The sequence below is a fragment of the Paenibacillus sp. CAU 1782 genome (assembly GCF_054551715.1).
Window position 1 is genome coordinate 57672 of sequence record NZ_JBTOLL010000002.1, and the last position, 57671, is coordinate 115342.

At 51.8% G+C, this 57671-nt stretch carries 52 protein-coding genes and 1 riboswitch (2 of these 53 cut by a window edge); of the genes, 19 read left to right on the top strand and 33 right to left on the bottom strand.

The features are described from left to right. On the top strand, nt 1–102 hold the final stretch of the coding sequence (locus ACX93W_RS09285; RefSeq protein ID WP_459392085.1) for a hypothetical protein. It extends 228 nt beyond the left edge of the window; the window shows 102 of its 330 coding nt (coding positions 229–330); its start codon lies beyond the left edge, outside the window; its stop codon occupies nt 100–102. 108 nt (nt 103–210) lie between these two features. On the opposite strand, the gene ACX93W_RS09290 is transcribed toward ACX93W_RS09285, so the two are convergent. Further along, the gene (locus tag ACX93W_RS09290) at nt 211–3777 is read right to left on the bottom strand and encodes a DNA polymerase III subunit alpha (RefSeq protein WP_459392086.1); all 3567 of its coding nucleotides are present in this window, start codon (nt 3775–3777) and stop codon (nt 211–213) included. Between the two features lie 103 nt (nt 3778–3880). Between ACX93W_RS09290 and ACX93W_RS09295 the strand changes: the two genes are divergently transcribed. From ACX93W_RS09295 to ACX93W_RS09305, 3 genes are all read left to right on the top strand, one after another. Continuing rightward, nucleotides 3881–4207: a YtrH family sporulation protein gene (locus ACX93W_RS09295; RefSeq protein ID WP_459392087.1), complete on the top strand. Its 327-nt coding sequence runs from the start codon at nt 3881–3883 to the stop codon at nt 4205–4207. A 45-nt stretch (nt 4208–4252) separates the two neighbouring features. After that, complete coding sequence (locus tag ACX93W_RS09300) at nt 4253–4726, top strand: hypothetical protein (RefSeq protein WP_459392088.1); 474 nt, start codon at nt 4253–4255, stop codon at nt 4724–4726. A 75-nt stretch (nt 4727–4801) separates the two neighbouring features. Continuing rightward, nucleotides 4802–5110 (top strand): YtpI family protein, encoded by a 309-nt coding sequence (locus ACX93W_RS09305; protein ID WP_459392089.1) that lies wholly within the window; start codon nt 4802–4804, stop codon nt 5108–5110. A 33-nt stretch (nt 5111–5143) separates the two neighbouring features. Here the strand turns inward: ACX93W_RS09305 and ACX93W_RS09310 are convergent, their stop codons facing one another. Both ACX93W_RS09310 and ACX93W_RS09315 read right to left on the bottom strand, forming a co-directional pair. After that, nucleotides 5144–6499, bottom strand: a complete 1356-nt coding sequence (locus tag ACX93W_RS09310) for a DRTGG domain-containing protein (RefSeq protein ID WP_459392090.1) — start codon at nt 6497–6499, stop codon at nt 5144–5146. 311 nt (nt 6500–6810) lie between these two features. Beyond that, nucleotides 6811–7293: a hypothetical protein gene (locus tag ACX93W_RS09315; RefSeq protein WP_459392091.1), complete on the bottom strand. Its 483-nt coding sequence runs from the start codon at nt 7291–7293 to the stop codon at nt 6811–6813. A 179-nt stretch (nt 7294–7472) separates the two neighbouring features. Between ACX93W_RS09315 and ACX93W_RS09320 the strand changes: the two genes are divergently transcribed. After that, nucleotides 7473–7820 (top strand): helix-turn-helix domain-containing protein, encoded by a 348-nt coding sequence (locus tag ACX93W_RS09320; RefSeq protein WP_459392092.1) that lies wholly within the window; start codon nt 7473–7475, stop codon nt 7818–7820. A 120-nt stretch (nt 7821–7940) separates the two neighbouring features. Here ACX93W_RS09320 and ACX93W_RS09325 read toward each other — a convergent pair whose 3' ends face one another. Then, the gene (locus tag ACX93W_RS09325; RefSeq protein WP_459392093.1) at nt 7941–8324 is read right to left on the bottom strand and encodes a hypothetical protein; all 384 of its coding nucleotides are present in this window, start codon (nt 8322–8324) and stop codon (nt 7941–7943) included. A 260-nt stretch (nt 8325–8584) separates the two neighbouring features. On the opposite strand from ACX93W_RS09325, the gene ACX93W_RS09330 reads away from it, so the two are divergent. The 6 genes from ACX93W_RS09330 to ACX93W_RS09355 are packed head-to-tail and all read left to right on the top strand — an operon-like array spanning nt 8585 to nt 15305. Then, nucleotides 8585–9970: a YheC/YheD family endospore coat-associated protein gene (locus ACX93W_RS09330; protein ID WP_459392094.1), complete on the top strand. Its 1386-nt coding sequence runs from the start codon at nt 8585–8587 to the stop codon at nt 9968–9970. Nucleotides 9971–9983: 13 nt separating this feature from the next. Then, the gene (locus ACX93W_RS09335; protein ID WP_459392095.1) at nt 9984–11231 is read left to right on the top strand and encodes a YheC/YheD family endospore coat-associated protein; all 1248 of its coding nucleotides are present in this window, start codon (nt 9984–9986) and stop codon (nt 11229–11231) included. Beyond that, nucleotides 11228–12601, top strand: coding sequence for a YheC/YheD family endospore coat-associated protein (locus ACX93W_RS09340; protein WP_459392096.1), 1374 nt, complete (start codon nt 11228–11230; stop codon nt 12599–12601). The genes ACX93W_RS09335 and ACX93W_RS09340 overlap by 4 nt, the downstream gene beginning before the upstream one ends. Then, nucleotides 12601–13734: a YheC/YheD family endospore coat-associated protein gene (locus ACX93W_RS09345; RefSeq protein ID WP_459392097.1), complete on the top strand. Its 1134-nt coding sequence runs from the start codon at nt 12601–12603 to the stop codon at nt 13732–13734. The genes ACX93W_RS09340 and ACX93W_RS09345 overlap by 1 nt, the downstream gene beginning before the upstream one ends. Before the next feature lie 22 nt (nt 13735–13756). Then, the gene (locus ACX93W_RS09350) at nt 13757–14254 is read left to right on the top strand and encodes an N-acetyltransferase (RefSeq protein WP_459392098.1); all 498 of its coding nucleotides are present in this window, start codon (nt 13757–13759) and stop codon (nt 14252–14254) included. Continuing rightward, a complete protein-coding gene (locus tag ACX93W_RS09355) occupies nt 14211–15305 on the top strand; it encodes a YheC/YheD family endospore coat-associated protein (protein WP_459392099.1) in 1095 nt (364 codons plus the stop codon). The genes ACX93W_RS09350 and ACX93W_RS09355 overlap by 44 nt, the downstream gene beginning before the upstream one ends. A gap of 89 nt (nt 15306–15394) precedes the next feature. Here ACX93W_RS09355 and ACX93W_RS09360 read toward each other — a convergent pair whose 3' ends face one another. After that, nucleotides 15395–16078 (bottom strand): HAD family hydrolase, encoded by a 684-nt coding sequence (locus ACX93W_RS09360; protein WP_459392100.1) that lies wholly within the window; start codon nt 16076–16078, stop codon nt 15395–15397. 126 nt (nt 16079–16204) lie between these two features. On the opposite strand from ACX93W_RS09360, the gene asd reads away from it, so the two are divergent. Continuing rightward, on the top strand, nt 16205–16987 hold the full coding sequence (gene asd, locus ACX93W_RS09365) for an archaetidylserine decarboxylase (protein WP_459392101.1): 783 nt from the start codon (nt 16205–16207) through the stop codon (nt 16985–16987). Nucleotides 16988–17061: 74 nt separating this feature from the next. Here asd and ACX93W_RS09370 read toward each other — a convergent pair whose 3' ends face one another. After that, nucleotides 17062–17847, bottom strand: coding sequence for a helix-turn-helix domain-containing protein (locus ACX93W_RS09370; RefSeq protein WP_459392102.1), 786 nt, complete (start codon nt 17845–17847; stop codon nt 17062–17064). Nucleotides 17848–18117: 270 nt separating this feature from the next. On the opposite strand from ACX93W_RS09370, the gene ACX93W_RS09375 reads away from it, so the two are divergent. After that, nucleotides 18118–19422 carry an aminotransferase class I/II-fold pyridoxal phosphate-dependent enzyme gene (locus tag ACX93W_RS09375; RefSeq protein ID WP_459392365.1) on the top strand — a complete coding sequence of 435 codons (1305 nt, stop codon included), beginning with the start codon at nt 18118–18120 and terminating at the stop codon, nt 19420–19422. A gap of 75 nt (nt 19423–19497) precedes the next feature. On the opposite strand, the gene ACX93W_RS09380 is transcribed toward ACX93W_RS09375, so the two are convergent. From ACX93W_RS09380 to ACX93W_RS09410, 7 genes are all read right to left on the bottom strand, one after another. Further along, nucleotides 19498–20763, bottom strand: coding sequence for an ABC transporter permease (locus ACX93W_RS09380; RefSeq protein WP_459392103.1), 1266 nt, complete (start codon nt 20761–20763; stop codon nt 19498–19500). Next, on the bottom strand, nt 20763–21515 hold the full coding sequence (locus ACX93W_RS09385; RefSeq protein WP_459392104.1) for an ABC transporter ATP-binding protein: 753 nt from the start codon (nt 21513–21515) through the stop codon (nt 20763–20765). The genes ACX93W_RS09380 and ACX93W_RS09385 overlap by 1 nt, the downstream gene beginning before the upstream one ends. Nucleotides 21516–21687: 172 nt before the next feature. Continuing rightward, nucleotides 21688–22959: an S-layer homology domain-containing protein gene (locus tag ACX93W_RS09390; protein WP_459392105.1), complete on the bottom strand. Its 1272-nt coding sequence runs from the start codon at nt 22957–22959 to the stop codon at nt 21688–21690. 220 nt (nt 22960–23179) lie between these two features. Continuing rightward, on the bottom strand, nt 23180–24772 hold the full coding sequence (locus ACX93W_RS09395; RefSeq protein WP_459392106.1) for a DEAD/DEAH box helicase: 1593 nt from the start codon (nt 24770–24772) through the stop codon (nt 23180–23182). 24 nt (nt 24773–24796) lie between these two features. Further along, entirely contained in the window at nt 24797–25570 is a 774-nt protein-coding gene (locus tag ACX93W_RS09400) for an SDR family NAD(P)-dependent oxidoreductase (RefSeq protein WP_459392107.1), read from the bottom strand. A gap of 219 nt (nt 25571–25789) precedes the next feature. Next, complete coding sequence (locus ACX93W_RS09405) at nt 25790–26251, bottom strand: chemotaxis protein CheX (protein ID WP_459392108.1); 462 nt, start codon at nt 26249–26251, stop codon at nt 25790–25792. A gap of 140 nt (nt 26252–26391) precedes the next feature. Next, the gene (locus ACX93W_RS09410) at nt 26392–27390 is read right to left on the bottom strand and encodes an HRDC domain-containing protein (RefSeq protein ID WP_459392109.1); all 999 of its coding nucleotides are present in this window, start codon (nt 27388–27390) and stop codon (nt 26392–26394) included. 302 nt (nt 27391–27692) lie between these two features. On the opposite strand from ACX93W_RS09410, the gene ACX93W_RS09415 reads away from it, so the two are divergent. Together ACX93W_RS09415 and ACX93W_RS09420 are read left to right on the top strand one after the other, a co-directional pair. Further along, nucleotides 27693–27983 carry an ArsR/SmtB family transcription factor gene (locus ACX93W_RS09415; protein WP_459392110.1) on the top strand — a complete coding sequence of 97 codons (291 nt, stop codon included), beginning with the start codon at nt 27693–27695 and terminating at the stop codon, nt 27981–27983. Continuing rightward, nucleotides 27983–30607, top strand: coding sequence for an FAD-dependent oxidoreductase (locus tag ACX93W_RS09420; RefSeq protein WP_459392111.1), 2625 nt, complete (start codon nt 27983–27985; stop codon nt 30605–30607). The genes ACX93W_RS09415 and ACX93W_RS09420 overlap by 1 nt, the downstream gene beginning before the upstream one ends. Here ACX93W_RS09420 and ACX93W_RS09425 read toward each other — a convergent pair. Genes ACX93W_RS09425 through ACX93W_RS09435 form a run of 3 tightly spaced genes read right to left on the bottom strand, consistent with a single transcriptional unit; the run spans nt 30592 to nt 32257 of the window. Next, on the bottom strand, nt 30592–31257 hold the full coding sequence (locus ACX93W_RS09425; RefSeq protein WP_459392112.1) for a hypothetical protein: 666 nt from the start codon (nt 31255–31257) through the stop codon (nt 30592–30594). The genes ACX93W_RS09420 and ACX93W_RS09425 overlap by 16 nt on opposite strands. A 35-nt stretch (nt 31258–31292) precedes the next feature. Continuing rightward, the gene (locus ACX93W_RS09430) at nt 31293–31763 is read right to left on the bottom strand and encodes a hypothetical protein (RefSeq protein WP_459392113.1); all 471 of its coding nucleotides are present in this window, start codon (nt 31761–31763) and stop codon (nt 31293–31295) included. Then, a complete protein-coding gene (locus tag ACX93W_RS09435; protein WP_459392114.1) occupies nt 31760–32257 on the bottom strand; it encodes a DMP19 family protein in 498 nt (165 codons plus the stop codon). The genes ACX93W_RS09430 and ACX93W_RS09435 overlap by 4 nt, the downstream gene beginning before the upstream one ends. 303 nt (nt 32258–32560) lie before the next feature. Between ACX93W_RS09435 and ACX93W_RS09440 the strand changes: the two genes are divergently transcribed. Beyond that, a complete protein-coding gene (locus ACX93W_RS09440) occupies nt 32561–34315 on the top strand; it encodes a methyl-accepting chemotaxis protein (protein ID WP_459392115.1) in 1755 nt (584 codons plus the stop codon). A 104-nt stretch (nt 34316–34419) separates the two neighbouring features. On the opposite strand, the gene ACX93W_RS09445 is transcribed toward ACX93W_RS09440, so the two are convergent. Beyond that, on the bottom strand, nt 34420–34887 hold the full coding sequence (locus tag ACX93W_RS09445; protein ID WP_459392116.1) for a hypothetical protein: 468 nt from the start codon (nt 34885–34887) through the stop codon (nt 34420–34422). Between the two features lie 212 nt (nt 34888–35099). On the opposite strand from ACX93W_RS09445, the gene chrA reads away from it, so the two are divergent. Beyond that, complete coding sequence (gene chrA / locus ACX93W_RS09450; RefSeq protein ID WP_459392366.1) at nt 35100–36305, top strand: chromate efflux transporter; 1206 nt, start codon at nt 35100–35102, stop codon at nt 36303–36305. 18 nt (nt 36306–36323) lie between these two features. On the opposite strand, the gene ACX93W_RS09455 is transcribed toward chrA, so the two are convergent. The 8 genes from ACX93W_RS09455 to ACX93W_RS09490 all read right to left on the bottom strand — a co-directional run bounded on the left by ACX93W_RS09455 (nt 36324) and on the right by ACX93W_RS09490 (nt 45291). Beyond that, a complete protein-coding gene (locus ACX93W_RS09455) occupies nt 36324–37952 on the bottom strand; it encodes a YcdB/YcdC domain-containing protein (protein ID WP_459392117.1) in 1629 nt (542 codons plus the stop codon). A 79-nt stretch (nt 37953–38031) separates the two neighbouring features. After that, nucleotides 38032–38811 carry a metallophosphoesterase gene (locus ACX93W_RS09460; RefSeq protein WP_459392118.1) on the bottom strand — a complete coding sequence of 260 codons (780 nt, stop codon included), beginning with the start codon at nt 38809–38811 and terminating at the stop codon, nt 38032–38034. 245 nt (nt 38812–39056) lie between these two features. Beyond that, a complete protein-coding gene (locus tag ACX93W_RS09465; protein WP_459392119.1) occupies nt 39057–40856 on the bottom strand; it encodes an ABC transporter ATP-binding protein in 1800 nt (599 codons plus the stop codon). A 4-nt stretch (nt 40857–40860) separates the two neighbouring features. Continuing rightward, on the bottom strand, nt 40861–41349 hold the full coding sequence (locus tag ACX93W_RS09470) for a lasso peptide biosynthesis B2 protein (RefSeq protein ID WP_459392367.1): 489 nt from the start codon (nt 41347–41349) through the stop codon (nt 40861–40863). Nucleotides 41350–41359: 10 nt separating this feature from the next. Next, entirely contained in the window at nt 41360–41686 is a 327-nt protein-coding gene (locus ACX93W_RS09475; protein ID WP_459392120.1) for a lasso peptide biosynthesis PqqD family chaperone, read from the bottom strand. A gap of 3 nt (nt 41687–41689) precedes the next feature. Beyond that, nucleotides 41690–42619: an HPr kinase/phosphorylase gene (locus ACX93W_RS09480; RefSeq protein ID WP_459392121.1), complete on the bottom strand. Its 930-nt coding sequence runs from the start codon at nt 42617–42619 to the stop codon at nt 41690–41692. Nucleotides 42620–42752: 133 nt separating this feature from the next. After that, nucleotides 42753–42896 carry a paeninodin family lasso peptide gene (locus ACX93W_RS09485; RefSeq protein WP_459392122.1) on the bottom strand — a complete coding sequence of 48 codons (144 nt, stop codon included), beginning with the start codon at nt 42894–42896 and terminating at the stop codon, nt 42753–42755. Nucleotides 42897–43356: 460 nt separating this feature from the next. Beyond that, a complete protein-coding gene (locus ACX93W_RS09490) occupies nt 43357–45291 on the bottom strand; it encodes an asparagine synthase-related protein (RefSeq protein ID WP_459392123.1) in 1935 nt (644 codons plus the stop codon). Nucleotides 45292–45561: 270 nt separating this feature from the next. Here ACX93W_RS09490 and ACX93W_RS09495 point away from each other — a divergent pair, with 270 nt between their 5' ends. Further along, entirely contained in the window at nt 45562–45891 is a 330-nt protein-coding gene (locus tag ACX93W_RS09495; RefSeq protein WP_459392124.1) for a helix-turn-helix domain-containing protein, read from the top strand. A 12-nt stretch (nt 45892–45903) separates the two neighbouring features. Here ACX93W_RS09495 and ACX93W_RS09500 read toward each other — a convergent pair whose 3' ends face one another. The 5 genes from ACX93W_RS09500 to ACX93W_RS09520 form a co-directional block, all read right to left on the bottom strand. Continuing rightward, nucleotides 45904–46071 carry an anti-repressor SinI family protein gene (locus ACX93W_RS09500; RefSeq protein WP_459392125.1) on the bottom strand — a complete coding sequence of 56 codons (168 nt, stop codon included), beginning with the start codon at nt 46069–46071 and terminating at the stop codon, nt 45904–45906. Nucleotides 46072–46082: 11 nt separating this feature from the next. Further along, a riboswitch (cyclic di-GMP riboswitch) is annotated at nt 46083–46166 on the bottom strand. A gap of 131 nt (nt 46167–46297) precedes the next feature. After that, nucleotides 46298–47386 (bottom strand): glycosyltransferase family 2 protein, encoded by a 1089-nt coding sequence (locus ACX93W_RS09505; protein ID WP_459392126.1) that lies wholly within the window; start codon nt 47384–47386, stop codon nt 46298–46300. 23 nt (nt 47387–47409) lie between these two features. Next, entirely contained in the window at nt 47410–48453 is a 1044-nt protein-coding gene (gene galE, locus ACX93W_RS09510; RefSeq protein ID WP_459392127.1) for a UDP-glucose 4-epimerase GalE, read from the bottom strand. 227 nt (nt 48454–48680) lie between these two features. After that, nucleotides 48681–50501, bottom strand: coding sequence for an ABC transporter ATP-binding protein (locus ACX93W_RS09515; RefSeq protein WP_459392128.1), 1821 nt, complete (start codon nt 50499–50501; stop codon nt 48681–48683). Continuing rightward, nucleotides 50498–51577: a phosphotransferase gene (locus tag ACX93W_RS09520; RefSeq protein WP_459392129.1), complete on the bottom strand. Its 1080-nt coding sequence runs from the start codon at nt 51575–51577 to the stop codon at nt 50498–50500. Before ACX93W_RS09520 ends, ACX93W_RS09515 begins: the two co-directional genes overlap by 4 nt. Nucleotides 51578–51765: 188 nt before the next feature. Here ACX93W_RS09520 and ACX93W_RS09525 point away from each other — a divergent pair, with 188 nt between their 5' ends. Continuing rightward, entirely contained in the window at nt 51766–54759 is a 2994-nt protein-coding gene (locus ACX93W_RS09525; RefSeq protein WP_459392130.1) for a right-handed parallel beta-helix repeat-containing protein, read from the top strand. A 39-nt stretch (nt 54760–54798) separates the two neighbouring features. Here the strand turns inward: ACX93W_RS09525 and ACX93W_RS09530 are convergent, their stop codons facing one another. The 3 genes from ACX93W_RS09530 to ACX93W_RS09540 all read right to left on the bottom strand — a co-directional run. Beyond that, a complete protein-coding gene (locus ACX93W_RS09530) occupies nt 54799–55365 on the bottom strand; it encodes an acyltransferase (protein ID WP_459392131.1) in 567 nt (188 codons plus the stop codon). Continuing rightward, nucleotides 55340–56563: a glycoside hydrolase family 88 protein gene (locus ACX93W_RS09535; RefSeq protein ID WP_459392132.1), complete on the bottom strand. Its 1224-nt coding sequence runs from the start codon at nt 56561–56563 to the stop codon at nt 55340–55342. The genes ACX93W_RS09530 and ACX93W_RS09535 overlap by 26 nt, the downstream gene beginning before the upstream one ends. 102 nt (nt 56564–56665) lie before the next feature. After that, on the bottom strand, nt 56666–57671 hold the 3' portion of the coding sequence (locus tag ACX93W_RS09540) for a glycosyltransferase (RefSeq protein WP_459392133.1). The gene runs 185 nt beyond the window's last position; 1006 of the gene's 1191 nt are visible here — the last part of the coding sequence; its start codon lies beyond the right edge, outside the window; it ends in the stop codon at nt 56666–56668.

Sequence of the window (57671 nt, forward strand, 5' to 3'; positions counted from 1 at the left end):
CTGTTTCACATTTGGGGCGAAGAGGGCCGTATCTGGAGGGAACAGATGGAGGAAGAAACGAGAAAGAATGATGGTCTATTTACATGGTTTGAACTTGATTGAAATAAAAGGTATAGAATGACTCTGGACAGTCAAAAGCTCTTCTTGAGATCCTCCCGTAAAATGAGGGGATATCGAACCTTTCACTGTCCAGTTGTTTTATAAACCTATCTATTTAATGATTGCATTTCCCGAACCAAGCAAAGATTCCACCGCTCCCATTAATTCTGGAGAAGGAGTAATAGCATAATCAGAGCTTAGCGCTATCGTTTTGCTCCGGCTTTCATAGAATAGGGCCGTCTCCATAGGTCCCTTATGGGACAGCAATAGCTTTTTCAGCTCTGTCAGCACATCCGGCCTCTCCAATTCGGCAATAACTTTGATGTACATGCGTTGTGGTTTCCCCTTGATTTGAGTTGGTTGCCTGTTCTGCAGCTTTTCCTTGCCAGGCGAATCCTCTTTGGTGCCCGAAGAAGCGAAACTGCGGTTTTTGGCAGATTGCTTTAAACGTCTGGTCTGAGCAGCAAGCTGCTCATTCGATGCATGGTCGACAGCAACAACCTCCTGCACAAGGAGTTTGTAATCTTCATCCTGCTGTTGAACCGTCGCTTGCACGATAACGATGGCTTCTTTGTCAAGCAAGCTGCCATAACGTTTCCACACGTTTGGAAAAACAACGGCTTCAACACGCATGACCCTGTCCTCCAGCTCGAGAAAAGCCATGTCGTTGCCTTTTTTGCTCGTAAACGGCTTCCGTCCCGCAACCATAACGCCTAATACGGCGACCGTGCCGTCCGGCGCGTCGAATAAATCCACAAGCCGATCAAGCTGAAGCGGCTCAAACCTTTCGGCTGCTTCATCCAGCGGATGGCCCGACAGGTAGATGCCTAGCAGCTCGCGCTCCAGATTCAGCAGCTCCGAGGTTTGCAGAGGCGGTATGGGAGGAAGCTCAACGTCCCAATTTTGCACCTCTTCAAAACCAAACAAATCGATTTGCAGCTCTTCCCGGTCCTTGCGCCACTTCTGGGCGGCCTCCAACGTTTCGCCAAGCGCCCCAAGCAATTGGGCTCGATGGCCCGGAAGGCTGTCGCAAGCCCCCGCCTGGATCAGACTTTCCAGCACCCTTTTATTTACAACCCGCAGATCGACTCGTTTGCAGAGATCCAGCAGACTTTCAAAACCCTTCTCCTGACGTTCTCGCAAAATCGAATCGATAGCCTGCGTGCCGACGTTTTTGATCGAGGCCAGCCCAAAGCGGATAGCGCCTTGCACCGGCGTGAAGGATACGCCGCTTTCATTGACGTCGGGCGGCAGCACCGGAATGCCCATCCTCCGGCATTCTTCGGCGTACTCTGCCGTCTTCCGCATATGCCCCGTCACCGATGCCAGCATGGACGCCATAAACGGCACGGGATAATGGGCCTTCAGCCAAGCCGTTTGAAACGCCAGAACGCCATAAGCGGCGGCATGTGCGCGTGGGAATCCATAATCGGCAAACCTGACGATCATATCGTAAACCGCGTTTGCATCCTCGGCGGAGAACCCTTGCTCCAGACTGCCCCGGACAAAATGCTCTCTCTCCTCGTCCAGCACCTCGCGTTTTTTCTTGGATACCGCTCGACGCAGCAGATCGGCTTCTCCCAGCGAAAACCCCGCCATTTGGGAAGCAATCTGCATAATTTGCTCCTGATATACAATGATGCCGTACGTATCGGACAAAATAGGCTCCAGCGAAGGATGAGGGTACTCCACTGCAACATGGCCGTGCTTGCCGGCGATAAACTTTGGTATAAATTCCATTGGACCGGGCCGATACAGCGCCAGAACGGATATGATATCCTCAAAGCCGGAAGGCTTTAATTCGCGCAGCACGCGGCGAACGCCGGAGGACTCCAGTTGAAAAATCCCCGTTGTGTCGCCTCTGCTGAGCATTTCATAGGTTTTGCGGTCGGAATCCGAAACATCCCGGAAATCCACCCCGTTCCCCGACAACTCCTGAATCCAAACCAGGCATCGTTCCATAATAGACAAGGTACGCAAACCCAGAAAGTCCATCTTGAGCAAACCTACGGCCTCCAGATGCTCCATGGAATATTGCGTGAGAGGTATGCCTTCCCCGCCTTGCTGAAGCGGTACATAATGGGTCAAAGGCTCTTGAGAAATGACAACGCCGGCAGCATGCGTGGAAGCGTGACGCGGCATCCCCTCTACCTTGATCGCCATGTCCAGCAGCGCCTTTGTTCTTGGCTGGCGCTCATATGCCTCATTAAGCTCCGAGCTGCTGCGCAGAGCGGCCTCCAGCGTGATGCCAAGCTGCTGCGGAATCAGCTTGGCTGCCCGGTCCGTTTCATGGAACGGCACGTTTAGCGCGCGTCCCACATCGCGCACAGCGGCTTTGGCGGCCATTGTTCCAAACGTAATAATTTGGGCTACATGGCCTTCGCCGTATTTTTGCGAAACATACGAGATAACCTCATCCCGCCGTTCATCGTTAAAGTCGATGTCGATATCCGGCATTGTGATACGCTCAGGATTCAGGAAACGTTCGAACAACAGCTTATATTTGATAGGGTCCACATCGGTAATCCATAGAACGTACGCAACAAGGCTGCCCGCAGAGGAACCCCGTCCAGGCCCCGTTCGTATGCCTTGTTCATGCGCATAACGGATAAAATCCCAAACGATCAGAAAATAATCGCTATAGCCCATTTTTTCGATGACGCCAAGCTCATAGGCAAGACGTTCCCGGACGCCAGCCCGAAAGGCATCGTCCTTCCAGTCCGGAATTTCTCCATAACGGCGCTCCAGGCCTTCTCTGCACAGCTGCGCCAAATAACCGGTTGAATCCAAGCCGTCCGGCAGCGGCCGGTATTGCGGCAGCGCCGCACGCCCCAATGTCAGCTCCAGATTGCATTTTTCCGCAATCTCCACAGTGGAGCGCAGCGCTTCCGGCACATGACGGAACAACGCCGCCATTTCCTCCGGGCTTTTCAAATAAAGCTGATTCGTCCCGATCTTGAGCCTGCCTTCGTCCTCAACCGTTTTGCCCGTACCGATACAAATCAGCACATCCTGCATTTCGGCGTCCTCGGCTTGCAGATAGTGCACGTCATTGGTTGCGGCCAACGGTATGCCCGTCTCCCGGGAAAGCTGGATCATCGCCGCCGCTACCTTCTTCTGGTCCAGCATGCCGTGGTCCTGAAGCTCCAGATAATAATCCTCGCCAAAAATATCGCGATACCGAAGCGCAGCCGCCTTGGCTTCATCCGGTCTGTCATAGAGCAAATGCTGGGACACCTCGCCCTTCAGACAGGAGCTGAGACAAATAAGACCTTCGCCATGCTGCGCCAGACTTTCCATATCAATACGCGGTTTATAATGAAAGCCCTCCAAATGGGCGATGCTGCTCAGCCTCATTAAATTGCGGTATCCCGTTTCATTTTTCGCAAGCAGAATCAGGTGATAGGCCGGATTCTCCTTGCGCGAGCCTTTCTCAAAACGCGAACCCGCCGTCATATAAAATTCGCAGCCGATGATCGGCTTGATGCCATGCGCCTTGCAGGCGCGGTAAAACGGCACCGCTCCGTACATCACCCCGTGGTCGGTAAGAGCCAGCGCTTTCATGCCAAGCGCGGCTGCGCGCGCCGTTAAATCCGCGATACGGCCGGCTCCATCCAGCAGGCTGTATTCGCTGTGTACATGCAAATGGACAAATGAAACCTCCGTTTCGCCGGCCATACGTCCCCTCCCTTTCCGCTCCTGCAATTCAATCTTTAGTTTATTCATTTTATCATATTGAGGACGGGCACGCCCATACAATGGTGAGGAGGAGGGTTGTCTCATGTCGTATTTTTTATCCAAAGCGGGTCTGGATTTTTTTATTGCGTTTGGCGTTGTGATGGGCGGGGCTATGCTTGCGGGGGTTGGTTCCGTCTTTATGCTGCTTCCGCCGGCAACCGTCATGCTGGATACGGCGCTGCGGCTTAAAATATGGGCGATTGTTGCCGCAATCGGCGGCTCTATCGATCCTGTTCGGGTAATCGAAAGCAATATTTCCGCAGGGCATTTGTCGCCGGCCGCCCAGCAAATCGCTTTTATCGTCTTTGCTTTTTTGGGAGCGCATGTCGCAACGGAGCTGGTCAAACTGATGTGCAAGGGAGCAGTGTGAGATATGAGGCTGCCCCTCTTTGAGAAATATTGGAGGATGATGGGGATGGTCGGGGTGTTTTTGACGGGCATGCTGGTCGGCGCCGCCATTCTGAACTCCCTGTCCGTGGCGAAATTCGAAGCTATCTATAATGCCAACAGCAGCTTGCGCGAAAAGATAGAACAATACGAAAAGGATCTTCATTCTCTTAATCAGTACAAATCTCAGCATACTGTCATCAAAAGCATCCAGATCAGACTGGAGGAAGGGACAACTTCCCAGGACCGCACTTCGCTGGACAAGTCATCGGAAACCGTTTTGCTAAGACAACTGAAGGAGGATCTGTCCATTTTTCTGGGCAGAAGCATTTATGACATCGACTCCGACGCCAAGCTTGCGCGGTTATTGCTCCAGCGCAAAGCCTATATGGATATTAACGGAAAAGACTACTCCGCGGAACTAAAAACCGTGCTGCTTGCTGACAACGTGATGCAAATTTGGGTTCAAGCCAAGCTTTTGGCCAAAGCGCCTTCATCCTGACGTTTGCCAACGCATTTTTGTGACAAACATGATACAATAATGTCACAAAATTAAATAGGAGGTCGCTTGACGCCAATGGACCAAATGATTTCGTGGGTGCTTTCGCCCCTCATTTTGATTTCCCTGGGGTTTTCCGCTTTTTACAGCATTAAGACGCGCCGGTCTCAGGAACCCGGCAATCGCGGTCTTTATCAAGCCCGGACCAATATCGCGATGGGAGCCATGCTGATTTTTATCGCGGCCGTCCAGCTATTCCTGTCCGGCGAATCCACGCTGAGGATCGTAATCGGGGCGTTGTTTGGCGTCATCGGATTGTTTAATGTATTTGCGGGTTTGCGCAACCACGGCATCTATCTGGCAAAAACGCAAAGCAAGGACAACTGATCCCCGGAGCCGCAGTGTCGCTTTTTGCACCCCCTAATAAGGGTCGATCATTTGGGCCGTCAGCATCGCTTTGGCGGCCAATCCCCGATGATCCAGAAGCTCGATTTCAAGCTTGGAAAACTTCCGGCTCAGCTCCATCGCCTTTGGCTTGATCGTAATTTCGGCATCGATGCCAACCGGCCTGACAAAAAAGCTGGTCATACTCTCCAGCAAAAAATCCCTTTTTCCGATTTCCCGAATCATTCTCCGCGCCCCTTGGGCCATCAGTGTTGACAGCAGCCCTTCCGAAGCCATGCCAAGCGCGCCTGTCATCTGCGGGGTTATGCTTCCCTTGTAGCTGATTGCAACTTCGTCCGCTCCCCGCTCCTCATGCTGCATAAAACCCGACCACATCAGGTCTTCAAAGGTTTCTCCCGACTCCGGCTGCTTGACGGCAAAACGCATGGCATCCCAAATTTCCCGCCTCGTCACAACGCCAAGAAGCTTTCTGTGGCGATCAACGATCGGCAACAGGTCGATCCCTTCCGCCGCCATTGTATACGCCGCAGACGCCACTGTAATATTGGGCGCCGCCGTAATCGGCTTGCGCGTCATCACCTTGTCGATTGGCGTATCGGCTTCGCTTCCCGCAGCATCCTTGCCCGTCATCATACCTACGACCCGGCCTCTTTCGTCCACAACCGGAAACCGGGAATAACCCGTTGATTGACATAAATGATGATACTGTCTTAAGTTGCCGCCAGCGCGAAGCACATCCGCCGGACGGCCAAACGTCACGATATCCTCAAGCAGCATGATTTTGCGTTTGATCAGCCGGTCAAACATCGCCCGGTTAATCATGGAGGCGACTGTAAAGGTGTCATGACGCGAGGAAAGCACCGGCAGTCCCAGCTTGTCCGCCAGCTCGATCACTTCACTGCTGGGTTCAAAGCCGCCGGTAATAAGCACGCCCGCTCCTTGCTCCAGAGCGCAGCGATGCGCGCCGGCGCGATTGCCAACGATCAACAGGCTGCCCTGGTCGATATAACGCAACATATCATCCAGCTCCATTGCGCCAATCACAAATTTATGCAGTGTCTTCTCCGCCCCGTCTACGCCGCCAAACAATCTGCCCTCAGCGATTTGAGCTACCTCTCCAAAGGTAAGCTGATCCAGCGAGTCGCGTTTTTTCCGTCCGATCCGCACAGTGCCGATCCGTTCCTTGGTGCTGACCAGGCCGGTAACTTCCGCTTCCTTAAACGCTTTGTATACCGTTCCTTCGCTCACCCCAAGCTCTTTGGCAACCGCCCGAACCGAAATCTGGGTTCCGATCTTCAGACTCTGGATATGCTGCAAGATCAGCTCATGCTTTGTGTTCCCGCCTCCGATGTTTCCATGAGCATCATTCAAATGACTTTCCTCCCTGCCGCATTATTCCACTCATTATAACGGATTGGCGCTCAAAAGAGTATGTTTGGGCAAGATCGGCCGAAGAATCTGCTTATGACAAAAAACGGACAATATTTTTGTAGGAAAGCGTTGATGCGAGGCAGACATTAGAAGCAATCCAGACACCTTTATCTGCTGGCAGCGTCGAAGAAAGCACATATTTGCAAGGAAGCCGCATTTGAGATTTGCGAGATTGGCGGAAGAAGAACGCTCAAGGTAAATGACCGGTTCGTTACAAAAAGGACCGCGCCGCGAGACACGGGCAAGCAGCATCAGCTGACGCCTTTCCAATCCACCGTTAGTTTTGTGATTTTGAAATGGGCGTCAACCTCGCGGTCTTTGTCATCTTTTATTTTCCACTTTTTAAACAACGCGCCTATCGTGTGGAGATTAATGGCGGATGCGGCGCCCTCTTCAATAAAGGCCTGCCAATCGTAATCAATCGGAACTTTATAACGAAGCTTGTGGATGGGGTAATCATGATATTCGATGCGCTGAGGGGGTATTGCCTCATAGATGGTCGAAAACAGGAATGCTCCGCTTTCACTGAAGGGCCTTTCAATCACGTCCGTCATAAGCTGCATGGTGTATTCCACAGTTTGGGTATGGTAATTGACTGAACAGCCGAATGATCCGCGGGCCATGGCCGTTTTGTTGAGCCGATGCGCAAAGCGATAGGTAAACAGCAATTCAAAATAAATATTGCAATAATAAGTCCGAACCTTGCGATAAAAATCAAACTCCTCAATCATCATGCCTGTGCCACCTTGCCCCATTTTGTTTATTCCACCATTCTAACACAAATGTAATTTTTATGTTAATTATATTAAATAATCCACATAGCAGTCAATGACTATAAACATGTTTTTAGATACATACTATATAACGTTGTTGCTGTCAGGGCAAAGCTCTATCGTTAGGCTGAGGTGACATAATGAGCGACATCGGTGTAAAGATTGGGGACAATATTCGCGCACTGCGCAAATCAAGCGGGCTTAGCCAAGAGCAGCTTGCACTTCGTGCCGATATTAACGCCTCTTATATGGGGCAGGTCGAACGAGGCGAAAAAAATCCAACAATCGACGTATTGAGCAAAATCGCCTCCGCGCTTGGGACGCCACTGGAAAAACTCGTACAAATCGATGAGCATACAGAGCAGTCCGAAGCCTCTAATCGCGTCTCTGAAAAAATCGCTCACCAGCTTAACGGCATGAGCGTTAAAGAGCAGGAAGCGGTTTACAGATTCGTCAAACAGCTTGTCCAGTTCAAAGAGCTGGACTGATTTGACGGAAACGCTGTTCACATGACATGTCAAAAAGGCGCTTCCGGCTCACTGATCCAGTGACTCCGGTAGCGCCTTTCCCTCGTATAAAGGTCCAATCTGCCCTTATGCAAGGTTTCCCTATGCCTTGTCTCTTCGCATCAAAAGCTTCTCCAATACACGTTCTCTCTGCCGGGCTCTATAGGCCTTTAATTGCGCCAATCGGCGTCTTTTTTCGTTGCTCATCAAGATCGCATTGGCGTTGCCGGCGATGATGAGAGCCGCAAAAGCAAGCCAGACCAGCCAAAACAGCGATTGCCCGCGCTGCCCGGCGCCTCCGGGCTCCATCGCGCCCATGCCGTACAGCAGCATGCCAGTTGCCACAATTAAGTAAAAAACGGACTTGCCCCGACCCGTTTTTTGAGCTTTGCTGCCAGTCACGTCTTTCTCCCCCGCCGCGCTTCTTTCCCGTTCTCTTCCCAACGCTCCGCTGCGATGCCTTTTTCCCGATTCCCGTTCCGCCATTGCTTCATCTCCTTCCGCAGTCCGGACCCATTATCAACGGATTTACCGACTGGTTTCTAAAGCGATCCATTTCATGTGCCCAAAATCGTCACCTGTTGCCGGCCTTGTCCATGCTCCCTGCCATTGTATGCATGGAATTACACAGCTATGACTCGGAATCACAAACCTTCCGGCGCCCTCATATGATGGACTATTCGTGCAAACACCTATAGATCCCCGGCACAATTTGGATTTTTTCCAGGTCCGGAAGGAGATTTCAAATGCTTAAAACAAAGGTAGCCATTGGGGTCGCCGGCTCCGGCGTGCTGCCGGACGACACCATCATGCTGGGAGACAGCTTTGTCCGGCATTGGAAAATCCCCAAAGGCCAGCATATCCAGCTGAAATTCGGAGGTTTCCGCCAGCATGTCAAGGTAATTCCATCACCGCGCCTGGAAGGAATGCGCATGAGCAGCACACTTGCAGGCCGTATGGCTTTGCCTCTCGCATCCTCCCAATCCCGCATTTCATTGCGCATGCATTACCGGGCCGCCACAAGCACGCTAAGCCTTGGCCCCCTGATTGGCGTATTAATCAGCAGAGATGAACCCGGCTCTCCCGATAGGCCTTTTGGCTCCATCACGCTTTTTTGCCGCGAGCTTGTAGAGGCATGCAAAGCTCAGGGAGCTTGCGTCTATTTCTTCACGCCCGGAGGCATTGGACGCAGCGGAGACAATGTGCAGGGCTGGCACTTTGCAGGCAATTGGAAGCAGGCCGACATGCCGGTTCCCGACATTGTCAACAACCGCCTTACCTCTCGCAAGCTGGAGAACAGTCCGGCCGTTCAGCATTTTTTTGAAGATGCACGCAAACACCATGCCACTGTTGTATTCAATGAAAAGTTTCTGGATAAAACCGAAGTGTTCGACGCGCTTAAAGGAGACAAAAGCCTTGCCCGCTATTTGCCGGAATCGCATCTGCTGAACAACTATGCCGTCTTCAAAGGCATGTGCAGCAAGTATACCCACGTCTTTCTCAAACCCGTCCGAGGCAGCCTCGGCAAAGGCATTATCCGGATCTCCCATCTGGAGGGCGAGAGCTACCAGGCGCTCCACGCTACTCCGTCCGGCTCGCGCAAGCAGGTGTACCCGACCTTATCCAAGCTGTACGGAGCCATTTCGCTCAAAATGAAAACGGTCCGCTACCAGATTCAGCAAGGTCTGCAATTAATCGAAGCGGCCAAACGCCCCGTCGATTTCAGGGCGCTGGCGCAAAAAAACGGAACCGGCAAATGGATGATCACCTCCATTGTTGCGCGGACTGCGGGCAATCAGCATTTTGTCTCCAATCTGGCAAGAGGCGGAACGCTTAGCACCGTCAGCGCGGCTATCGTCAAAAGCAACGTGACCAGCGGCATAGGCGGCCAAGGCGCCGCACAGCGATTGCGCCAGGCGGCGCTGGCAATCGCCCAAGGCATCGAAGCGCAAATTCCCGCGCATTTCGGCGAGCTCGGCATTGACCTTGCGCTGGACACCAGTGGCCGGGTCTGGCTTCTGGAAGTTAACTCCAAGCCGTCCAAAAATGACAATACGCCTTTGACGGAAGGAAAAATCAGGCCTTCCGTCCGCATGATGATTCAATACGCCCGGTTTCTGTCGGGCTTCTGAGGAGGTGGGCGGCATGCAACATAACGGACCGGTTGTTGGCATCCTGTATTCTCCCAGGCTGCGGCCTGCAGCCAGACAAGATGAACAGAAACGGGACTGCTGCGGCTCGGACATGGCCGAACCACTGCTGTGCAGCGAAATAGCCGCTGCGGCTGAGCAGCTCGGAATGGCGGCATTCGCCTTCTCGGCACATGACTTTGACGGGGCATCCGGCAAGCTTTTTGGCCTGTGTCTGAAGGGAGATCGCTTTATCCGCCGGTCCGTTCCGCTGCCCGATTTTCTGTTGGACCGCCGTTTTCCGGCCACTTCGGCGGAGAAGCGAAGCAGCGCAGCAATGCTTGAGCAGCTTCGCCTTCACAAGAGATGGGAATGGCTGAACGGAAGCTTGCCGTCCAAGCTGGAGGTGCTTCAAAGGCTGAAGGAGCAGCCAAAGCTTGCTCCGCTCCTGCCTCCCGCCATGGTCTACCGTTCCGCCGCACCGCTGCCCGCCCTGCTCAAGCGTTATCCGCAAGGCCTTGTGCTTAAGCCCGCAGCCGGCATGCAAGGCAGAGGCATTATTGCCTTAAAACCGCTCCTCTTGCGCAAGGGATATGCCATAACAGGAAAAAACCGCAGCAATCGCGATGTTCGCGGGCTGTTTCCAGACGAGGAGGGTTTAACCGCCTGGCTGGAGCGCTGGACTAAAGGAACAACCTATCTTCTTCAGCCTTACCTGCCGCTCAGAGACGCCGACAATCGGCCATTTGATATACGCGTCCTGCTTCAAAAGAACGAAAAAGGCGCATGGAGCTTCACCGGAGCAGCCGCACGAATCGGAGCAGCCGGCCGATTGACCTCCAACCTGCATGGAGGAGGCGAAGCGGAGCCTGCTTTATCCAAACTAGGCGGGCATTTTGGGGTGAAGAAATCCCGCGAGCTGCTGGACCTCATCATGGAAGCCAGCAGCCGCGCTGCCCGCAGCATCGAAGAAGCCTTTGGCCGGTTCTGCGAGCTTGCCTTTGATTTCGGTGTAGAGCCAACCGGGAAAGTCTGGCTGCTGGAGGCCAACTCCAAACCCGGAAGGCAGTCGTTCCGTCACATCGGAGATGCTGAAGCGCAGGCTTTGTCCGCCCTCCGACCCTTGTTGTATGCCCGCTATCTGGCGGGTCGTTCCATGCCGGTCTTACCAGCCAGCCAGTCCGCAACCGGCCGTGCCAACCACCGAGACATTCCCATTCGGAAAGGGGCTGCGGCCTTAAACGTTCAGGAGGTTCATCGATGAGTTTGACAACTTGCAACGTGCATTTTTCCCAACAATCCGATAAAGTCGTCTATTTGTCCAGACCGCTCATCCAGCAGCTCCGTCTTGCCGGCAAAGGCTCCATCCAGCTCAAGCTGGGCAACGAGGTTTTGACCGCAACGATCAAGCCGCTTAAGCGTTCCGGCAATCACCTCTATTTGTCGGCTGGCGTGCGCCAGTCGATCAAGGTTCCGAAATCCGGCAATATCTATCTTCTCAGCAACGACCTGGGCGAGATCAAGCTGGGGCCGCTGGTCGGCATTCTGACAGACAGCATCCATGCGGGCGAAAGCTATCCCTTCGGCACCCGTTCCGGGTTTATCAAGCAAGTGATTCGCACCGGCGACCGCAAAGCCTATATGTTCGGTTTTACGCCGAGCGACATCAACTGGCAGCAGGAGACGGTCAACGGCTATTTTCTTAATGCCCAAGGAAGCTGGTACCGCAAAGTAGTGCCTCTGCCCGATGTCGTCTACAACCGGCTTCCCAACCGCAAAGCGGAAACATCATCCTATATAAGCGCCGTCAGGGAACGGTTTGTGAAACGGCAAATTCCGCTGTTCAACTGGAGCTTCCTGAATAAAGCGGATGTTTACCGCTTGCTCGACAACGATCCCGAAGCGCTGCTTCACCTGCCGGAATCCGTATCCAATCCCACCCCCGCCAAAATAAAGGAAATGCTGGATAAATACCAGTTTCTCTATTTCAAGCCCGGAGGCGGAAGTCTCGGCATCGGCATCTACCGGCTGACGCATCATCCCCGCAGGGGCTACTTTGCCCGTTACCGCAGGGGCAGCGAAAATGTACTGGTTCGCTATAGCAGCTTCCAAAGCCTGATGCGCATGCTTCAGGCGAGGTTAGGAAGCCGGATAAGCCAATATGTGGCCCAACAGGGAATTCGGCTGGTGGAAATCGACAGTTGTCCGCTGGACTTTCGTTTTCACATGCACAAAAACGGAAGCAACCAATGGGTTCCGGCAGGCATCGGCGCCAAAAAGGCCGGCCGCGGCAGCGTGACGACCCATATTAAAAGCGGCGGCTCGCTCATGACGCCGGAGCATGCGCTCAGCCGTACCTTCGGCGATGGCGCAGGGGCTATTCTGCAGAAGGCCAAAGCCGTAGCCGTCAAGCTGTCGGAGGCAATCGAGCGCAACTACCCGCATCGTCTCGGCGAGCTGGGACTGGACATCGGCATCGACAAGACGGGCAATGTATGGATGTTCGAAGCCAATGCCAAGCCGGGCCGCTCCATCTTCAAACATCCGGCGCTTCGCTCCGAAGGCAGGGCTTCCGTCTCCTATATTCTGGAGCATTGTCTATATCTGAGCCGCTTCCAAGGGGGGAAAGGCTGATGAACACCGTTCAGGAGGAAATGGCAACCACTAAGGAGTCGCCGGGCCGCGCTCCTGTGCTGGCCATATTGACCGTATCCGATGGAAACGGCGGATTCCGGGGCAACCGAAGCAATTTTGCCGATCTGATCACGACGGGGCAGAACATGGGGTTTCTCGTCTATGTTTTGCCCGTCCAACAATTAAGCCTGGGCCGCAAGCGATTGTCCGGCTTTGTCTACGGCAAGGAGCACGGCGGCTGGCAAAAAGCTTCGCTGCCCTTTCCCGACATTATCTACAATCGGATTCCGCAGCGCGAGGATGAAATGACGCCGGCCGTTCGGGGCAAAATCAACGCTTGCCGCAAACATGCCCGAGTGGCCATTTTCAACCCTTCTTTCTTCAATAAATGGGATCTCTTTGGATGGCTGCGCCGTTCCAAAACGACAAGACCTTATATTCCAAGCACCCGCCGGCTCATGAGCGTCAGCGGTCTGGATAAAATGATGCGGCGGCATGTCTATCTCTATCTAAAGCCGGAGAGCGGCAAAGCGGGAAAAGGCATCATGACCGTCAGAGTGCATGGTGAAAAGGCGCTGCCGTACCGGCTGAAAATCCAGGAGGAAAAACGAAGCTCCACCTACAACTGCGCGTCCATTCAGAAGCTGTGGGCCCGCATTCAGAAGCAAAGCGGGGGCGATGCCTACATCGCCCAGCAAGGCATCCAGCTGGCCTCCTTCAACGACAGGCGGTTCGACCTGCGGGCGCTGGTTCAGAAAAACCGGCGCGGCATATGGGAAGTGACGGGAATGGGCGCCCGCATTGCCGGAGCTTCCAGCATTACGACCCATGTTCCGCGCGGCGGGCGGATCGATGATCCGGAAAAGCTGTTGACCTACTCATTCAATGCCGAACGCGCTCATATGCTGTTGCAAAAGGCTAAAACGACGTCACTCCTGATCGCCAGGCAAATCGAACGCGCATCCGGCCAGCGGCTGGGCGAAATGTCCATGGATTTGGGCATCGACAGCAATGGAAACCTTTGGTTTTTCGAAGCCAATTCCAAGCCGATGAAATTCGACGAACCGCATATCCGGCAGAAGTCGTTGGAGCGGATTTTTCAATACAGCGCTTTTCTGGTCCGAAAAAAATGAGAATCGGCGGGAGGTTCACAGCATGGAACTGCTCTATCTCACACCTCATAGCTGGGCCAGGGAACGAAGAAAGCTGTTCCGCTTTGTGCTCAGATTTGGAGAAAAACGGATAACGCTGGCCGCGCTTCGCGCGATGCGGGGACTGGACTCCTCTTGGCTCGACATCGGCGATAACGGTTATGCGCGCGCGGCGGTAGTGGTTATCAAAAGCAAAGGCGTTTTGTCCGGTATCGGATTCGCGGCGGACGGCGGTGACGGCGGCTGCCTGCTCGTGATGCATCCCGACGCGCGCAGGCATGGCGGCGGCACCACGATTATGAAGGCGCTAATAGCGAGGCTTGGATTTCTCGCTTGCCATGTCGCCTCCGACAACATTCCCAGCATGGCCCTTTGCTTTGGTCTCGGCATGAAAGCCGTATCCATTCACAGAGGGCCAACCGGCAAATCGACGCTCCGTTTTGAAAGGGGAATTCGGCATGAGTCAGCCTGTTCTGGGCATTCTGACGCTTTACCTCAATGATGCCGGGGCGCTGGAGGAACGGGATATTTATCAGAAGATGACCGTAGAGGGACGGAAGCTTGGCCTGCAGGTGTTCGTGTTTACTCCTCAGGACGTGAATGAGGGCAAAGGCCGCGTCCACGGCTTGTTCTATAATCCCGCAACCGGCTTGTGGTCACGCAAATGGACGCCGCTTCCCCCTCTCATTTTTGACCGGAGCAGAATCCAGACCTCGCACCGCTACGAGCAGCTGCTGAAATTCAGGGCCCGCCATAAGGAAGGCGGATTTCTGAACCGTCCGCTTCGCAATAAATGGGCGATTCACGCCATGCTCGCCAAAGACGCGCGCTTCAGCTCCTATCTGCCCAAAACCGTTTTATACGGAAGCGTTCGCGATGTGAAGGATATGCTGAAAAGCTGCTCGATCGTCTATATAAAACCCGTTAACGGAACGGGTGGACGAGGCATTCTCCGAATTCAGAGAAGCCGGGAAGGACGACTGCTTCTACAAGGCAGAACGCCGACGAGAGAAATGATTACGCCCAGAAGAGTGCTGCCGGAACGGTTGAACCGCTTTCTTGCGGCATGGCTCCAGCCGAATACCAAATACATTGTCCAGCAAGGCATACAGCTTAAGCTAAGCAGCGGGCGGGTCCATGATTACCGGCTTCTGGTGCAAAAGGACGGCGGCGGCGAATGGAAGGTGACGGGCTGCGCGGGACGTATTGGCGCTCCTGGCAGCATTACGGCCAATCTGCATGGCGGCGGGCGCGCTGTCAGAATGGATGTTTTGCTGAAAGACTGGATCCAGGACGAAAGCCGGATCAGCGCCATCAAGCAGGAAGTGGAACGGTTCGGTCTTGGCATCGCGCAATACCTGGAGCTTTGCTATGGCGCTTTATGCGAGCTGGCCATCGACATCGCCATCGAACGAAATGGCCGCATCTGGATGATTGAGGTCAATCCCAAGCCCGCGCGAGAGGTGTTCAGCCGCGCCGGTGAAACCGAGGTTTACCGAAATGCGATCATCCGACCTTTGGAATACGCACTGTGGAAATATAAGCAAAAATAAGAAATACAAAAAAAGCGCTTGGGGAAGCGGGATTGCATGATTGCAACCACTGCCCCTAGCGCTTGTTTACGAAATGCATACTTTACGTTTTATGCCGTCAATTTCAATAATTCTTTAAAATCCGCGATAAAAATATCCGCGTCCTTCAATTCAGAATCTTTGCCGTATGAGGCATATGCGCAAGCAACCGCCGTCAGGCCATTGGTCTTGCCCGCCTCCACATCGGAGGAACGGTCGCCGACCATCCAAATTTCCGGCGAAGCTTGAAGATTATGATCGTTCAGCAGCCTTGCCACCAGATCGACCTTGCTGGACGTGCCAAATTCTCCTGCGCTGTAGACGCCGTCAAACAACGAAGCAATTCCTTTATGCTCCGCCACGCCCTTGACATAATGCTCCAGGCCGTTGCTGGCCACAAATAGGTTGAAGCCACGGTCTTTAAGCACTTCAAGCGTCTCTTTAACGCCGGGATACAGCTCCCCTCGGCCTGCAGCCAGCTCCTCCAGCTCGTATTGCAGGAGCAGCACATCCGCCCGTTCCCTCGCTTCACGGCTGCAATCCGGCATCAGCTTGCGCCATAAATCATCCAGCAGCATGCCGAGGCAAGAAAGCAAAGCATCCAGCGGCGGGATTTCCCCCTTGTACAGCCCTTCCTCGCGCAGCGTGGCGAACACCCGCTCATGCACAACCTCAAGCAGCGTATCGGTCTTAAACAACGTTCCGTCCATGTCAAAAATAAGCGCCAGCGGGCGGCCCTTTCCTATCCCATTCATCGGGTTGACACTCCTTCCATCTTCCCTATCCTTTTTCTATTGATAAAATGATGCTCTTGTGCCACACTGATACATACACATATCCAGTTACAGTTTAGCCAATGAAAGGATGTGAAGGCAACAGCTATGAACAAACCGCTGTTACGCGCCCTCACCGAGCTCAGCTCGCGCAAATGGATTTCCAGGCTGACGGGCGGATTTGCCCAGTCTTCGCTCAGTCGCCACATGATCCCCCGCTTTGCCAAAATATATGGCATTCCCGTGGAAGAAGCGGAAAAGGAGCTTGCGCAATACCGGACGCTTAATGAATTTTTTACGCGCAGATTAAAACCCGGCAAACGCATCATCCACTCCGGCACCCGTTCCGTCGTCAGCCCGGTCGATGCGCTGATAACAGGCGCAGGCGACATACAAGCCGGCACCATCCTTAATGTTAAAGGCCAGGACTACTCCATTGACGAGCTTCTGGGAGGTTCGCCCCGCGCCGCCCATTACCGGAACGGCTACTATATGGTTTTATATCTGAGTCCCAGAGATTATCATCGCATCCATACTCCCATATCCGGGAATGTGGTAGAGCGGGTGCATTTGCCGGGCAAGGTATATCCTGTCAACGATTTCGGGCTGCGTCATATGCCGCGCGTGCTTAGCCGCAACGAACGGCTGATCACCTATATCCGCCATCAAGGCGGGGAAGCAGCCGTTGTGAAGGTAGGCGCGATGAACGTCAGCAGCATTCAGTATGTTCAGCCAACGTCCGATACGCTGGTGAAAGGCGATGAGCTGGCCTATTTTCAATTTGGATCGACGGTTGTCCTTCTGCTGGAGGACGGAACCTTCCTGCCAGGGGAAGGACTCCGCACAGGGGCACGGGTAAAAATGGGAGATCCCTTGGGCGATCTGATCTAGACGCCAAGGACGCTGAACAATCGGCTATGGAAGACGCGCTTGCGGAGAAATCCCAAGGCGTCTTTTTTTGCGGCTTACCTGATCTCGGACGGACTTCGCCCGGTATATTGCTTGAACTGGCGGCTAAAGAAGAAAATATCCCGGTAGCCCAGCGCATCCGCCACCTCTGTGACATTCATTCCGGCATGCATGAGCAGATGCTGCGCTCTTTCAATACGGGTCCGAATCATATAATTTTGTACGGAAAGGCCAATCAGTTCCTTGAATTTCATGGAAAAATAGCGCGGCGATAGTTGGGCGCGCGTCGCCAAATCCTCAACCCGGTGCGCAACCCCTGGATTTTGCCGAATATAGTTGGCGATTTCGTGGATAGCCTCCGTCAGCTGATTGCTTCCTTTTTTCTCCACCGGCGTCTGCTTGTCCGAACGAAGCAATTGAATCATCAGCGATTTCAGCACAAGCTGGGCTTCCTGCTCCGCCGCATAGGTTTTGACCAGAAAAAGCCGAACGTAGCGGGACAGCATATATTCGAAATCAACCGTATCCTCCAGCCTGCGGTAGCGCTCGGGCACATCCGTTACTTTATCCCCGACCGCAAAATGAATATAGGTCAACACAAACGGGCGTTGGGGATTATGGGTGGCACTTGTATAATCGCCCGGTCGAAAGAGGAAGCAGCTGCCCTTGCCGGCTTCGTAATGAGTGCCGTTGACCTCGACCTCTCCCTCTCCGCTCCACACATAAAAAAGATCAAAATTGGCCATCGGTTTTTCCCGTCTGGCCCACCTCCAGCTTGGCTCACATACGATTTTGGCGAACGATGGCAGCAAGCCAAGCGATTCAGGCGATACGTGGAGCATGCGTCAACCTCCCTACAGAAAACCTTTTATTCTATTATAATAAAAGACCATCATCAATCAAGCTTTACCCTTTATTAAGCTTACATGATGAGTCAGAGTTTAAAATAAAAAATGACTATTTTGTGAAGCTTGCAAAACCTCTGAATTTTGGTAAATTGAGAATGGCTTGCAAGCGGCAAAAGTGGTATAATATCACGAAACTCACTGTAGTGCAGTGCTTGTTTAAAGAACCGCTATCAGCACTTAATTCGGAAGGATGGAATGAAGTCCATGAACCCATTGGCTCAGCAGTTAAATGAGACGTTGCAGAAGGAAAACCCGCATGTCTACGACATGTTGTCTCGCTTAGGCAAAGACATTTATTTCCCGAAGGAAGGCATCCTCAGCCAGTCAGCCGAGGCAAAAAGCAAGGCTAACAAATTTAACGCCACAATCGGCATTGCGACTGAGGGCGGCCAGCCTATGCATCTCAAGCTCATTCAAGATACGCTCAGCGCCTACAATCCGAAGGATATATATGAATATGCGCCCCCGGCGGGCAAGCCGGAGCTGCGCAGCGCATGGCGCGCCAAGATGGTCAAGGACAACCCCGGCCTGGAAGGCAAAAGCTATGGCAATCCCATCGTAACCAACGCATTGACCCACGGTCTCAGCATCGTGGCGGATCTGTTCGCAGATGCAGGCGATGCAGTTGTGATTCCCGATAAAAACTGGGAAAACTACGAGCTTACTTTTGGCGTGCGCCGCGGCGCCGTTATCGTGGAATACCCGCTATATAATGAAGAAACCACCTTTAACAGCCAGGCATTCCGCGAAGCTTTGCTTGCTCAGAAGGACAAAGGAAAAGCGATCGTTGTCCTTAACTTCCCGAACAACCCTACGGGCTATACCCCGGGACTTAGCGAAGGCGAAGAAATCGTGTCTGCCATCAAGGATGCCGCGGAAGCGGGAATCAACGTTGTGGTTGTGACGGATGACGCTTACTTCGGTCTGTTTTTCGAAGACTCGCTTCAGGAATCGCTTTTCTCCCGTCTTGCGAATCTTCATCCCCGCGTGCTGGCGATCAAGGTAGACGGCGCAACCAAAGAAGAATATGTCTGGGGCTTCCGCGTAGGCTTTATTACGTATGCGTCCGACTCGCAAGCTGCTCTTGCCGCCCTGGAGCAAAAAACAATGGGCATTATTCGCGCAACGATTTCCAGCGGCCCTCATCCTTCCCAAACCTTTGTGCTTCATGCCCTTCAGTCGGAGCAGTTCGAAGAACAAAAGGCGGAAAAATTCGCGATTATGAAAAAACGCGCCAATGTGGTCAAGGAACTGCTGGACAGCGGCAAATACGGCAATAACCTGCCTTATTATCCATTCAACTCCGGCTATTTCATGTGTCTCAAGCTGGAGGGCGTAACGGCGGAAGCCGTACGTCAGCATTTGCTCAATCAATACGGCATCGGCACGATTGCGCTGGGCGAAAGCGATCTCCGCATTGCGTTTTCCTGTATCGAGGAAAATCATCTGGAAGAACTGTTCGATACGGTAAACAAAGCGGTTATTGAAGTTAAGCAGGCTCAAGCTTAACCATTATATTGCACACATTGTTATGCGAAAAGGCGCTGCGACTCCTTGGCTGGAGTACTGCAGCGCCTTTTTTTATTAATCCTCTTCTTCCTCAGAAAGCAGCTTTTTCCGAAGCGATTTTGGACGTCTCCAGCAGAATAGCAGCAGCAAAACCGCCGCTGCAACGGGAGGAACAAAAATGCCTTGAAACAAAAGCGGCAGTGCAGCCGAAAGCCAAAGCAGAACAAGACCTGCCGCCAGCGCTGCGGCATCCACCTTCAGATATTGCCCGATACGACCGTTTTCGGGCAATGGATAAATGCTTTTCCAAACCGTATATTTGTTGATGTTTCGAAGCGCGCCGAGCTGTACGCTATATACAAATCCAAAAACAAGCATCGAAAAAACAGCGCTCCAGCCGGACAATGAAGCATAATCCCCCGCCCAATACGTGACAAGACAGCCTAGACCCGCAATACGCAGCAAAATGCCGCCTATTTCCGTACGCAGGAGCGAAGCGGCATACATATAGACGTAGGTGTTTCGTTGTCCGTATGATATTCGGCGCAGCAGCCAGGTCAGATAAGGTCTGCGGGCAATAGAATTATCCAATACCGGAACATCAATAAACAGGCTAAAAAACGCATAAAATCGCTTTCGCGTCGCCCGTTCTTCCGCAATCAGCCTCTCCCAGGGAAAAAAGCTTTTTGACGCATTGCGGTACAAAACACCCATTAGCAGCACACATAGCAACGTAAAAATAGCGGCTTGCCAAAGCGGGGCAATCAACCAACTCCCGATAACAAGCGCAGTCAGCAGCCAGCGCAATATCCGGTAAAACAGCCGATAGCCGCTCCAGGCCGTTCGTCTCTCCTGCCAGGCTCCCCAATAGTTAGCCCCTCGGAGCACAAGACAAACAAATGCCAAAAGCCAAACCCCGGCTCCGCCGGTGTCCGAATATTCCAGGCTTGCCGAATACAACGGGGCAAACAGAAAAAAAACAAATGCCGCCGCAATTCCGCTCCATTTGATGGAATGCTTAAACGAAAGAGACAGGAAACTCCCCATTTTATGCTCGCTCGGCATCAGGTAGACGACATCCGCAGGATGCAGCCATGTGCGCAGCGGACTGCGGCTTAGAAACGGCGTCAACACCAACACTCCGATTTCCGCTATTGGAAAATTAGCGGGCACTTCAATAACAAGCTTGGCATAGCTAATAATTGCCGTTATGATGATCAGCGACATAAAAGCAGGAAACCCGCTTTGCCCCATATAGCGTATATAAGGCATAATTTCGCGGCGAAAACGCTGCTTCCGCTCCCTCCACAGCTTGTCCAGCTCGGACCGGTTCTCCGCCATCACTTCCCGCCTCCGCTGACCAGCCGGTAAAACGCTTCTTCCAGACCGCTGTCCTGATCTCTCATGCCGGCAGCCGCCGTAATATCGCCCAGTTCTCCTTGAGCCGCGATCGCGCCGCCATGCATGACGATAAACCGATCGCAATAAGCCTCAACGGTTGATAAAATATGCGAGCTCATCAAAATCGCCGCCCCGCTTTTTTTCACTTCTACAAGCCGTTCCAGCAGCGAACGAATGCCCAGCGGATCTAGGCCAAGGAATGGTTCGTCGATTATGTATAGCGGCGGCGAAGCCAGAAGCGCGCTCATAATCATCACTTTTTGCTTCATTCCCTTGGACAGATGGGACGCAAATGCTTTCCGTTTGGGAAGCATCTGGAATTCCTTCAGCAGCTCCTCTACCCGCGTTTCGTATTGCTCGTCAGATACGCCATAAGCCATGCCGCTAAGCCGCAAATGCTCCTCTACCGTCAGTTCGTCGAACAAAGCGGGCGATTCCGGCACATAAGCAAAAGCTTCACGGTATGCCTCCGGCGATTTCCCTAGCGTCACGCCCGCCACTTTAACTTCTCCGCTATGGGGCGTCATCAGCCCCAATATATGTTTGATGGTGGTGCTTTTGCCCGCGCCGTTTAATCCAATTAACCCGATCATTTCACCTGCCCGGATTTCAAAATCCACCTCATGCAGCACAGGCCGTTTGGGACTGTAGCCGCCAGTCAGTTTTGTTACCTGCAATATCGTCGTCGTCACTACGTTCACCTTCATTTCCGCTATATGAAAACTCTCTGTCTATCAGCATACCGAAAATGAACGCCGATTTCAAAAAAAGCGGCGATCGCTGCATGAAACTCAACGCTCAAAGAAAAAACCTTGGCTAACGGTCTCTATAGAGACCGTTAGCCAAGGCCGGACGTTCAATTAATTACTTTATTTCGATGGATTTGACAGTACCCGCTTCGCCCTTAATTTCTACGACCTGGCCGGTTTTCAGCTTGGACGCATCGCCAATTACGGTGACGTTAGGGTCAACATTGTAAATCAACACTTTTGTTTCGCCATTTTCTACGCGTGTCAGCGAAATCGTAGACAGCTTAGCTTGAGCATTAAAGTTCAGCGTATTGACTTGGCCCAGCTCTACAAATGCCGTGCTGACCGGAGCTTTCGCCGTTACTTCAATGAAAACAACCTTTTGCTGGTACGTCCGCAGGAACAAGCTGTCGCCCGCTTGCAGCGCGCTGACCGGAGCTTTTTTGTCATCGCGGAAAATAAATACAGTTGGGTCAATCGCCAGCGTCAGCTCGGTATTATCCGGTTTAACGAGCGTTAATGCGCCGTTTGCCGGAGCAGCCTTCAGCTTGCCGGTAATTGCTTGCGCATCATGATCCGGCATTTCATTGTCGGTGCGATCAAGCAGCGCCGCAAGCTCAGCGCGAGTTACAGGCTGATTAGGGCGGAACGTTTTGTTGCCATGTTTATCGGAATAACCGGTAATGATACCTTTTTCAAGAGCCAGCGCTACATAACCAACTGCGCCTGCCGGGATTTCCTTGGCATCCTTGAAATCAAGCTTAGTGTTGTTCAGCTTTTTGGCTTCGTCCTCCAGCTTAAGCGCCTTAATCAGCAGGATGGTCGACCATAGACGGGTTGCATTTTGATCCGGCTTGATTTCCGTTTCCGTTTCAATAAAGAGATCGTTTTCCAAGCCAACCGCTACATAGCCAACCGCCCATGGATATTTTTTGTACAGCTTGTCGGCATCCTTGAAATGAAGCTCGGTTTTCATCTCTTCAGCGGACTCTGCTTGATCGCGCAAGCCCATCAATCGGACAGCTGCCGTCAATGTTTCGATACGTGTAATGTTTTGTTTAGGCTTAAATGTACCGTCTTCATAACCGGTGAAAACGCCTTTGGCCGCCAGACGCATAATGTACTCCAGCGCCCATTCCAAATCCTGCTCGTCCTTAAAGTTCCAACGGATATTACGCTCGTCGTCCTTGTCTTTATCCTTGTCTTTATCTTTGCCTTTATTGCCTTTGCCGTTATTGCCGTTTTCGTACCAGCCCTTGCTTTTGCTATTGTCGTTGCTGTTATGATTACCCTTGGCGTCCGCAAAAGCGGATGTTGCGCCGCTTGCCAGCAGAAGCAGGGCGGTAGCGGATATTGCTGTTTTTTTCCATAGTTTATTGTTAGTCATAAAAAGCCACTCTCCTCTTTTTCATTTGGCGATGATGTCGCCGTTGTTGCCTTCGCCCATAATGTTCGGGGGTCAAAGACAATTAAGAGGGGGTGGCTTCAAAAGATAGTCATATTGAACCAGATAAGTTGAACAAAAATTCCAGCCAGGTTGGCCGCCATGTGAAGGGTTCTTCCAATCGCTGCTTTTTGTTCAACTTATATAAATTAGGTAGTTGGGCTTAGTTATCGGATTGGCCTGTTTGGCGTTTCTCTTTCAGCCATTTTGGCGCGCCTTTGTTTTTGCCTTCGCTTTTTTTAGCGCGTTTGGCTTTACCGCCAGCAGGTAACGCGCCGCCGTTTGCATTTCCAAGGCGCGCTCCTTTGGCTTCGCCGCCGGAAGCGCCGCTGCGAGCCTTACCGCTCGCACCGTCAGTTTTACGAGCGACTTCGCTGGAGGAAACATTGGCTTTTGCATCAGCACCCCTCCGGACTGCCGAAGTTTTATCGGAACGTCCTTGAGGCGATGAGGCATTGGCAACGGCTGAACGGTCACTTTTGCTGTAACCCGCAGTTTTTGATGCTCCGTCGGATTTGTCCCCCCGATCAAGCTTGGCTTTTCCGTTTGCGCCAGTTCCGCTTCCGTTTACATGACCGCCCTTTAAGCCCCGGTGTGGACTGGTTGCGGCAGCCAACTCCTCCATCGACAGAAACTTGCCGCGAAACATTGCTCTCTCTTGCAGGTCAATGCCAAGCTGTTTGCGAAATTTCTCCATAATAAACAGCTCATGCGGAGTAACGATCGTAATAACGGTTCCTGTGCGCCCCATACGTCCCGTTCTTCCAGCGCGATGGACATAATGGTCGGCGTCGATTGCAGGGTCCAGTTGAAGCACAAGCGGCAGTCCTTCAATATCCAGTCCACGCGCTGCAACATCGGTAGCAAGAAGCAGTTGACAGCTCCCGTCGCGGAAACGCGACAATGTTGCCGCCCTTCTTAATTTGTCGGAATCGCCATACAGGGTCTCCACTGCAAAACCTTCATACTTCAGCTTAGATTCCCAGTTGGCTATTTCATCCGTATCATTCAGGAACAACAGGGCGGAAGCCGGATTCAGGAGCCGTACAAGCCTTCTGGCCGTATCGGTTTTATCCCGCTTGTCGCTCAAGATATAATAATTGGACACCGTTTCCGCAACCCGCTGCTGCGGCTTTAATTGAACACGTACCGGCTCCTTCATCCAGCGGCCTTCATAACGGGACATGATTTCAGGATAAGTTGCCGAAAAGAAAGCGGTTTGCCGCCCTGGATTCATTGAAAAAAGAACCGATTCCAAATCCTTCGTCGAGCCCAGCTGGAAGGTTTGATCCGCTTCATCGATTACAAGAAAACGAACCTCTGTCAGCTTTAGCTTACGCAGCTTGACGAGTTCATGGATGCGTCCAGGCGTTCCAATGACCAGATGCGGGCGAAGCTTCAGCTTCTCCACCTGACGTTTCATAGCCGCTCCGCCGATCAGCTGCTGAACACGAATGCCCAGAGGTTCACCGTATTGCTCCGCAACGCGCACGATTTGCATCGCCAACTCCTGCGTCGGTGATATAACAACCCCTTGAATAGCTCCCGATTCCACATTTATCCCCTGCAAGATCGGCAGCAAAAACGCCAGTGTTTTTCCGCTGCCCGTTTGCGAACGCGCGGTGACATCATTCCCAGCCAAAAGCGCCGGTATCGCCTCTGCCTGAACATCCGTTGGCGTTACAATACCCCGCTCGTTCAAAGCTTGGGACAATGATTCATTAATTCCTAATTCCGTCCATGTTTTGTCTCTCATTCTGTTAACTCCTCTATGTACCTGCTATTTTTGATTCATCCATTTTCCGAACAGCTTGTCCGCAGTTCGGGGAAATAATTGATATAATTTGATCGCAACGCCAGCCTTGCGCGGCAAATCCAGCTCGGCCTTGCCCGTTTCCATCACGCGAAGGATGCCTTTGACCACATAGTCCGGCTTCATCATCAGCCAGCCGACATTTTTGACATAACTCCCCGATGGATCGGCAATGCTGAAAAATTCAGTGTCGATGGGACCGGGATTAATCGCCGATACTTTAATCCCTTGCTGCGCCATCTCCATTCGGAGCGCGTTAGTAAAACCAAGCACGGCATGTTTGGTCGCCGTATAGCTAACCGATTTGGCAGATCCGATTTTTCCCGCCATGGAAGCGATATTGACGATATGTCCGGACCCCCTTTTTAGCATATGGGGAAGCACCTCTTTAGTACAGCGTACAATGCCCATATAGTTGGTGTCCATCATCGCTTGAAAATCTTCCACCGGCATTTCCTCAAAACGCCGAAACTCGCCGTAACCTGCATTGTTAAGCAAGATATCGATGGCGCCATGCGCTTTCAACACCTGCTCCACTACGTAACGGACTTCATCCTGATCAGCAACATCCATTTTATAATAGAGACAATCAGGAGATATGTCTCCCGCATGTTTTTTGAGCTTATCCAAATTTCGTCCGGTCAATACGGGTATGGCGCCATGCTTCGCCAGCTCGGAGGCCGTTAATGCGCCAATCCCGCTGGAAGCTCCCGTGATCAGCACGACTTTACCTTTTATCATTCAAAACACCGCCTTCGGCTTCCTCATTCTCTCTTGCTCAAGTGTATCGCATCAGGTCTCCCGAAGCAAAACAGTTTTAGTGCTTTCCCGCCGGATGAACGCAAGAAATCCAACCTCAATAACAAAAGCCTCCATCCACGCCTGACAGGCGGTCCGGAGGCTTCTGATTCTGATGTGTAGGCATGCCTTCAATGTCGTTTCAATGAATGCATTCCCGTATTAGGATGCAACCAATACCTGAATATCCAACTCGCCAATTCCGTCCATAATTAGAGGAATCGTCAACGCCTGAGTAGGCTGGAATCCAGCGGACTGAGCGGACTGAATAACCTTCGGCGGCGTAATATCCACCCGAACGCCTTGATTGTATAACATTGTGCTTGCGTTTCCGCTAATCATGTTGCCAAGCTCGGAAATCGCGCTACGACCGATCTCGTCAATTTCAGAAATGACAAATCCGCCCATCATCGCCGACACCATCTTGAGTGCGACTTGTTCGCTCAAGCCAAATACAATGTCGCCGTTCATCTGCCCGTTAAGGCCAATCTGAATCCAGATATAGTTCTCAACGAATTTGATGTCCTTCAGGCCCAATTGTCCTGTTTCAGGCCGGATTTGCACAACCTGTTCAATTACGAGCTTTGCGGATTCAAGAAACGGGTTGATATATTCTGCCTTCATAAAGGGTAGCGCTCCTTCGTTCGACAAAATTCGCTATTTGTCTAAGTTGTTAATAGTATACTTTATATTATAGGACAAGTATACTATTATTCGCACATATGAAACTTTAGGCCTATGTAATTTTGTCGCAAAAACTTCCATTAGACCGCTTTTTTCCCTTGTTTCCGGCGAAAATGAATTCGGATTAGACGAAGCTTTTCATACAGTAGTTCATCGGTTCTTCCTCCTTTAGACCCATCTCCCTCTCCGTATACATGCTCCAACACGGGTTTTAAATAACGATCTCCCTTTTCGGTCATCGCCGTTATAATGGAAAGCATCTCCGCTTCCGGCATATCTCGCAATTCTTCTTCAACCAGCGGTTCCAGCTCATAACCCTCTTGCTCCAATTGCTCCATTCTCAGCAGCAATTCACGCCGCGGCAGCTTAAGCTCCTCCTCCAGTCTGCTTAACAGGCCGCCTTGCTGCACAATGCTAAGCATCCGCTTTTTCTCTTCCTGGCGTTCCATTGCATTGCGATATTTGTTTTCCTGCTGCTTGAGCTGCCAGTTTCGGAACAGCTCTCCATCCAGCTTCTGCGTTACCCAATCTAATGGAAAAGCCGTTTCTCGCTGGTATTGCTTAGTTATCTCCAATATATCTCCGCCATAGGATTCATTCCGGGCCTTTCCCCAACCCGGAATTTGACGGAGCTCATCCTCTGTATGAGGAAGATAAGCGCTAATCATCCACAGCAATACATTGGTCGCAATCAAATAAGGCGATTTTCTGTCAGCAGCAGCCTTCTTGCGACGCCATTCACGCAACGTTTGGAACACGGCTTCATTGCCATGATGCTCGCCATAACACTGCAGCATGGAACGATAGCTGCCTGCCGAATGGCGGTCGCCATCGAGCATCGATTCAATGACGGGCACATACCCTGCGCCCATCTTTAACGCAACCCCATGCCGGAACGCAGTCAACAGTTCCTCCCATGATAAGCTTTCGTACCAGATCTCCGGTTCTGCTGCTTCATCTTCATTCATATCCTGCCAATTGACATGCCAAACTCCTTGTTCCTCTGCTATTGTAAGTCGCGCGCAAAAACGTTGTTCATCCTCTACTTTCTCGAACGTGTTCATAAATACCAGTTGCATAACGATACACCCTTTCCATGGATCAAATTTAGCGACCGATAAACGAACCAGCCGGATTTGGGGTACAAAAAAAAGCACCTCCTTCGCAAATTTGCGAAGGAGGTGCTTCCTCCCGTTCGTTCATGTATCACATTAAGGTCATGCTACCATAATGCGGAACTTATGGCAAGCTGATTCTTCTGAATATGGAGCAAAAAAATGTGTCGAGCGGCTTCAATATAAACATTCTAGGAAGAATCGGTTGCGCTTTAAATCCTTATATCGTAATATATGAATATAACGATTCATAAAGGAGCTAAACCATGGACAACAATTACCGAGCCTTTGATGCAAAGGCGGAAGTACTGAAAGCTATTGCCCATCCTGTGCGGCTTTGTATTCTAAACGGCCTGCTTCAAAAGGGAAACTGCAATGTTTCTTTTATGCAGGATTGCCTGGGGCTGCCTCAATCAACAGTGTCCCAGCATTTGCAGAAGCTGCGGACGGCCGGCATTGTAGAAGCGGAGCGCAACGGACTGGAAGTGAATTATTCCATTAAAGATGAAGGAATCAAGCAGTTCATTGAACTGTTCCTGAAGGAGGAACAAAACTGATGGCAGCAAAAAAAGTTTTAATTGTCGGAGGAGTAGCTGGCGGCGCTTCGGCGGCAGCCAGACTAAGACGTCTGGATGAGCATGCAAGCATTGTTATGTTTGAACGGGGAGAGCATATTTCCTTTGCCAACTGCGGCCTCCCCTATTTTATCGGAAACAGTATCAAAGAACGCTCACGCCTTCTGGTGCAGACGCCGGAAGGCATGAAGGAACGGTTCAATATCGACGTCAGGACGCGCAGCGAGGTGGTATCCATCAACCATGAACTGCGGCTCGTTCAAGTCCTCAGCGCGGAAAAAGGACTGTATGAGGAAAGCTATGACGCGCTTATTCTGTCGCCGGGAGCCAAACCGGTTGTTCCCGATTTGCCCGGCATTTCGGGACGCCATATTTATACGCTTCGCAACATCCCGGATATGGACAGCATCAAAAACAAGGTTGACCAAGAAGGCACTCGTTCTGCGATTGTAATCGGAGGAGGCTTTATTGGTGTGGAGATGGCAGAGAACCTGCGAGAGGCCGGGCTGGATGTGACGTTGATCGAAGCAGGGCCTCAAGTGTTGGCACCATTGGATCCCGAATTGGCTGGCATTCTTGCCAGCGAACTGTCAGAGCAAGGCATCGGATTGCTTTTTAATGAAAAGGTGAAAGGCTTTGAGGAAAAGGGTGATGGCGTCGGCATCCATCTGGAAAGCGGAGGTACTGTTGCCGCAGACATGGTTCTGCTTGCGATTGGAGTAGCGCCGGATACGTCCTTTCTAAAGAATAGCGGCTTGGAACTTGGCCCGCGCGGCCATATTGTTGTCAACGACAAGCTGGAAACGAATCTTTCAGGCATCTATGCAGTCGGCGATGCTGTGGAAGTTATTGATTACGTCAACGGCGGCAAAGCCGCAATTCCGCTTGCAGGCCCAGCCAACAAGCAAGGCCGGATCGTTGCCGATAACGTTAGCGGATTGGATACCCGCTACAAGGGCACCCAAGGAACCTCCATTATTAAAGTATTTGGTTTAACCGGGGCAGCTACTGGAAACAACGAAAAAACATTGAAGCGCCTTGGCTTGCCTTATCATGCCATTCATATTCATCCCAATTCCCATGCCGGCTACTATCCCGGAGCTTCGACTCTGTCATTGAAACTGTTGTTTGATCCAAAAGGCGTTGTATTGGGCGCTCAGGCCGTTGGCAGGGATGGCGTAGACAAAAGGATCGACGATATTGCCACCCTTATACGGTACCGGGGTAATGTAATGGAACTAAGCGAACTGGAACTGGCTTATGCCCCTCCTTACTCATCTGCAAAAGATCCCGTCAACATGGCCGGCTACGTTGCCGAAAATGTTGTCAACGGACTAGTCGAGGTATATAGTACTGCCGATTTGGAGGGCCGTGACGAAAAAAATACGGTGTTGCTGGATGTCCGGTCGCAAATGGAGCACGAGGCAGGTCATATCCCAGGTTCCATTCACATCCCCGTCGACGAGTTGCGGAATCGTTTGGAGGATGTGGATGCCAGCAAGGAGATATGGGTGTACTGCCAGGTCGGGCTGCGCGGGTATACCGCTTCGCGTATTTTGAAGCAACGGGGGTTCCGCGTAAAAAATTTGAGCGGAGGCTACAAAACCTACCGACTGTCATATCCGCTTCCCTATCCGCGAGAGCCTCGCAGCTCCGCTGGGACAATGTTTACCTCCGGGTTCGGCACAACTGCCAGCTCCAAACCGCAATCGACAATTTTGCATTTGATGCCAAAACAATCCGAATCCATGAAAGCAGCGGGGTCAAATGCCGCCAACTCATATAGCGAAGCCTCTGCTGCTCTGGAGCAAGCAGCCGGTCATTCGCAAAGGGAGACCAGCGCGCTTGAGGCGGACGCCGTACTGGATGCATGCGGCCTTTGTTGTCCCGGACCTCTTTTGCAGGTCAAAAACCGCATGGAGCAGCTTGACTCAGGCCAAGTGTTACAAGTCCTCGCCAGCGATCCCGGGTTTTATGAAGACATCCGCGCCTGGGCAAAAATGACCGGAAACCGGCTGGTTCAGCTCCACAAAGAGGCAAATGGCACAATTAGTGCTTGGCTTCAGAAGGAAGACTCTCCGCCTCATTTAGCGGGAGCTGCCCAAAACAGCCCTGTTAACCATTCTGCTGCAAGGTCAAACAGCAGCACAATTGTTGTATTCAGCGGCGACCTGGACAAAGCTATCGCTTCATTTATTATCGCCAATGGCGCAGCCGCAAGCGGCAAAAAGGTGACGCTTTTCTTCACCTTTTGGGGGCTTTCCGTCATTCGCAAAAACAACAAGTCTGCAACCGGGAAAAGCTTCATAGGCAAATGGTTTGACTTCATGCTGCCCCGAGGAAGCCGAAGGCTCAAAATGTCCCGCATGAATATGGCGGGGGCAGGACCGGCGATGATTCGTTCGCTAATGAAAAGCAACAACGCCGCTTCCCTTGAAGAGTTGATTCAATCTGCCATTGCACAGGGCGTAGAAATCGTCGCCTGCCAAATGTCTATGGATTTGATGGGATTAAAGCGGGAAGAGCTGATGGATGAGGCGGTTATTGGCGGAGTCGGCTATTATCTGGGCCAAGCCGAAGGCGGAGGCCATCATCTCTTTGTCTGATTGTTGCGGGAGGCGGCATAGTTCAGGATGGCGGCAGCCGCCCGTTCCCTGCGCTCGGCATCGCCGTGCTGCATGGCCTGCCTAAGAATATCCAGCGCCATCCCGATGCTTGAATACTCCACATCAGTTCCCGCTCCGGTATCCGTAAGAGCCGGCGAAAACCAGAATTCCAGTTGCGCATGGGTCACATCCTCGCCATAACGCGCAATTGGAATCCCTTGGTCCAGAAGCAGCTTCAGGACATCCGGCACTTCCGAAAAAGGAATGCTTTTCAACCAGGTAACGCCGCGGCGGTGACAGCTGCCATCGTCCGACTGATCTCCCTGCTGAACATAGTAATAGTCGCCAAGATCCCCCCAATACACCTCTTCCCCATTCCTGACAAGGATATAATCTCCGTCCTCCATATCCTGAACGAACTGCCTGATCCCATCCAGCTGCATTTCTCTTTGTCGCAGTTCTGTTCCAGGCTGTCTGCCATCAGCCCCCTCGCCGACTGCGGTTTCCTCCAAAAGGCGTTTCAGCTCTTTTCCGTTCAGGCCTTCCAAATCGCCAACGCCGGGGCAAAAGAGGCAAACAAAGCAGTCCCGGACAAAATCTTTCATTCGGTTGTTCCCATTAATATCAGGCGTCAAAACAAACAGCTTCATTACATATTGCCCCTTTCCTTCATCACCGTAACCGGTCAGACCGAGCGGATATAAGACAACGCCGCGGAAGCAGCCTGCTCAACCTCGCTGTCGCCATGTTTGATGTAGCGGCTCAAAATCAATTCATATTTGCCTTTAAAAGTGAGGCCCAGCGTCTCAATCGCCTCGGCCAGCAGTTCGGGTTCCACCTCATCCAGACGATCTGCCAGCAAATCAAGGGGACCTTGTCCATATTGACCTAAAAGCTGCAGCATATCCTCCTTGGCTTCTTTTTCATGCGGCATAAATAAATGCTGCTCCAGCATAGCAAAAATTTCATCGGCATACTCCAGCTTATATCCATAATAAGGGTCCAGATATTGATCCAGACAAAATAGCAGGCTCCTGATCCCCCCGGCGGTTCCATTTATCAGAACATGACGGATGGCCTCCGGGCCGCTTTTAACAATTTCCCGTTGAGTGTCCGAATACGTAATCATGCTCACTTGTTCCTGCTCCTCATTCATACAGCCTCGCCTCTCATCAGGTTGTTTCGGTTGCATTGCACATGACGGTACAGAAAATCGCCGAACAAATCGCGACCCTGATAGAGGTACAGTCGTTCTGCCGTCTCTACAATGTCGCACAAGTCATGTTCGTGAAGCGATGCTGCTTCCGTAACGCCATTGGGCTGCAACCGGGCTTTGATTTTGATAGCGGACAACGCTTCGTAATCTTCCAGAGCTCCAATCCGCCGCAAGCAATCTATCGTTTCATCCAGATATCGACCGGTGCCATTTTCCAAAAAGCCCGTGATGCCGTTTACCGACAGTTCCGTATCCAATTCAATTAATAGGATGATATCCTGCAGCACCTCTGGAAGCTCGCGAAAATGTCCCATAGCTTCCTGGCCCCGCGCTTCATATAAATTGCGGCACACTTCATTAACAATATCTTCTGCAGTGCCGTGCCGCGCTGTCTGAAGCGTAACCAGGCATTCTGCCAAACCCGTATGCGACATTTTATTCCCTCCAGTATCATCAGCAAATCCTGTCGCGCCTGACAGGACTGCGGTTTAAGCTATCATCATATTAGCATATCAAATCAATAGGAACCATGGAGCCTGAGCAACCCCGTCCAAAGAGTGATTTTTGTCGTTGACATTTCAATTCCGAAGCGATAGCCACTTTGCAGGATTATCTTGCATTCCACCCTTATTTCATTTACTATTTTGATGATTACATAGTACAAAACACCTGAAAGTAAAGATACAATCACTAAAAAAGGCCTAATTGCATACGAGTGACGAGGGGAAGAGATTTGAATGATCGGTTACTTCAGAAAACGTTTGGTAGTGCGCATTGTCGCAATGGTTACTCTGGTCATTCTCGTAATCTCGGCCGGAAGCATGTTTCTTCAGCTGGCTAATTTAAAACAGGCCGCGCAGGAAGCGATTTCAAGCTATAATATCCGAATAGCCGAAAGTTATGTCAAACAGCTGGATACCGACGCTTATATTCAATTTGCCAAGGCTCCGGAGCAAAATGAAGCTTTTTTGTCCATTCGGGACGAACTGGATCAATTTCGCCAGCGCATTGGAGCCATGTATGTTTATTTTGTAAAAATCGACGACAATGACATACCGCTTATGATGGTGGATGGAATCTTGGATGAGAACCTGGCTTCAGGCATCAACGATGAAGTAGATATTCCGGCCGACGCCGTTCAGGAGCTGCTTAAGGGCAGCACAGCCAGCTCCTCCGTTATCGAAAATGTGCAATACGGGAACTATATTTCCTCCTACGCTCCGATTATCGGTGCGGATGGAGCCTTGCAAGGCGTAATCGGGATTGATACCGGTGTTGATGTGATCGGCCATATTGAAACCGATATTTTGACATCCAGCATTCCTCTCTACTCTGTGCTGCTGGTTATAACTATTGCGGGCATCATTGCCGTTATGTGGTTTATTGCAAGAGGACTTCGTCCGCTTCAGCCGCTAAAGGCCAGCGTCGACAAGATGGCGCATGGCGAATTGGCGGAGGCCGGACGAATTCTGAAGGATTACCGTCTTCGCAGCCAGGACGAGATTGGAAGCACGTTTAAAGCCATGATCCATATGTCGGAAAATTTGAATAGCATCGTTGGAGGCATGGTGGAAGGCGTTGCGGCTACTACTTCGATATTGACGGAATCGACGGAGCAATTCAGCCGGGATGCGGACGATATGCTGAAACTGGGAAGCACCGTTGACAGCTCGGTAGAACAAATCCGGCAAGGCGCCCATTCCCAAAAGCAAGGCGCGGGAGACAGCGCTAACGCGATGGAAGAAATCGCCAAAGGAATCACCGATATTTCGGAATCTTCCACGGCCGTATCGGATGCGGCTACAGGCGCATTGGCTTCAGCCCAAACCGGCAAACAAAGCATAACGCAGATGAAGGGCCAGATGGTCAATATTTCGGCAGCCGCAGACGAAGTCACAACAAAGGTTACTGTATTAAACGGCTATTCCGAAGAAATTATCGACGCGCTTCATACCGTAAAAGATTTTGCAGCTCAAACAAAGCTGTTGGCGCTGAATGCCTCTATTGAAGCGGCTCATGCGGGCGAGCATGGACAAGGCTTTGCGGTTGTTGCCGGAGAGGTGCGCAAGCTTGCCGAAGCCTCCAGTTCCTCGGTGCAGCGGATTTCGGATTTATTGCTTGGCATTCAGAAGGAATCTCAGGAAATTGGCGAGCGGATGAGCGCAACAGCCCGCGAGATCGGCCAAGGCGTGACATTATCCGGCGATGCAGAGGCAGCGTTCCTGCATGCGGTGGATGCCTTTCAAATCGTAACGGAACGGATACAGGAGGTTTCGGCAGCAGCCGAAGAAATATCCGCCGGCTCCGAAGAGGCTTCGGCTTCCGTGCATGTCATATCCCAAATTTCCTCCGATGTTTCCGAACGCTCGGATGAAATTTATCGCCTGACCCGCGAACAATCCGCCGTGTTCCAGAAGGTTGCGGATATGTCCGCACAGCTGCGAAGACAAACTCATGCCATGAACGAAGCGGTAGGCAAAGTAAAAGTCTAGCCTTCAAAAAATTTGATCAGCGGGGCAACACGTCACTCAGGAATGCTGTATTGCTCCGCTGCTATTTAAGTTAACTAGCATTAAAGTTAACACTGGCTTATTTTTCAAATCATTTTTTGCACTTTTAATAGGTTATACCAATCATCATCACCCACGATTTCGATATAACGCCGCCCAAACATGTAATTTTCCAAAAATCCATTCCATTGCTCATACGATTGAATCCTCGAATTTTCAACTAAACAGTAAACCACCCCGCTTTTTTTATTTATATACAAGGGGTATGGATCAATTTTTCCAATACAAATCCATTCTTCAAACTTTCCCGGCATGTCAGCAACAGGAAACTGAAAATCGGCTAATTCATGTTGCCCGAATAGTATAATGCTTCCGCATCTCATAGATCCATATTTGCTAAGAAAATGATAATAATCATGTAGCGCAGCATCCTTTACATTAAAATCGGAGTCTGCGATTATTTTTTCTTGAATTTCTCCTATCGTTAAATGAAAGAGATCTTCATCAAGCACATTTTTCATCCATTCGATTTTCTCTTGAATTGTTTTGCTCATATTCTTTACCTCGCCAGTTATATTATTATGCTCGACTCGCGCACGGACGAATCTCCTATTTTCTCACTTCCAATATAGGTAGATTAGCCAATCCCCCATCTTTACAAATCATTAACCTCCGCCACGAATAACTCCATATATAATAAAATGGTGCTCTGAAAAGGGCAACTTTACCCAAATAAAGGAGGCTGAAGCTTTTGAATAATAGCAGCATGCCTCAATCGCAACCTATTCGACAGCCGAAAGCGTCCCTGAAGTCCCGACTGGAAATACTGTGGGTCGCAACCAAGCTTGGTTTAACCTCTTTTGGGGGACCTATCGCCCATCTGGGCTATTTTCATAACGAATACGTGAAACGCAGGCAATGGGTTGATGAGAAAAGTTACGCGGATATGGTCGCACTGAGCCAGTTTCTGCCCGGTCCAGCCAGTAGTCAGGTTGGCATTGCAATCGGCATTCAGCGTGCCGGGCTTTGGGGCGGCCTGTTGGCGTTTCTAGGGTTTACGCTTCCTTCCGTCGTTGCCTTGATCGGATTTGCGTTGCTGCTCCAACATTTTTCGATCGCCGATGCCGGATGGCTTCGCGGTTTGAAGCTGGTTGCGGTCGCGATTGTCGCTCAAGCCGTTGCTGGGATGGCACAGAAGCTTGCGCATGATAAAATTCGAATGTCGATTGCATTCATCGTGGCAGTCGCGAGCCTCCTCTGGCAATCTTCATTCAGCCACGTGGTTTTGATAGCAGCAGCCGGAATCACGGGGGCTTATTGGTTTCGGGAACAAGAAGCAACGAAACGGGAATCCTTGCATGTGGGGATAAGCAAAAAAATAGGATTGCTGCTTTTAGCTTTATTCCTTGCCCTGCTGATCGCGCTCCCCATCATTCGCAGTGCAATTTCTCTGGATGCCATCGCCGTTTTCGACAGCTTTTATCGCGCGGGTTCGCTCGTATTCGGCGGCGGCCATGTCGTACTGCCTCTATTGGAACGAGAATTGGTGCCGAGTGGCTGGATTAGCAAAGATTCGTTTTTGGAAGGCTACGGCGCCGCGCAAGCCGTACCCGGACCATTGTTTACCTTTGCCGCATACATCGGTGCGATCATAGGCGGTTGGCCGATGGCTCTTCTTGCCACGGCGGCCATCTTTTTGCCAGGTTTTCTTCTCATCGCGGGAGCGCTGCCATTCTGGCATTCCATTGGACGTTTCAAAAGAATGCAGGGAGCCTTTAAGGGTATTAATGCTGCCGTTGTAGGACTGCTTCTGGGGGCTTTTTATTCCCCGATCTGGACTGATTCCATTATGCAACCTGCCGATTTCGGTTTGGCCGCTATTTTGTTTTGCTTGCTTGTTTATTGGAGGTGTCCGCCATGGCTTGTTGTCATCGCGGGCACTGCGGGCGGAACGGCATTGTCGCTGCTTTAACCTGCAATAGAAGTCTTTTCAAAATGCCGAACAATAAACGTCGCCGGTCTGGGCGTCCAACAATCGAGGGGGGCGTCCTGTTTCAGTCTCGATAAGGACATAAACAAGCCGGTATTGGCGACCGGACTTCTCTGGCGAATATTTGGTTTCCCATTTTAATTGAAGCTTCAGCGAATTCATATAAAGCGCCTTCGCTAGCGATACGTTTATCGCAGGCTTCGACGACAGCCCCGCTAATTTCTCCGGCTTCAGAGGGCTTGCCATAAACATGCTAACCTTGCCGGTATTCCGATTCACGGCGACAGTTGTAGATTCCAAGCCTACAGGCAACTCTCCCGCATAAGCTTTAAACAACATATTGATCATTTTCCGCCCTCCCCCCGGCTCTTCATCCGTATCTTCGTTCAGATGCAAACGTAGAAAAGGCAGCATGCCCGGCGTCAAGGCTTGTACATATTGAAGCGCAATCCGAAGACATTCCTTCCGGCTCAACAGAGACAAGCCTTCGTCTTCATCACCTGTAAAATGCATAAATCCAAGCAGCCGCCGGCTATTTTTATCCAGCTTGGCTTTAATCGTTCCTTCTGTCCTATCGGCAAAATACGAAGACCATGTACGTTCTTTCGTCTCGATGTCGCGATTCTTTTTTTGCCAAGCAACCCCTATTACGGCTTCGCTCAACTCCACTTCCCGAACCAGCTCGTAACGGGCCGTATCAACACCAACCCATTCCTCCAGCGAACGATCCTCCCATTTGGGCCAATCTCCCCCTTCAAATGAGGAGAAATCTATGGGCAAATAAACCTCCTCGGCTGCTGGCGGCACTTCAACGGAATCAGCTTCTCCAGAATCATCCTGCCCGCTCTTGATCGCATCGGCAGGTTTTGCCTCTCTGAATGCAGGGAAACTTCGCACAAAGCCTGCTGGCTCATACACCAGCTTAATGCCATCGTCGCCTCCAACATATGCTCCAGGTGACAAAACTTCATATTTTAGCTCCATCGCCAGTTGGTCCCGAATTTCGGCAAGCAATTCATTCGGGTCACGCAATTGACCTGAACCTGGCATCTCCGGCTCCTCGACCTTTCCAAAGCACTTGAAGTCCTGAACTTTCCCGTTAGCCCCATTCACATGAATCCGAAAGCCGGAGTGGGGAAGCGGCAGCCCCATGGCAGTTTGCCGATAGTAAAACCAGCAGCCTCCCGCTTTCCAATCGGACTCGATATGCGGAAATGCTTGAAGCTCGCCGGGGTAATAGTCCTCAATAAACCGTTCGGCGCAGACCTTCAGTTCCTCCTGGGACATGGAATCCTCCTCTGCAGTTGGCTCCAAGTCTATGGAGTATTCCACCAAGCTTCCTTGCTCCGATAGAGTAATGGAAATGCCGCAATCGGTTCCCGGCATCACCCATACAAAGTTGGCCTCGCCCCGAGCCTCGGAAGAGTCGGCATTTTCCTGGTAGTCCTCGATCAACAGCTCATAGTCGGATGGAATATGAAACATGCCTTCCACTTGCCGCTTAAGGCGTCTCCGCAAGGCAATCAGATTCTGTTCCCTTCTCTGGAGCTGTTCGGCTCCCTTGCTTGCCTCTTCTTGGCTTGTCTCTACTTGGCTTCGCTCTTCCTTGCCGTGAAGCTGCTCGCGCAATTGCTTCAGCCCCTTTCTCGGACTTGTTTTGACTGTTCCCAGAGGGATATCCAGCGCCGTCACATTAGCTATCAGGTATTCACAGTTTGTGCAGCGTTATTTCGCTTCGCACCATAAACCTTGCGTTAATGCCTGCCTGGCCAATTCCTTTGGATATGTAGTAGCTCCCTCCATCTTCGGCGCGGTGCAGTCCCTTATAAATACCCTTTGCCGACAAAGGGCCTTTGGGCTTGATATCAAATAAAAAAGGCAAATTAAATTGCTTGCCGTGAAAGTGGCCCGCCATTAAATAATCGTATGGCTTGCGCAGAAAGAGTACGACATTGGGGTCATGGGTAATCACAAGCACCGGTTTGCCCTCTTTGACCCTCTTAAACGATTCTGTAAAGCGGCTGTGGCGCGTGCTGTAATTATCGATTCCGACAAGCTGAAAATCAGGCAAATCCACCATTGCATTGCGCAGCAAAACAACGCCGCTCGACTCTAACAAATCGGCCAGCTTGCGAAGGCGCGGCAGCTCATGATCATGATTGCCAAGCACTGCGTAAACGGGAACGCGTGCTGACATAATTATTTCCAAATAACGAGCCAGCTTTGGCAAATACTCCTGCCGGTACGTATAGTCTCCCGTCAAAAAAATATAATCCGGCGCCGCTGCCTGGATAACACGCCGCAGCGCCTTTGGTGAAATTCGGAGCATATCCACATGCAAATCGCTGATTTGCAGAATCCTTTTGCCAAGCCCCAGCGGATAATCCACCTGCTCCACCTTGAGCCATTGCGTAGGGAAAATGAGGAGCAAATACAACAAAACGGCTGCCGACGCAGCCGCAATCAACAAAGATATCCAAAAGGCCATGTCGCACTCCTCTTTTCCATTGCTGCCGTCTGTCTCTAAAAATGAAAGTTCAAAAAGTCCGGTTTTCAGTGCCAAGAAGATGGAATGAAGCTAGAAACTGAGTAGCGGAGCTTAGTGGATGCTAAGTGAGCAACGGAAGTTTCGGCTGAATTCCATATTCGACGCTGGTCATGCCGCCAGGCATGTTCCGCAATGGGAAGCGGACTTTTTGAACGACCTTTAAAGCTAGTATAGTGGAGTTGGGGTTATAATGCTACTGACGCAGGCCGTCCCAGCAATGCGCTGAACAAACCTTCCTCCTTTGACAACCGATCGAACGGGCCTGACTGAATAATGCGGCCGTCATCCACAACCACCACCTGATCCGCATTGCGAATCGTCGTATAACGATGGGCCACCACCACAATCGTCATACGTCCTTTGAGACGCTCCAACGCCATCTGAATTATGCTTTCATTGACGCTATCGAGCGCGCTTGTTGCTTCATCCAGAATAAGCAGTGACGGCTTGCGGAGAATCGCTCTTGCCAGCACCAGCCGCTGGCGCTCGCCTCCCGAAACCATTACGCCACGATCACCGATCAGCGTATCCAGTCCGTCGGGCAGCGACCTTACAAAGTCAGCTACAGCCGCAAATTCCATTGCTTCCCACAGCTCCGCCTCCGTGGCATCCGGACTCATCATCGTCAAATTATCCCTTATGCTGCCGTGGTACAGGAACGCCTCCTGCGGCACATAACCGATGGATCGGCGCAGCCTCAGCATGTCGCGCCTGCTCAGCGTTTTCCCATCCGCCACAATTTCTCCCTGCTCGGGATGAATCAACCCCAGAAGCAGATCAACAATCGTGCTTTTGCCAGCTCCCGATTTGCCGACAATCGCGGTCATGCCTCCTGCCGGAATATGCAGATGAACATGCTTCAATGTATAACCGGGCTGCGTTTTCACATAGCGGTAGCACACGTCGCGCAGCTCCAAACCGCTGGTGATGGACAACGGCTCAATGGCGCTATCGCCATGATCCACATATACCTCGTCCTGCTCCGCAAGACATTCCCGCTGCAACTCCTCCAGCACCTTAAAACCGGGCAAAGCGGAAGCCAACTGCTCCAATTGCGATTGAATGCCGGTGAACCGCGGCCATAGCCGTGCGAACAGCACCGTGATCAGCAGCATCTGGGGAGCCTGCGCCTGAAACAGGCTTGCTCCAGCGAACACAAATACAGCAATAAGCACAGCGGAGGCCACTTTATAAAACAGCTGCGAATTGCTTCGCATCCTGGTGAATTCATATCTTTCAGCCTCGATCTTGGTGGACCAATCCTGCAGCCACTGATAACGAGAGCCTTCGAGCAAATGACTTTTAATATCCTTCATGCCGTTAAAATGATCCGAGATGCCCGCCAAATAATGTTTGGCCAAGTCGACCGAAACAGAGCCGAGCTGCTTCGATTTGGCGATAAATCGGCGAGACAGCAGACCAATGATCAGACCGCAGCCAAGCACAAACAACGACAGCTGCCAAGATAGCCAAAACGCCAATCCGATCTGGATCATCGTGAACAAAATGGAAGCCAGCATTTGCAGAAACAAAAACGCGCCTCCCGTTACTCTTCCAAGCTCGCCTGTCAAAGCATTAATTAAATCCGATTTTCGTTTGGTAATAAAAAAGCTCCAGTTCGCCTGAAGCAGCATCCGATAAGTTTCCAGCCTTAGCTGGTTTATAAAGCCGGTATGAATTTTGACCTCGCGAAGGCTCAAGCTCCGCTGCAGCAAACTTTGCATCGTCGTCAACGCAACAAAAAAGAGCAGCACCAGTACAAGCGCCTGCGCCGTAGGCAGCTCCTGCAGAAAAGCCAGCTTGTCTAGAAAAGGCATTCCGGCGCTCGGAGCGCTGACGATTCCGATAATGCCAAGCAATGGCAAAAGCAGCAGTACGGCCGCTCCGTCGAGCAGTCCGATCGTCAACATGCCCATCATATTAAAATAGAGCTTTTTTCCGGCGTAACGGTTCAGCTTCCCGGCAAAATACCAAATATGCTTCATATCATCATCGCTTTCCGGCGGCGGAACTCAGGCAGGATTCCGGCAAGCAGGCAAACTTGCCCACCTCTACAAACCGATCCATTTCCTCCGCCCCAGTAATATACCATGGCCCGCTTCTCAACCACGCGTGGGCAATCAGCTTGCCATGCTCATCCTTTGAAGTTCCCAGATACAACGTACTCGAAATACCTCTTCGTTCCAGCATTTTGAGACCGGCAACGGCACGCACCAGACATTTGCTCTCCCAAAATGTATTCCGGCTCATAATATGCAGCGCATCCATAATCATCGACAGCTCGCGCCGGTGCTTTCCATCATCCGCAGCGGCACTTTCCTGCATAAACGTTCCCAGTGTCGCGGCCAGCTTTACGAAGGGGGTATTCAGAAGCTTGAACCTGGCCCAGCCCATATAAAACCCCGCCTCAAGCAGCAGCGACATTTGGGTGCGGTCCATCCCCGCCAGCAGCTTCAGTTTTTTGGCAAGCCTCGTCATATAACCCGCCTTAAACCCCAAACCGGATTAACCGCTCCTCCGAAAGCCGTGCCAAAAAGGCAAACACCTCAGCTTCGCAGCTTGGCCGATCAATCTCGTATTCATCCAGCAGGCTTTGAACAACGGACCCCACGGTAACGGGTTTCTCCAGAAGGTCCCAGATCACCGTGCCGATTGCTCCCAAATTGTAATATTTGCCGCTGTCTACACAAAGCAGCACACGTTCTCCATTCATGTCGCTTGCAATGTAATTGTAGCTTTGCACAACCGACAGCTGTAGCGAAAACGTCATCTGGACCGTACGATCGAGCAGGTCTTGCTTGATTACCATGGACATGAACTATTCCCCCGCAGCTATTGTTTTTAAAATACAATCCGCCATTTGCGGCACCGAAAACTCGCCAGCCGGCCTGGCCATGCTGTATAGCGGCAAACGCGCGGCTAATGCCGCTGATTGCCGGAAATGCCATGAAAGCAAATGCATTCTGCCCAGCAACTGATAACGATACGTATGACGCATCAGCAGCGGCAAAGACTGCAAATTGCCAACCCGCGAGCAGATCGCGTCTCCCGCGCTTTCTCCTGGACCAGTCAACTCGACGATTGCGGCCAGCGGCAATGGTCCGCTATGGAAACGGTCTTTGACAGGCACGCAAAACTTGCTTTCCCTACCATAAATAGAGGACAACTCTTCACTGCTCCTGCCCAAAGCCTCCAGGCTGTTTTGCCAAAGCTTTTGTTGGGGGTAAGCGGATGAAGCCAGCGGCGGTCTTCCGTCCTCCGTAATATCGACCGCGATCACATCATCGCTAACAAGTCCGCATCCCCTCTCCAGCAAGGCGGATGCCAATGTCGATTTACCGGCTCCCGAGTTTCCGACGATTGCTATCGCCTTGCCGCCGATCGCGACCGCACTGCCATGCAGCGGATAAATGCCTCTTTGAAGCATCAGAATTCCGCAGCAGGTTCCCAGCGTATATAGGCGAATCAGCCCTTCATCGGCAAAAGCATACGGCGATATAATAATGGTATGGCCATCCTGTACGCGGAAAACTCCGGCGTCCGGCATTTTTACCGTTATATTGCCTGTGTCCGCAACAAAATCGTACGCTTCGCCGTCAAACCCGCTTTTGAGAAAGGGGTCCAGCTTGATATGTACGTCCATAGCCGACTCAGGCTCATCCGCAGGCATCAGCTCCGGCAGCCTGAGCTCGCTGTGGATTGTTAACCCAAATGCGCGGTATAGGAATCCAACTTCCGTTTCCAACACAACCATCGCCTCCATCCACCCAGGTACCCCGGCAAGCTCCTACCCTCTCGGTATAAGAGCTTGCCCGGCTGGCTTGTTTCACTTGCTACTAAGGCGTGTTTGCAAACTCCGCAGAGCGGGTTGTATACACGTCTTAGCTAGTAAAGCGCGGATTTTCACTGTACTGGCCTGGCACGTAAGCCTCGTCAGTCAAAGGGCCGTTAGTGGTGGATGCTTCAGTCATGTGGACATGAAGAACTTCCAGTTCAGGCTTGCTCCATTCTTTTTTCAGTGTCATATTCGTTCACCTCCTTTCAAAGATGCATTAATATAAGTTCAACTAAGGATTGTTGGCAGGAGTCCGCCGCGGGAATGGTTCTTCCGATCGCATTGGTTTCCAAATTTACACAAGCGAACGCTTGAAACGTTCTGGAAGAACGTCGCTTCGTAAGCATTAGCTTTTTTCTTATGTCCGTCTAGCGGTCGCCGATGTCCGCTAGAGCCCCAAATAGATGCATTGGCATCAGCTAACGGTCACCCGTGTCCTTTAGACGCTCAAAAGTCGCGTTTTGGGGATGAAAGTAAGCTTTTACGGTCATGGATGACCTTTAAAAGTGGACATGGTATCAAAACAAGACTTTAACGGTCATGGATGACCGTTGCGCGGGGCCAGCTTCCGGCTCTGGCACTCCACCAAACACCGCCTACCGTTTACTGGCCGAATTCAGCAATCGGAAGCCCCTTGTCCCACAAAGCAACTACGCAGCCTGCTTCAGAAAGCGGTGAAGGATCAGGCAAACCATCAATGCATTGATATGCCTGCCATGGGCATCCGAGGGAGAGACTCCATCTGACAGCTCGCCAAGCGCTGCGCGGAGTACCTTGCCGTCCACCATCTCCAGCAAAGCGCTGTTGCCGGTCATTTCCCGAAACTCGCTGTGAAGCTGTTCCCACCGGGGAATGACCCGATGCAGCCAATCGGCTCCCTGCACTCCACGTATCGTTTCGTTCAGCCGGATTCCATCCGGAAGCATATGCTCGGTCGCTCTGCGCACCAGAGCCCTGGACATCCCCTTGTGCACATACTGTTCCTCTGGAAGCGACAGACAGAATGAAATGACGCGAAGATCATTTGTAGGGTCCCGCTTCCAGACGCCAAACCGGTAGGAAAGCTTCGCAGCTAACGTATTGCTGGCATTCCAATGATAAAGCTCTTGAAAATGATTATTCCGGTTTTCATACACATTATTGGATGCCAGCCATCCGTCCGACCCGATGCCATGTTGCTTCAACACTTCATAGACACCGGTTTTTGCGGCAAAGGCTTCATTAATAATGACCTGATAAGGCGGCGTTTTCTCCTTGCGCCAAGAGAAGTTCGACAGCAGCTCACGGCCAACAAGCGACAACAAATGCTTGCGGCCCGTTTGCGCAGCATACCTGCGAAACGCCAGCTCCTCCATCAATTTGCCCCAGCGCATTCTCTTCATCAATTCAGTATAAAAGGGTATGGCGTCTCCCCAGGAAATACTCAAATTCCCTCTACCGCCATTCAAAATCACGCCAACATCGTCTCGCTCCGCATGCTCGAAAATGCCTTTAAGCCAAAAGGAATTGATATAAAATTTATAGGGCATTTCCATAATGCCCAGCATCCCGTCTATTTCGCTGTAAGGATCGCTGCCTTCAAAGTTCAGGTAATGCTCCCTTATGCCGCCAATATGCGCCACAGTTTGGGCAATATAGGGCGTTTCATCCGCCGCGTAGCAGCCCGGGGTATAATCGACAAAATCCGAAACCGGCACATAGCTGTAGGTATAAAGGGAAAGATCGTCCCGGCGCAAGCGGCGAGCCGCGAAGCTGGCAACGGCTCCTGAATCCAGTCCGCCGCTTAACTGTGCGCCAACCCGCCGGAACGTCCGGACTCTGGCGTCAACAGCCTCCTGGAAAACCTCTCGGAAAGCTTCCACATAATCATTATCGTTTTTCAGCAAAAGCTTGTTCACCGAATCAAGCCTGCAATACCGCGACATCGTTAAGGTACCATTCTCCAGCAAAAAATAATGGGCCGGCGGAACCTGCTTAATATTTTTATAGACTGTTTGGTCCATGCCGACAACATCCACAACTGCCGTAATCGCTACATATTGGGCCAGCCACTGCTCGTTTAGCTCGCGGCTTGCATCGTCCAGCGCCAGAAGCGGACTAATTAAGGAAGAAAACCGGAACGAGCTGTCGTTCCAATGGAAATAAAGCGTTCTGCCGCCGGAAAAGTCTCTTGCGCCGTAAAGCCTGTTTTTATTCCCGTCCCATAGAACAAAAGCAAAATCGCCAATCAGTTTGCCAGCAGCTTCCGTCCCCCACTTGTCATAGGAGAGCAGGATCAATTCCTGATCGCTGACATCTCCGCGTTGTCCCGGTGGTATGCCAAGACTATCCAAAAGCTCCTTGCGATTGTCGATGATGGCGTCGGCTGCAATGGTTAACCGCCGATTGCTGTCATGGTATGGATTAGGAACGCCTACAGCCTCGGAAGTGATCCATCGGCTGCGGCAAGTCAGATACATCGGACCCTCCTGCCATACGCCTTCATAGTCGGCGGGACATTTCGACAAAGTCCTGCGGAGTCGTTCTCCCTGTTCGCCGGCATTCCGGCTTTCGCATATATTCCATATCCCGGCGATCGCGCTCATTTGTGCCTCCATATCTCGTCGCTTTCGTTCTTTATAAAGAACATACCTGTATATTAACATCGCTGTTAACGGAATGTCAATCGTGTTTCTGCAATATTTTTCATATATTTTCAGTAAAACGTTCTTTTTAGTGAACATCTATTTTGTTACCTCAAAAGATAGCGAAAAAGCCGCCTTCTTCGGCGACTCTTTCCCTCGCGTATGAATTCCGTTATAATGTAAACAAATGAAAACTTATTTGAGGCTGAAGCACTAACGGAGGAGTCTGTCATGATTGGAGAACGCATTCAAATGTTTCGCAAACGGAGAGGCCTCTCGTTAACCGAATTGTCTCAAAGAGCCGGAGTTGCCAAATCATATTTGAGCTCCATTGAAAGAGGGCTTCAGCAAAATCCATCCATTCAATTTTTGGAAAAAATCGGCGAAGTGCTTCATGTGCCGGTTGAGGAATTTGTAAACAGTGAACAACAAGATCGCCCTGCCGGCGAGCTGGACCGCGAATGGGAAGAAATTGTGCGAGAAGCTATGAATTCCGGCGTCAGCAAAGAACAGTTCAAGGAATTTCTTGAATTCAACAAGTGGAAATTCAATCGCGAGTAGCGCTGTATGCTTTCATACAGCGCTTTCTTGTATAATGGATGAGCGCTCTTCCCCGATAATAGATAGAACCCTTCTTACTTCGTCCGGTGTCAGCCCTTTGGCGCGTGCGCAAGCGATCAACTCCACCCACTCTCTGTCCAGTTGTCCGTGCTGCATGTTTTCCGAACCATTTCCAGTCATGTTCATCCCCCATATCGTCGGGGCGGTTGCACCACTGACTCCATGCGCCTAAGGTGCCCAGATACTAGGCGCATTTCAACGTCTCCCTTATCTTTTTACTGCACATGATTGATCTTATACGATCGGACATGCATATGCTGTCGGTTCATGTCTTCGTTTTTTGATAGATTATTTGTCAATTTGTCGAATTTTTTTGGACGTTTGTGTTCAATAATTCCAGTACTCATTAAAGCGGCGACGGAATAAAAGATAATAGCTTGAGTATAGCGCGTTTTGGCACCCCCCCCGTATAAATCCGTCTGGCCAAAGCATGCAAGCCCGCGGAATCCCGGTTCTGCAGGGCAAGCATATAGTTTCGCGGCAAAGAACCTTTGCCTGACAAGTTGTACAGGCTTTCCCGCACTGCCGGATGATTGCAATACTCGCCAATATGCCGCATGCGCTCACCGGTAGTCATATCCGCGTAAAACAAATAGACGAGACAAGTCAACAGCGTCCTCAGCAGCATTTCGCTTATGCCCCGCCTGTGTTCGGCAAGCCCGCTCCCGCCAGGATGTCCGAAGCAGCGATCGGCAACCTCCTGCTGAATTCTGTAGCCGTTCACGATATCCGGGAATAGATGAGGCATATAGCGGCTCGTTGTGCCGCCGGATCGGTAATAATACAGGCATTCCGGCAAAACGGCAACACGCCGCGCGTTCAACAGCATCTCCAGGTTGTAGAACAGATCGTCGCCAAAAAAAACGATGTCCTCCAAAAAAGCCCCGCAGCCAAGCAGCAGCTCCCGCCGGTACAGCTTGCCATGCAGCGTCGCTGGAAACGGATGCCCGTGCAAATAAGCGGCAACAAGCTCATCGCGAATCTGCTCGCCTTCATAATTTCGCGGCGATTGAAAATAACGGCTGCGGTTTCTTCGGCGAAGCAGCGGCAAGCCGTCAATTACCCGGTACGTGTTGCAAACGGCTATGTCCGCCTCCTGCGTCTCCGCCACTTTAAGCAAAGACTCCACCAATTTTGCGTCCATCCAGTCATCGGCATCGGCAAAAACGACATAGGGAGCCAAGGCAGCTTCCACGCCGCGTCTTCTTGCTCTAATGCTTCCCGTCTTGTCCTGCTCCAGCAGCAATACCCGGCAGTCCATCTCCACATAGCGGCGGCATAAGTCCCCGCTCCCATCCGTCGAGCCGTCATTGACCAAAATAACTTCGATATCGGGACATGACTGCTCCAGCACGGAGTCCACACAGCGGCCCAGCTTGCGGCCCGCGTTATAGACGGGAATAACCACGCTGGCTTTGGCCGCCGTCTTGCGCATGTCCACCTGTCTCCTTTCGGTCTCTAGCGGGATGCAAGGCCGGTTTGGGCCGTCGCTCTGACATAACCTTGCGGATTGGAGGATTGCCAGCGCCATGCATCGCGGCACATCTGCACAATATCCCGGTTGGCTTCCCAGCCAAGCTCCCGATTTGCCTTGGCGGAATTGGCGTAGCACGCCCCGATGTCTCCCTCACGCCTGGCCGTAATCCGGTAAGGGATTGCTACACCGGATACATGCTGAAAGGCTTCGATCATCTCCAGCACGCTGAAGCCGCGTCCCGTACCCAGGTTGTAAATATGCAAGCCGCTGTCTGATCCGATTTTCTCCAACGCCTTTAAATGTCCCTGCGCCAAATCCACCACATGAATATAATCCCTTACGCCGGTGCCGTCAGGCGTATCATAATCGCCGCCAAACACGGCAACCTCCTTCAGCCTGCCTACCGCTACCTGGGCAATATAGGGAAGCAGATTATTGGGCAAACCGCCGGGATCTTCTCCAATCATACCGCTGGCATGTGCGCCGACAGGGTTGAAATACCGCAAAATCGCAATGCTCCACGCCGGGTTGGCATTGGCCAAATCCTGCAATACCTGCTCGATCATGGCTTTTGTCCGGCCATAGGGATTAATGGCGCGCACAGCCGCTTCCTCCGCGATCGGCACAGCATCGGGCACGCCGTACACCGTAGCCGACGAGCTGAAAATAAGCCGATGCACGCCAAACTCTTCCATCACCTCGCAAAGCACAGTCGTGCTGGTCATATTTTGATAATAATATTTAAGAGGAAGCTGCACGGATTCACCCACGGCTTTTAAACCGGCAAAATGAACGACCGCTTCAATATCGTTTTCCCGGAAGATCCGGCGAAGGCTTTCCTTATCCGTCAAATCCGCCATATAAAAAGGAAAGGCTCGGCCAACAAGCTTCATAACGCGATGCACGGCTTCTTCCTTGCTATTGCTCAAGTTGTCGACAACAACAACCTCGTAACCCGCTTCCATCAATTCCACGCATGTATGGCTGCCGATATATCCGGCGCCTCCCGTTACCAAAATCGCCATTTTCTCTCCTCCTCTATCTTGCTTGCGAATCATTAAGGCTCAACCGGATGATCAAGCCTTAACGTACTGAAGACACTTCGGAAAAAATGCGGACCATCAAACAAAACGAATATAAGGACTGGTTCTCAATTAGACTCTTATTCGTTCTTATTAAAGAATATCAAGGGCTGACGATACCGTTCCCCATCAAAATATAGCCGAAATTCACTTGCACTCGCACGCAGTAGTCAGGAAGGGCTTCCGGTAGCGGCTAGCGGCCGCGCTTGCTCCTCTGCTTTTCCTCCCTTGGTCTGAACGTCGACCAGCTTGCCCTTGTTCATGACATAAACAATGTCGCAGCCAGCAATCGTGCTCAGGCGATGGGCAATGATGATGATCGTTTTATCGCCTTTCAGCGCTTCGACGGCATTCATGACCTCCTGCTCCGTTTCGTTGTCCAGAGCCGACGTGGCCTCGTCCATGAACAGGACGGACGGATTATGATACAACGCGCGGGCAATGCCGATCCGCTGCCGTTGGCCGCCGGAAAGACGGACTCCCCTCTCCCCCACTTCCGTCTCCAAGGCATCCGGCAGGGAGGCAACGTAAGTTTTGAGCTGGGCTTGCTCCAGACAATGCCAGACTTTGGCGTCGTCGATTTCATTTTCGTTAACGCCAAATGCCACGTTTGCCCGTATCGTATCGTCGGTCAAATAAATAAACTGGGGAATGTATCCGATCTGGCTTCTCCACTCGTCCATGCGGTAGTTCAGGCTGACGCCATCCACAATCACTCGTCCGCGCTCCGGCTCCAGCAGGCCTAACATGATGTCAACCAGCGTCGATTTTCCGGAGCCGGATTCGCCGATGATGGCGGCCGATTTGCCTGCCGGAATCGTCAGCGAAATGTCGGTGAGGGCAACCTCCGCCTGCTCCGGATAACGGAAAGTGACGTCGGAAAGCTCAATGGAGCGCTTAAGCGGCTCTGCCCGGTACGTGCTCGCCGGGGTCGGCATTTGCCTCCCGGCACCGCGCCTGCGGGAAGCCCGTCCGCTAACAACAGCTAAATCCTCGTACACGACGCTGAATGCCGGTATATTGTATTTTATCGTGGTCACCAAACCTACGATCCGGTTTATGGAGGGCATTAAGCGGAAAGCCGCCAGGGAAAAAAGCGCCAGGGTCGACATCATGCCTTCCACGCCGGTGTCCTGCAGCATAATGACGAGCAGCATGACCAGAACAAGCGTAACAAGCAGCGTTTCGATATACAGGCGCGGCACATGATCCAGCACCTTCATATATCGGGTATTGTTTGCGTTGCGCACGCTATGCTTGCGGTAGGCCTCCACAAAAAAATGCTCCTTGCCGGATACCTTGACCTCTTTGCTGGCGCCAAGTCCCTGATTGGTCCACTTGATCATTTCGCGGTTTATATTTTGCTGCTCCCGTCCCCGATTGCCTATTTTTTTGTTGAAGAGGGCGAAAAAAAGAGCTACGCATGCCGCCATCAACCCCGATACGATTAAAGTAGCAATCGGCTCGATCGCCAGCAGCAGGGAAAAGATGCAGATCATCACTACGATTTCCGCAATAAGCTGCAGCGCCGACAGAATAACGCCCTGAAAAACCTTCGGCACCTCCACATTGATATTGCGCAGAAGCACGGCGGTATTCCGCTGAAGGTGAAAGACATACGGTTTGGTCAGATAAGTGCGAAACAGGTTTTGCGACAGCTTGACCTGCTGATCCAGAATAACTTTGTATTGCCTGTGCTGATACCAGAGGATGTAGACATTTTTGACCACAAAAACGGCCAGCAGCAGCACTACGGAACAAATGAGAAACGCAGTCGTGCTGGTGAATTGCAGCGTTTCGTACAGATAGGACAACACGCTGTTGTCTTGAATCAGATTAGGCTTCGTTGCCATCGAAATAAAAGGAACAATGAGTCCGATTCCGAGCACTTCAAAAAATGCGGCGAACAACATCATGACCAGTATGAAGCCCAGCTTTCTTTTCTCTCTTTTGTCGAACAAGCCGTACAGCCTGCGGATTACATCCTTCATCTCTTCTCCACGCCCTCAAAAAATAGTGTTGTGCTCTGAATCAAATTGTCCAGAATGTGATGCATGCGGACCGGCTTGATCCTCTCCAGACGGTCTCCGACAATGACTAGCCAATGAACAATCCATTCCAATTGAAAGACCATGCGATAGGTATCCGGGTTAATCGGGGACAGCTCCAGTTCCTTGGAGGTTTCCAGTTCATGAAGCAGGGCGCTTGCGTCGGGTTCTTTACGGACAAAGTTGTAGAAATAATAGGCGTCATAGAGAAGCGAGCGCCATTTCATAAACTCCCAATCTATGCCGATTAAACGGCCGTCGCGGCGAATCAAGTTTTTCAAATGCAGATCGCCATGGGAGAAAGCCAGGTCGATATTTTGCTCCTCCGCTCGAGAAAGGCTTTCGCGCAGCGTGGCCATGAAAGATAAAATCAGTTCTATTTTTGGCGCGTAACGCTCGTCCTCCATCATGTTGTCAGGCACTTTGGCAGTCAATTTGGTGACGTAATGGGTGAGCGGCACGGTTTTGATGGGAAACTGGCTAATGACTCGGCCGATAAATCCCATAATCTCCGTTTGCAGCCTTTCGGATTGCTCCAGCTTCTCCGGCGGTTCATGACTTGTATTCAAATATTCTTCTTCATACCAGCCCTCCTTCTGATTTTCCTCCACGATTCGGGGGCCGATGCCTGACTGCCCGATTTTGCGCAAATAAGAAACCTTCCCGGTCTTCATTTCCTTGGAGGGACCAGCCTGAAAGGTCGTAACAACTTCCCGTTCAGCGTCAAAAACCATATAAGCGTTGTCGTTTTTTTTGAATAAGGCGACCTGGCCGTAAACCGGCAGCTTAATGGTGGAAAGCTTGTTCTTTTTTGTACCCCTGTGCATGTAAAGCAGCAGCTTTATCACTCTGTAGCTCTTGGCAAGGCTATCCGGCATCAGGGTGTACCGCGCGGTTTCATCCACTAATGCCAGAGGCTTGAATTTATTCATCAGATAACGAAACATTTTCCATTTTCCGGTATCGATGCAGTAATAATAATTGTTGATTTTGACATAGGTAAAACGTCGAATTGACATCTCCATCCTTTCATGGCAACTAAACGTTCTTAATAATGAATATAGTTCTTTATAAAGAACATGTCAATGAAAAAATGGCGTTTGTTACGGCAGCACATCTCTCGCCTCTCGGGACACAAGTCCAAACATCGGGTTCGATCGCCTCATACTCTACTAATAGTACGTGTAAAGTAGGAGAGGTGAGAATTATGGCAACCATTCCAAACGGGTATATGATGATTAACGGCCAGCTTGTCAAAATCTATGATGACATCGCTCTTCAGGCTGCTATTGATACAATAATGGATGACGCAACTGGCAAAATCAAAGCAACAATGCTGCCGGAAAGCTACTCGGCAACGCCAGGTCCTGCTGGCCCTGCCGGGGCGACGGGCGCCACTGGCGCGTCGGGGGCTGCCGGTCCTGCGGGGCCGACAGGAGCAATAGGCGCGAAGGGCGACACTGGCGCGACTGGACCGGCTGGCGCGAAAGGCGCGACGGGCGTCACTGGGGCTACCGGGCCTGCCGGGATTGCCGGCCTTCAAGGCGCCACAGGATCAACCGGCCCCGCTGGCGCGGCGGGAACTGCCGGACCAGCGGGGCCGACAGGAGCAACAGGCGCTACCGGGCCTGCCGGACTGCAGGGCTTTACCGGCGCCACTGGACCGCCCGGACCCCAGGGACCGCCAGGAACAGGGGGCGGGTTTGATTCGGATAACATTCTGACAGCGTATTACCTGGATATCGACCGCTTTAATATCAAGCCGGGACTGCCCCCCAAGCCATACACCGACGCTGCATTCCTGGCTGCCGATGCCAATGTGCAAGGCTTTAACAATGCGATACAATGGTGCGCCGTCAATGGCTATAACTGCCTTATCGTGCCGCCGGGCGAATATGCGGTTTGTTATCCGCGTTCCATCCAGATTTCCGTCAGCAATTTCACTCTGGATTTTAACGGCTCCACGTTAAAGGTCATTTATGACTCAGATCGCAAATCGCCGTTCGACCCCAGAAGCAATCCCGCAGATCCTTACAGCTTTCCCGGCAAAAATTCCGGCACCGACGACGGCATTACCATCAAGCTTCAGCGGGTCACCAACAGCCGAATCAAAAACTTGAGCCTGATCGGCTGCAAGGCCGACCGGAGCTTTGCCAATCCGGCGGAAGCCGCCGCGGAATGGAGTTACGGCATTCAGCTCGCCAACGGCTCTTCCCATTGCGTCATCTCCAACTGCAGCATCAGCAGCTATATGGGCGACTGCATCTCCATCGGCAATACCTCCTACCAGGATTATGCGGAATTCAGCCTCGGCCTTTCCTTCGGCGATGTTGACCGCGCGACGGGAGCGCTGGTGGCAAGCAACGACGGCACCGTGACCTCCCGGCTCCTGGATCTGCCCGCAGCGGGATACGGCAGCTTCCTGATTGCCGGGGCCGGATATGCCCGACTTACCGCGCTCAACATCAAAGAAGTCGATGTTGCCTACTACGCCTCCGACGGCGCCTATCTGGGCCGCTATGACAACAAAAAAATCTATACGCCAATCTCCATCCCCCAAGACGCGCGGAGATACCGCCTTATTTTCCGCAATGAACCTTCTTTGACCAAAAATATGCAAATTTCATTGAAATTCGGACTGACCCCGCATCACAACGTCATTGAGCGAAATGAAATTTACAATATTCATCGCGGCGGCATCACGTTGGGCGGAAACTACAACACAGTGGAATATAACGTGCTGCGGGACGGCACCGGCCTGATCGACCGCAAACCCGTTTTTAACGATTCGACGCGCTATGGCATCAATCAGGAGGATTCTTATGGGGATAACTGCGTCGTAAGGAGCAATGTTTTTTACAACCTGGTTCACGGGGTGCTGGTAGGCTGCTGGTCGATTCGGGTCGAAAACAACCATATGTACAATCTCAGCGGCATCGGCATCAATCTGTATACGCTTCATGTCGCCCGCGTCACGGGCAATTATCTGTATCGCTGCCGTACCGGAATTGGTTTGATGACCACGACCATTCCCGGCGCACACGCCTTTATCGAAAACAATACGCTCGTTTCCGTCAACAATACGGGCCTTGGCGGCAATGGCTACGAAACGTACTTTGTCCGCAACACATTGATTGATTCCGATACAACTTCATTCCGCGACGACGATAAAACGATTTGCGAAGGCAATCACTTTATTTGGACGTCTTCCTATAGCGGAACACCGATCGTTACCGCCAACATTATTACAGGATCCAGCTTCGAAGCGGTCGGCGCCCAGCGCGATCTTTATATCCGGGCTTATCGCATCTCGGAAAGCGTGATGACCAATCTTCATGTCCGAGTGGAAACACGCCAGCAAAAAAACAAGGCGGAGACGGTAGCCATTACGGATTCCAGATTTGCGGCTTGCCTGATCAACAACCATATTTTCGGCACAAAAAGCAGAACCGTAAACCTGGAGAACTGCGCGCTCACCGACACGATTGTCAGAATCGGAAATATTAATACGCCGGCCGATTCACCGTTCACATTCCTGAAACGCTGCCGAATATCGGCATATTCCATCAATTGGCTGTTCCAGTCGGAGTTTAATACCGGCTTTGGCAGCATCGATGTAGAGCAAAGCGACATTGCTATTTCCAATGCGTCATTCCAATATCTGCAAACCAACAATTTTAACGTTGCGGGCACCAACACCTTCGCCATCAAGCGCTCGCATATCGCCTATACCGGTTCCGGACTGCTGTCTCTGCTTTATTACAATCCCAACAACAAAAGGGCAATCAAAACGTTTGTAAACGCCAGAAACCGGTTTACCGGCATCATCCTTCCTGCAGCGGACAAGGACATTGACATCGATTACGATCCCGCAACGGAAGGCCCGGCACCGCCATTGGCGGGGTATTGGTTCCGCGGCGACCGTTACCACAATGCCTTCCCCGCCTCCGGCGGCCCGATGGGATGGGTATGCTTGCGATCCGGCTATGCGGCTGGGGCACGAACGGCATCAACGGCAGTTGCCAAAGGCGCAACAATCGCGATTGGAGACATCGTCTTTGAAGCAGCCAATGCCGGAACGACAGCGAGTGCGGCAGCGCTCACGATCTCCGGCGGCGAACAAACGCTGAAGGACGGCGCCGTTACATGGCAAACCGTCGGTACGCTGGCCCAATTCAGGCCGTATGGCACCGTTCAGTAACTCCCGATGCCGATGCCGGGCCCGGTTATAGACTGCCTTTTATTTCACAAAACCGTCGCGTCCTGACAGAGCACGCCGCATCTCTTCCCTTTGTTCAGCCGTCAAGCGGGCTGACAGGGTGTAGGATTCGTCGTAGGTGGGAGCGGCTTCGGCCATAGCAGCCATTTTTGCGCCGTAATGACTGATCTCCCCGATTGGCTTCGCCGGATTGCCGCCTACAACGGTATCTGGCGGAACCGAACGGGTGACGACGCTGCCTGCGGCCACTATTGCGTTTCTACCCACAGTAACGCCAGGCATAATGATGGCTCGCGCTCCGATAAAAGCATGGTCCTCGATCACCACTTTGCCAATCCGGGTATGCCCCGCATAGGGCTTGCTGCTGGCGTCATGCGCAAGCAGATAAGCCTCCGGGGCAATCGTTACATAATTGCCGATTTCAATCAGCCAGCAATGAGAGTAGTCAAAGACGACGCCGGGTTGAATTGAACACCCTTGCCCCACCTTCATGCCTTCCGAAATGCAGTCCTTAAGCCATATTTCCTCCAGCAGCCACTTTCGAAGACGCGACTTTCCAAAACTATACAGCTTCCTTAATCCCGCCATCTTCACCGGCACCTTCTTTGTGCCGCGCCAGCTCGGCCAGCCGAATGCTGAACCCCTGGGTAAACGGCAATATCGTAAACAAGGTGGAATATACGCCAATATCCTTGGTGTCTCCCTGCGAAAAATCCACCGCCCCGTTGCGGCGCGTAACCGACATCAGATAAGCCGCCGCCTTGCTCGCCCCTTCCCCGCAAACCTTCTCCAGCCCCTTGATGCCGGAAGCCAGCTGCAAAAACCAGCCCAACATAACCGTTGTGGAGGAATCCTGCCTGGATTCGCTGCGGCTCACCGCCCATCCCCAGCTTCCGGACGGATTCTGAAGCTTTAACAGGGTTTGGGCAAACCCCGCGATCATGCCCTCCAATTCGATTCGGGCGTTGTGATGGGCGGGCAGTTCGTTCCAGGCATCGATCAAACCAATCGCAAACCAGCCCAGGCCTCTCCCCCAGCCGTACAGCCCCGCAGGCAAGCCGCGCCCCACATGGTAGGCATGCCCCGGAATGTAGCGGTCGCCGAGCATGCCTTCCCGATCATATTGCCGCAGCTGGCGCAGGGCCAGTTCCACGCACTCATCCTTGCCGTAACGGAGGCCATAAATAACCAGAAACGGACACACAAAACCAATCGTGTCCACATAGCGGTAATCCGGCATGCTTTTGCGGTATTGAACGGTCCCGTCCATTCCTACATGATCGGCGATCAAAGCCCAGATTTCGTCCAGCGCAGGACGGAACCGGTCTGCATCGTCGCCCGCCAGCTTCATGACGCCGTACGCAAGCAGCCCCGCATCAACATGGCGCGGCTTCTCCTTCCAGCTCCCGTCGCTGTTGAATTTGGCGTCAAAGTAACGCAGTATCTTTTTATCCAGTTCTTCATCCTTGGAATGCCGCAAATATTCACTAAAGCCTAACAGCAGCGCTCCCTCCTGCCATTGCTGGATTTGGCTGCGGCTATAATTGCCGGACAACATGTCCAGCAGCACAAGCCGGGAATTATCCGTCAATTTGATCGTTGGCGTTCGGGTCAGCCATCTGGCTCCCCTCTCGTTTATCGATTTTGCCCAGGTCTCCGCGTCCCGGTAACGCCCGATATGAATCCGGCCGGTCCAATCCCTGAGCACGGGATATAGATCAACCGCAAACGTCAGCAGGACAAGTACGAGAAGTCCCAAAAGCACGTAAAACCCGATTTCCAGCACCTCGCTCCACCTCTCCCTTCATCGCTCGTCAAGACTGGGCAGATTTCTTTCGGTTCCGAATCCCAGCCGATAAGTCGTGTCATAATCGCTCGTTGCCGCGTCTCATCCAATGAGACTATAAAGCTTCTCCGCTTCTCCCTCAGTGCCATGCCAAACACTCGACAAACGCGCCGAAAACGCCGATGCAAGGCCTCTGTCCTGAAGCAAGACGGCAATGCCCTCGCCAAGCGCCGACGCGTTCATGTCCACGATCAGGCCATTCTCCATATGGGCGATCTGATCGCCAGCCGTGGAATAGCGGGTCGTAATGATGGGAAGGCCCATTATTTTTGCCTCGTCGATCGCAATCGACTTGCCTTCATAACGGGACGGCTGCACATACAAATCGGCCTGGCGCATATAGGGATAGGGATTATCCCGCACCCCGTCCAGAAAAAAACAATCCTGAAGCCCCTTTTGCGCTATCCGCTTCTCCAGAGCGCTCCGTTCCTCTCCTTCGCCAAGGACATGCCACTCCACCGCGATTCCGCGGTCCCGAAGCTCCTTGCAGGCGTCGATTGCCATATCCAGCCCTTTTTGGCGATGAAGACGGCCTACCGTCAGAATCAAGGCGGCGTTCGCATTGCGGCGCAGAGACGGAACCGCTTCTTCCGCCAGCCTGGCAATCAGGGATGGAGAGACGATATTGTGAATGACCTGCACCTTTTCGGCATAATCCGGAAAAGTTTCCCGCAATACATCTCCGCAGCCTTCGGACACCGTCACCAGATGCTGGAGCTTGGCAAAACGTTTGCGGTCGTAGGAAGGCTCCATGCCGAGCTGAAGATAGTCATTGTGGATAAACCCCAATTTGCGGGCGGCATGAACCTTGTCGATGCAATAATACACCGGCGTTTTCTCCAAAAAGCCGATTGCTGCGTCATAGCTTTTGCGAAGCGGCGGCAGCGCCGTCTGCAGGTAGCTCCATAATCTTTGCTCTCGCCTTGCGACGCGGGAATCCGTCTTGAACAGAAGGCCCGCTCCCAAACGCGCCGCAGCGATCCGATAGAGGCCGCTCCTGAGACATTCTTTCACAGAAGCTGCAATGGGCATATCGAAAAAAGCATAA

Bases quoted from the DNA above. Each gene is read 5' to 3' on its own strand.
- ACX93W_RS09475 (WP_459392120.1), bottom strand. From the start codon at position 41,686: ATGTCCATGGTAATCAAGCAAGACCTGCTCGATCGTACGGTCCAGATG.
- ACX93W_RS09360 (WP_459392100.1), bottom strand. From the start codon at position 16,078: ATGAATGGGATAGGAAAGGGCCGCCCGCTGGCGCTTATTTTTGACATG.
- ACX93W_RS09500 (WP_459392125.1), bottom strand. From the start codon at position 46,071: ATGACTGGAAATGGTTCGGAAAACATGCAGCACGGACAACTGGACAGA.
- ACX93W_RS09390 (WP_459392105.1), bottom strand. From the start codon at position 22,959: ATGACTAACAATAAACTATGGAAAAAAACAGCAATATCCGCTACCGCC.
- ACX93W_RS09325 (WP_459392093.1), bottom strand. From the start codon at position 8,324: ATGGCGGAACGGGAATCGGGAAAAAGGCATCGCAGCGGAGCGTTGGGA.
- ACX93W_RS09460 (WP_459392118.1), bottom strand. From the start codon at position 38,811: ATGGCCTTTTGGATATCTTTGTTGATTGCGGCTGCGTCGGCAGCCGTT.
- galE (WP_459392127.1), bottom strand. From the start codon at position 48,453: ATGGCGATTTTGGTAACGGGAGGCGCCGGATATATCGGCAGCCATACA.
- ACX93W_RS09335 (WP_459392095.1), top strand. From the start codon at position 9,984: ATGCAACATAACGGACCGGTTGTTGGCATCCTGTATTCTCCCAGGCTG.
- ACX93W_RS09470 (WP_459392367.1), bottom strand. From the start codon at position 41,349: ATGACGAGGCTTGCCAAAAAACTGAAGCTGCTGGCGGGGATGGACCGC.
- ACX93W_RS09465 (WP_459392119.1), bottom strand. From the start codon at position 40,856: ATGAAGCATATTTGGTATTTTGCCGGGAAGCTGAACCGTTACGCCGGA.
- ACX93W_RS09420 (WP_459392111.1), top strand. From the start codon at position 27,983: ATGGCAGCAAAAAAAGTTTTAATTGTCGGAGGAGTAGCTGGCGGCGCT.
- ACX93W_RS09350 (WP_459392098.1), top strand. From the start codon at position 13,757: ATGGAACTGCTCTATCTCACACCTCATAGCTGGGCCAGGGAACGAAGA.
- ACX93W_RS09490 (WP_459392123.1), bottom strand. From the start codon at position 45,291: ATGAGCGCGATCGCCGGGATATGGAATATATGCGAAAGCCGGAATGCC.
- ACX93W_RS09440 (WP_459392115.1), top strand. From the start codon at position 32,561: ATGATCGGTTACTTCAGAAAACGTTTGGTAGTGCGCATTGTCGCAATG.
- ACX93W_RS09430 (WP_459392113.1), bottom strand. From the start codon at position 31,763: ATGAATGAGGAGCAGGAACAAGTGAGCATGATTACGTATTCGGACACT.
- ACX93W_RS09525 (WP_459392130.1), top strand. From the start codon at position 51,766: ATGGCAACCATTCCAAACGGGTATATGATGATTAACGGCCAGCTTGTC.
- ACX93W_RS09530 (WP_459392131.1), bottom strand. From the start codon at position 55,365: ATGGCGGGATTAAGGAAGCTGTATAGTTTTGGAAAGTCGCGTCTTCGA.
- ACX93W_RS09495 (WP_459392124.1), top strand. From the start codon at position 45,562: ATGATTGGAGAACGCATTCAAATGTTTCGCAAACGGAGAGGCCTCTCG.
- ACX93W_RS09410 (WP_459392109.1), bottom strand. From the start codon at position 27,390: ATGCAACTGGTATTTATGAACACGTTCGAGAAAGTAGAGGATGAACAA.
- ACX93W_RS09485 (WP_459392122.1), bottom strand. From the start codon at position 42,896: ATGACACTGAAAAAAGAATGGAGCAAGCCTGAACTGGAAGTTCTTCAT.
- ACX93W_RS09355 (WP_459392099.1), top strand. From the start codon at position 14,211: ATGAGTCAGCCTGTTCTGGGCATTCTGACGCTTTACCTCAATGATGCC.
- ACX93W_RS09415 (WP_459392110.1), top strand. From the start codon at position 27,693: ATGGACAACAATTACCGAGCCTTTGATGCAAAGGCGGAAGTACTGAAA.
- ACX93W_RS09425 (WP_459392112.1), bottom strand. From the start codon at position 31,257: ATGAAGCTGTTTGTTTTGACGCCTGATATTAATGGGAACAACCGAATG.
- ACX93W_RS09340 (WP_459392096.1), top strand. From the start codon at position 11,228: ATGAGTTTGACAACTTGCAACGTGCATTTTTCCCAACAATCCGATAAA.
- ACX93W_RS09345 (WP_459392097.1), top strand. From the start codon at position 12,601: ATGAACACCGTTCAGGAGGAAATGGCAACCACTAAGGAGTCGCCGGGC.
- ACX93W_RS09380 (WP_459392103.1), bottom strand. From the start codon at position 20,763: ATGGCGGAGAACCGGTCCGAGCTGGACAAGCTGTGGAGGGAGCGGAAG.
- chrA (WP_459392366.1), top strand. From the start codon at position 35,100: ATGCCTCAATCGCAACCTATTCGACAGCCGAAAGCGTCCCTGAAGTCC.
- ACX93W_RS09400 (WP_459392107.1), bottom strand. From the start codon at position 25,570: ATGATAAAAGGTAAAGTCGTGCTGATCACGGGAGCTTCCAGCGGGATT.
- ACX93W_RS09405 (WP_459392108.1), bottom strand. From the start codon at position 26,251: ATGAAGGCAGAATATATCAACCCGTTTCTTGAATCCGCAAAGCTCGTA.
- ACX93W_RS09435 (WP_459392114.1), bottom strand. From the start codon at position 32,257: ATGTCGCATACGGGTTTGGCAGAATGCCTGGTTACGCTTCAGACAGCG.
- ACX93W_RS09315 (WP_459392091.1), bottom strand. From the start codon at position 7,293: ATGATGATTGAGGAGTTTGATTTTTATCGCAAGGTTCGGACTTATTAT.
- ACX93W_RS09445 (WP_459392116.1), bottom strand. From the start codon at position 34,887: ATGAGCAAAACAATTCAAGAGAAAATCGAATGGATGAAAAATGTGCTT.
- ACX93W_RS09505 (WP_459392126.1), bottom strand. From the start codon at position 47,386: ATGCGCAAGACGGCGGCCAAAGCCAGCGTGGTTATTCCCGTCTATAAC.
- ACX93W_RS09515 (WP_459392128.1), bottom strand. From the start codon at position 50,501: ATGAAGGATGTAATCCGCAGGCTGTACGGCTTGTTCGACAAAAGAGAG.
- ACX93W_RS09305 (WP_459392089.1), top strand. From the start codon at position 4,802: ATGGACCAAATGATTTCGTGGGTGCTTTCGCCCCTCATTTTGATTTCC.
- ACX93W_RS09290 (WP_459392086.1), bottom strand. From the start codon at position 3,777: ATGGCCGGCGAAACGGAGGTTTCATTTGTCCATTTGCATGTACACAGC.
- ACX93W_RS09370 (WP_459392102.1), bottom strand. From the start codon at position 17,847: ATGCTCCACGTATCGCCTGAATCGCTTGGCTTGCTGCCATCGTTCGCC.
- ACX93W_RS09295 (WP_459392087.1), top strand. From the start codon at position 3,881: ATGTCGTATTTTTTATCCAAAGCGGGTCTGGATTTTTTTATTGCGTTT.
- ACX93W_RS09375 (WP_459392365.1), top strand. From the start codon at position 18,118: ATGAACCCATTGGCTCAGCAGTTAAATGAGACGTTGCAGAAGGAAAAC.
- ACX93W_RS09395 (WP_459392106.1), bottom strand. From the start codon at position 24,772: ATGAGAGACAAAACATGGACGGAATTAGGAATTAATGAATCATTGTCC.
- ACX93W_RS09300 (WP_459392088.1), top strand. From the start codon at position 4,253: ATGGTCGGGGTGTTTTTGACGGGCATGCTGGTCGGCGCCGCCATTCTG.
- ACX93W_RS09320 (WP_459392092.1), top strand. From the start codon at position 7,473: ATGAGCGACATCGGTGTAAAGATTGGGGACAATATTCGCGCACTGCGC.
- ACX93W_RS09330 (WP_459392094.1), top strand. From the start codon at position 8,585: ATGCTTAAAACAAAGGTAGCCATTGGGGTCGCCGGCTCCGGCGTGCTG.
- ACX93W_RS09520 (WP_459392129.1), bottom strand. From the start codon at position 51,577: ATGTCAATTCGACGTTTTACCTATGTCAAAATCAACAATTATTATTAC.
- asd (WP_459392101.1), top strand. From the start codon at position 16,205: ATGAACAAACCGCTGTTACGCGCCCTCACCGAGCTCAGCTCGCGCAAA.